Here is a 55,404-nt window from a genome sequence, read left to right as displayed (position 1 = left end):
CTTCGAGGCTCGGCATCTGGATGACGAGGTGCGGGAGCGCGACTGAGCGATGCGGTGGCTCGCCGGGCAGCGGCTCAGCTGTCGAAGAAGCCGCTGAGCTGGTCGTGGATGCACCGGACGCCCATGGCCAGGTAGCGCGGGTCGCCGTCGGGATCATGCAGGAAGGCGTAGGTCACCATGGCGTCGAGTCCACCGATCGCCAGCTCGAGCTGCTCGCGCTGCTCCTCTCCCGTGTCGACGCCCCAGCGCTCGTGCACGTACGCGAGCAGGTCGTCGACGAAGATCGGCACGACGGCATCGCGGTGCTGCGGCCCGAGGTCGAGGCCTTCGCCCGCGCGCAGCATGCGGAACGACGGGACCTCGCGGAACGTCTCGATCATGGCGTCGATGAGCTGCTGCAGCGTCTCCTCCCACGTCGGGTGCCCGGCGGCGAGCACGCGCCCGATCGAGAAGCGCAGGCGCTCGAGGTTGCGCTCCGCGAGCGCGACGAGCACTGCGACCCGATCCGGGAAATAGCGGTAGACGGTGCCGATCGAAGCGCCTGCGCGCTCCGCGACGAGCGCCGTGGTCAGATGCTCGATGCCGTGCTCGACCACAACCGCCGCGGCTGCGTCCAGGAGCGCCTCGACTCGGTGCGCGGCTCGGGCCTGCACCGGTTCGTGTCGCACGGTGAGCGACGGCGGCGGCGTGTTGTGATCGCTCATGCATGCCATTGTGTCGCATCTCAGCAGAAAGAGTGAGACCATCTCGCGTATGTGCGGACGCTATGTGCTGGCCTCCCCGGTGAGCGACCTCGTCGCTCTGTTCGAGATCGACGAGGCGAGCGATGCCCTGCCGGAGCCCAACTGGAACATCCCGCCCACCACGACGGTCCCGATCGTGGTCGAGCCGATGCCGCGTGACGAGAGCCCACCCATCCGCCGACTCGAGGCGGCGCGCTGGGGGCTGGTGCCCGCGTGGGCCGACGACCTCTCGGTGGGCTCACGGGCCTTCAACGCGCGCAGCGAGACCGCCGCGGAGAAGCCGATGTTCCGGGATGCCGTGCGCGAGCGTCGCGCGCTGGTGCCGGCGGACGGCTGGTACGAGTGGCAGAAGACGGGCGACGCGAAGACGCCGTTCTACATCCACGGTGACGCGCCGGTGTCGTTCGCCGGCCTCTACGCCTGGTGGAAGCAGCCCGATGGCTCGTGGCTGCTCTCGACCACGATCCTCACGACCGCGTCGGTCGGCGAGCTCGCGTCGATCCACGAGCGCATGCCGGTCGTGATCTCGCCCGAGCTGCGGGATGCCTGGCTCGATCCGACGGAGGATGGCGAGGCCGCGCTCGAGGCCGTGGTCGCCGATGCCGGCGAGGCGGTCGCCGAGCTGACCGCGCATGCGGTCGACAAGCGCGTCGGCAGCGTCCGCGAGCAGGGAGCCGAGCTGCTGAATCCCGCGTAGCCGCGAACCCGCCATCCCCAGCCAGTAGGGTCGAGGGGCGTTCACGGCTCGGGAGGTCACGCATGGAGGAGCTCGATCCACTGTCGCGCATCCCCGAGCGCATCCGCCACACCGCTGCACGCGTCGAGGACTGGATCCACGAGCACCGCGAGGCGAACGCGCTGCGGGCGGGTCGCCTGCCCGCGATCGTCACCTACCCGGGGTACGGCGGCGACGGCTGGGTGCGCGTGCTGGCGCGTGTGCTGCTGGTCGAGCCCGGCGCCGAGCGGAGCGTGCACTACGAGAATGTGCGCGGGTGGCGCTCCTTCACGTCGCTCGCGCTCAACAGCATCGACGTGACCATCGAGGCGGGCGGTGAGCGGCACGTCGTCGTCGCCGACCGCGGCGGTCTCGTCGACGCGATCGTGCCCGCGCGCCTGGAGCCGGGCTGGCGGGAGGTCACGCTGTCGGTCGCGGGTTCCGCTCCGGTCGCGGCCTCGGTGCGCATCGTCGACCCGGACACGCGCTTCGGCGTCGTCAGCGACATCGACGACACCGTGATGGTCACCTCGCTCCCCCGCCCGCTGCTGGCAGCGTGGAACGCCTTCGTGCTCGACGAGCACGGGCGCCAGCCCGTGCCGGGCATGGCTGTGCTCTACGAGCGGATCGCGAACGAGCATCCGGGCAGCCCCTTCATCTACCTCTCGACCGGCGCCTGGAATGCGGCGCCGGCGCTGAGCCGCTTCCTCTCGCGCAATCTCTACCCCGCGGGCAGCATGCTGCTGACCGACTGGGGTCCGACGCACGACCGCTTCTTCCGCTCCGGCAAGGACCACAAGCGCAGAGAGCTGCGCCGGCTCGCGCACGACTTCCCCGACATCACCTGGCTGCTGGTCGGCGACGATGGCCAGCACGACGAGGAGATCTACGGCGAGTTCGCCACCGCCCACCCCGCCTCGGTGCGCGCGGTCGCGATCCGCGAGCTCTCCGCGCAGGAGGCGGTGCTGGCCGGTGGCCGCAAGCACGCCGACACCCGGTCGATGCACCCGTGGGTGTGGTCGCCCAACGGCGGCGGGCTCGTGCAGGAGCTCGCGGCCATCCCCGAACTCGGCGTGCTGTGAGCGCGAGCCCGGCGCCGCGCCCGATCGCGATCGCGATGCTGTGGCGCGCCGACGGTGCGCTGCTGGTGACGAGCGCCGTCGAGCCCGGCACCGGTCGCACGCTCGTGCGACCGCCGGGTGGCGGCCTCGAGCGCGATGAGGCGGCGGCGGATGCGGTGGTGCGCGAGCTGCGGGAGGAGCTCGGCGTCGCGATCACCGTCGGCGACCTGCTGGGCGAGTTCGAGCACCGCGTCGCGTTCGCGGGCCGGGACCTGCATGAGGTCGTGCATGTCTTCTCGGCGACCGTCGCGGTCGGCGTCAGCCTTCCGCCGACGACCGACGCCGGGCACCCGGTGTGGTGGCTGGAGCCCGATCGCTTCGACGAGCCGGAGCTCGAGATCGTGCCCGCCGGGCTGCGACGGCTGCTGTCGGAGCGCCGCTGACCGCAGCGCGCGGGCACTCAGCGCGCCAGCACCTCGCCGGCGCGACCGGCAGCGCGCATCCAGCCGCCCGACGCCGTCACACGCACCGGTGCATCGCCGAGGAAGCGCATCGCGACGAGCGCGGCGGCCTGGCCCGCGGTGAGCCCACTCGGATCGACGCTGCTCCCCCACACCGCGCGCTCGGCGCGGCGGCGCACCGGCTCGCCGGGAGAGGCGGGCAGCGCGGCTTCGACGTCGGCGGCGGCCTGCGACGCGAGCTCGCGCACGACGGCCGGGTCGACGTCGCCCGTGTGCGTCCAGCCGCCGCGCGGCGGCGATACGGCCGCCCACGCGGGCCGGGCCAGCGCATCCGGCACCTCGATGTCGGCGCCGTCGCGCAGCGCGTCGCGCAGCGCGGCCAGCGCCACCACACCGTCGAACGTGGCGGGCTCGCGCATGCGGGCGGCGCGGGCGACGAGCACGGTCGGGCCGATCTCGAGCAGGCCGGCGGATGCGGTCATGGGCGTCGTGAGCAGCGCGACGTCGCCGTCGGCGAGCAGCCGCACGGTGCCGTCGCCGAAGACCGCCGCTCGTTCGAGCAGCAGGACGAGGTCGGCTCGGGCGCGATCGTCGAGCGAGAGTATGGCGTGCATGCACTTCTAGACTAGAACGGCCCGACCGGGCACGAGTTTCGTCGAGAGGACCGGCATGACCGAGAGCATCCGCATGCTGCTGGAGACGCTGACCCTGACCGACACCGGCGCGCGCACCAACGAGGACATCTTCACGGGCGCGAGCCATCCGATGCCTGGCGGCCGGGTCTTCGGCGGGCAGGTGATGGCGCAGGCGGTGGTGGCCGCGCAGCGCACGGTCGCGACCGACCGCGACATCCACTCGGTGCACGGCTACTTCGTGCGCCCGGGCGACGCGGAGCAGCCGATCACGCTCTCGGTGGAGCGCATCCACGACGGGCGGTCGTTCTCGACCCGGCGCGTGCAGGCCTATCAGAACGGCGTGCCCATCATGTCGATGATCTCGTCCTTCCAGGATGAGGATCCCGGCAGGAGCACGCAGCACGCCATGCCGCAGGGCCTGCCCGGTCCCGATGCGCTGCCCAGCTCTGAGGATCTGCTCGCGCCCTATCTCGGGAACCCGCACGCGCGAGCGGTGATCGCGCGCCCGTTCGACATCCGCCATGTCGAGGGACCGATCTACCTGCACGATCCGTCGCGGCCCCGCGATGGCAAGCAGCACGTGTGGATCAGGGCGAAGGATCGACTGCCGGACGACGACGCGCTGCACCGTGCCGCGCTGGCCTACCTCTCCGACTACGCGATGCTCGAGCCGATCGTGCGGGTGCACGGCGCCGCGTGGACGACGCCGGGCCTGAAGGCCGCGAGCCTCGACCACGCGCTGTGGTGGCACCGGCCCGCGCGCGTCGACGACTGGCTGCTGCTCGAGCTCGAGACGAGCTCGTCGGGCGGCGGCCGCGGGCTGGGCCACGGCTACGTCTACGCCGCGGATGGCACCCACGTCGCCACGGTGGCGCAGGAGGGCATGGTGCGCGTGCCCGAGGACGTCACGAGCACGCCGTGACGATCACGCCGATCGCCCCCGCAGAGGCGATGCGCACGCTGCGCGAAGCACTGCCAAGGCGCACCGACCGGCTGGTGCTGCGCACGCTGCGTCCCACCGACATCGACGCCGTCCGCTCCTACCGCAACGCGTCGGGGCAGCGGCGCTGGACCTACACGCGCGACCAGACCGAGGCGGAGCTGATGGCATGGACGGCCGGCGGCGCCCCGGTCTTCCTCCGCGATGGCGACGCCGTGCAGCTGGGCATCGAGCTCGACGGCCGACTGGTCGGTGACCTGATGGTGCGGATCACGAGCCTCGCGAGCCGACAGGCGGAGCTGGGATGGATGATCGCGCCCGAGGCGCAGGGTCAGGGTCTCGCGCGCGAAGCCGCCGCAGCGGCATTGGACCTCGCGTTCGCGATCGGTGCGCACCGGGTCACGGCGCAGCTGGACGAGGAGAACGTCGCCTCGCGCCGGGTCGCCGAGCGCATCGGCATGACGCTCGAGGGCCGCTTCGTGGATGACGAGATGAATCCGGCGACCGGCAGATTCGGCACGTCGCTGCACATGGCAATCCGCCGGGCCGAGCGCTGACACGCAGGCCCGGCCCGGCGGATGAGCCGGATCAGTTCTGGGGGAAGCCCAGGTTGAGCCCGCCGTGGCTGGGGTCGAGCCAGCGGCTCGTCACGACCTTCTCGCGCGTGTAGAACTCGAACGCGTGCTTGCCGTAGGCCTTGCCCTGGCCGAAGATCGAGCGCTTCCAGCCGCCGAACGAGTGATAGCCGACCGGCACTGGGATCGGCACGTTGATGCCGACCATGCCGACCTGCACCTCGTTCTGGAAGCGACGCGCAGCGCCGCCGTCGTTCGTGAAGATCGCCGTGCCGTTGCCGTAGGGGTTCGCGTTGATGAGCTCGAGACCCTCCTCGTAGGAGCCGACGCGCACGATCGACAGCACCGGCCCGAAGATCTCCTCCTTGTACGCGGTGGAGTCAGTGGGCACGTTGTCGAGCAGCGTCGGCTTCACCCAGAAGCCCTTCGGGTCACCATCGACCTCAGGGTCACGGCCATCGACCAGGACATCGGCGCCGTCGTCCGACGCGGTCTGGATGTAGCCGACCACCTTGTCGCGGTGCTGGCCCGTGATCAGCGGACCCATGTCGTTGTCGCGCGTGCCGTCGCCGGTGCGGATCGCCCCCATCTTCTCCTTGATCTTGGCGGCGAGCTCGTCGGCGATCGCGTCGACCGCGACCACGACCGAGATCGCCATGCAGCGCTCGCCCGCGGAGCCGAAGCCCGCGTTGACGGCAGCGTCGGCGGTCACGTCCAGGTCGGCGTCCGGCAGCACCAGCATGTGGTTCTTCGCACCACCCAGCGCCTGCACCCGCTTGCCGTGCTCGGAGCCCGTCTTGTAGACGTACTCCGCGATGGGCGTCGACCCGACGAAGGAGATCGCCTCCACGTCGGGATGCGTCAGGAGCGTGTCCACCGCCTCCTTGTCGCCATGCACGACCGTGAGGACGCCGTCGGGCAGGCCGGCCTCCTTGAACAGCTCGGCGATGAAGACCGATGCGGACGGGTCCTTCTCGCTGGGCTTGATGACGACGGTGTTGCCGGCGGCCAGCGCGACGGGCGCGAACCACAGGGGGATCATGGCCGGGAAGTTGAAGGGGCTGATGATGCCGACCACGCCGAGCGGCTGACGCAGCGAATAGACATCGACGCCGGTGGACGCGTTCTCGGAGTACTCGCCCTTCGTCAGCAGCGGGAAGGCGGTGGCGAGCTCGGCGACCTCGATGCCGCGCGCGATCTCGCCGAGCGCGTCGGAGTGCACCTTGCCGTGCTCACGCGTCACGATCGAAGCGAGCTCGTCCTTGCGCTGCACGATGAGCTCGCGGAAGCGGAACATGATCGACTGGCGCTTCGCGATGGAGAGGTCGCGCCATGCGGGGAACGCGGCCTTCGCGGTCGCGATCGCCTCGGCGACCTCGTCGGCGCTCGCGAGCCCGACCTCCGACACGACCCGACCGATCGCGGGGTTGTAGACCGGCGCGGTGCGGCCCGTGCCCTCACGACGTGCACCGGAGATCCAGTGCGGGATGGCGGTCGGCGCAGCCGACTGCGCAGTGGTCTCGACGACGGTGTCGGTCATGGGTGGTGCTCCTTGCTGCGGGTGCCTCGTTGCGCCCACAGCCTACCGAGCGCGACGCCTCGCGCGGCCTACGCCCCCGCCGGCTTCGCGCCGCGACGGAACGCGACGGGAGCCTCGACGTAGGGCGCCCACGCGCGACGCTCGTCGGCCGTGAGCCGCCGCGGTGCGCCCGACGCGGCATCCAGCATCACCACGGTCGTCTGGGCGCGTGCGTAGAGCTGCGAGGCGTCGGGCGAGCGCACCTCGTAGCAGACGTCCATCGACGCGCCGCCGAGGTGCCCGATCCACGTCTCCACGATGATCGGCTCGCGGTGATGCGGGATCTCCGCGAGGTACTCCGCCTCCTGCCGGGCGATCACGGTCACGCTGGTCGCATCGGCGCCCGCGTCGATGATCGCGGTGGCGGGCGAGCCGTCCGGGCCACCGGCCCAGAAGGCGCTGATTCGCGCCTCCTCGAGCAGCGTCAGCAGCGCCGCGTTGTTGACGTGGCCGTACGCGTCCAGGTCCGACCAGCGGACCCGGACGGGCACCGGCAGCCGCATCAGTCCCTCGTGAGCTTGCGGTACGCGGAGCGGTGCGGCTTCGCCGCATCCGGCCCGAGGCGCTCGATCTTGTTCTGCTCGTACGACTCGAAGTTGCCCTCGAACCAGTACCACTGCGCCGGGTCCTCGTCGGTGCCCTCGTACGCGAGGATGTGCGTCGCGATGCGGTCCAAGAACCACCGGTCGTGCGTGATGACCACGGCGCAGCCGGGGAACTCCAGCAGCGCGTTCTCCAGGCTGCCGAGCGTCTCGATGTCGAGGTCGTTGGTGGGCTCATCGAGCAGCAGCAGGTTGCCGCCCTCCTTGAGCGTCAGCGCCAGGTTCAGGCGGTTGCGCTCACCACCGGAGAGGACGCCGGCGCGCTTCTGCTGGTCGGGGCCCTTGAATCCGAACTGGCTCACGTACGCGCGCGACGGGATCTCGACATTGCCGACCTGGATGTAGTCGAGGCCATCCGAGACGACCTCCCACAGGTTCTTGTTGGGGTCGATGTTCGAGCGGCTCTGGTCGACGTAGCTGAGCTTGACCGTCTCACCGATCTTCAGGTTCCCGTCGTCGAGCGGCTCGAGGCCGACGATCGTCTTGAACAGCGTCGTCTTGCCGACGCCGTTCGGGCCGATCACGCCGACGATGCCGTTGCGCGGCAGGCTGAACGACAGGCCATCGATGAGCATGCGGCCGTCGAAGCCCTTCTCGAGATCCTTCGCCTCGAGCACCACGGAGCCCAGACGCGGACCCGGCGGGATCTGGATCTCCTCGAAGTCGAGCTTCCTGGTGCGCTCGGCTTCCGTCGCCATCTCCTCGTATCGAGCAAGACGGGCCTTGGACTTCGCCTGCCGCCCCTTCGAGTTGGAACGGACCCATTCGAGCTCGTCGGAGAGCCGCTTGGCGAGCTTCGCATCCTTCTTGCCCTGGATCTGCAGGCGCTCGGCCTTCTTCTCGAGGTAGGTGGAGTAGTTGCCCTCGTAGGGGTAGAGACGACCGCGGTCGACCTCGCAGATCCAGCCTGCGACATGGTCGAGGAAGTATCGGTCGTGAGTGACCGCCATGACGGCGCCCGGGTACTTCGCCAGGTGCTGCTCGAGCCACAGCACGCTCTCGGCGTCCAGGTGGTTCGTCGGCTCGTCGAGCAGCAGCAGATCCGGCTTCTCGAGCAGCAGCTTGCAGAGTGCGACACGGCGCCGCTCACCACCGGAGAGGTTCGTGACCGGCCAGTCGCCGGGCGGGCAGCGCAGCGCATCCATCGCCTGCTCGAGCTGGGAGTCGAGATCCCAGGCGTCGGCGGCGTCGATCTCTTCCTGCAGCGTGCCCATCTCGGCCATGAGCGCGTCGAAGTCGGCGTCGGGGTTCGCCATCTCCGCCGAGATCTCGTTGAAGCGGTCGATCTTCGCGGTGAGGTGACCGAAGGCCGCCTGCACGTTCTCGAGCACGGTCTTCGACTCGTCGAGCTCCGGCTCCTGCATGAGCATGCCGACGGAGTAGCCCGGGCTCAGCTTGGCCTCGCCGTTCGAGGTCGTCTCGAGTCCCGCGATGATCTTGAGGATCGTCGACTTGCCCGCGCCGTTCGGCCCGACCACGCCGATCTTGGCGCCGGGGATGATTGCGATCGTGACGTCGTCGAGGATCACCTTGTCGCCCACGGTCTTGCGGGCGCGGACCATCGAAAAAATGTACTCGGCCATGCCCTCAGTCTAGGGCGATCACGTCGCCGACCAGACACCGCCCGCCGCCGAGCGCCGCGGCGCGGATCGCCGCTGCCGGGCCGTCCCCGACCTGGCCGATGAGGCAGCCGTCGTCGACGCGCACCGCGATCTCGAGGAACGTCACCGGGGCGCCCAGCGAGTCGACCTCCCGGGTGCGCTCGATCGTCGATCGCGCGAACCCCGCGGTCTCGACCGCGTCGACCAGCGACTCGGGATCCAGCGGAGACTGGCCGCCCAGCGCGCTGCGGAACGCAGCCAGCTCATCGTCCGCCGACTCCGCAGCGGGCGCGGTCGCTGCCGTCGCGCTCGGCTGGGCGGACGCCGACGCAGCGGGTTCGGGCGACGGCGAGCAGCCCACGAGACTGAGGGCTGCGAGCAGCACGAGCACTGCGGACCGACGCACGCGCCCTCCTTCGCTGACTGGCGGAACGCCTCCAGCCTAGGCTCCCAGCGGCCCCGCGCCCGGCCGCGCCCACGCCGCGTCAGGCTCGGCCGTCGATGGCGATGCGGTGTGGACGCCGGGGAAGGAACCGGATTCGTCCCCCCACCCGGACGTCGGATCGTCATCGACTTCGGCGTGCTCGGGCCGCGTTGCGTCGCCAGACAGCTCGGACGCCGCGCCGGGCGCCGACGAGCGCTGCCGCAGCGCCGGCCCCACACGGAGCGAGTGGCCGATGTGCTCGGCTCGGATCTTGACGCTCGTGCCGCGCCTGTCGCCGGCTTCCCACTGATCGACCTTGAGCCTGCCCAGCACCATCACCAGGTCGCCCCTGCGCAGGGACGCGCCGACGTGGTCGGCGAACCTTCCCCAGGCCTCGATCGAGAACCAGTTGGTGTGGCCATCGACCCACGTGTCTCCCTCCTTGCGCCTGGACTTGCAGGCAAGTCGGAATTCGGCGACCCGGTCGCCGTTGACGGACTTCAGCATCGGGTCCGCGCCGAGCGACCCGATGACGGTGATTGCTTCGCTCATGCGCCGCAGGATGCCGGAGGGTGCGCGGAGCCCGCGGCGCGGCTGTGGCGGGCTGTGGAGAACGGCGAGCGGCCGGGAAGCGCACCGATGCCGTGTCCTGTGTGGGTGGTCGGACGTAGCGTCGGAGACGACGGAGAGGAGCTCACCATGGCGATCATGACCGGCACCCAGCGACGCTTGGCACCCACCGCACCGCACGTGGCCACCCGTCGGGTGCGCGACGACCTCTGGCGGGTGAGCAGCGCCTCCGGCCTCACCCTCGGGTACATCGCTCAGGTGGACGGGCGATCCGGTCGCGCGTTCGAGGCGCGGCGGCTCCTGCCCGGCGGCACGACGATGCTGCCGATCGGCACCGGCTGGGCGCTCGAGGACGCGCTCGCGTGCTTCACCGGGCCGTGACGACGCAGCCGCACGAGCCGCGATAGCGCTGCGGCAGCGCTCGATATCGTTCCGGCACAGCGCAACGGGGCCGTGGCTCCGTGCCACGACCCCGTTGCTGCTGCGTCGATCAGACGGTCGCGGGAACCTGCTTGACCGCCGAGATCTCGATTTCGACGTCGACGTCGTCCGACAGCATGACGCCGCCGGTCTCGATCGCGACGTTCCAGGTGATGTCGAAGTCGGTGCGCTTGATGCGCGTGCGTGCCGAAGCGCCCGCTCGCGTGTTGCCCCAGGTGTCCGGGCCGATGCCGCCGAACTCGACGAGCAGCGCGACGCGCTTGGTGACGCCGCGCAGCTGCAGGTCACCGTCGATGTACAGGTCGTCGCCGTCGACGCGCGCGCTGGTGGAGACGAAGGTCCACTCGGGGTGCTCGTCCGTCGCGAAGAAGTCGTTGGATCGCAGGTGCGCATCGCGGTCGGCGTTCTTGGTGTTGATCGTCGTGGGGTCGACCGTGGCCGAGATGGTCGACTGCTCGGGCTGCTCGCCGAGGACGATCGTGCCAGCGAGACCCTCGATCTCGCCGCGCACCTTGGCGACCATCATGTGTCGCACCGAGAAGGTGACGTTCGAGTGCGAGCCGTCGATGTCGTAGGTGCCGGGCTGGTAGTTGGGGAGGTCCTGCAGCATAGGTGGGTGCCTTTCTGGCGTCGGGAAGTCGTTCGGATTCGAATAACCTCCGCGCGAGCGCTTCTATTCCCGCCGCCGTGAACCGCGTTGCACGGCCGTCACTCCCCGTGCAGCAGGTGCTTCCCCTCCGCGCGGTTCAGCAGCATCCGCTTCGCCACCCACAGCCCGATCGCCAGCAGCACCGCTCCGATCACCACCCACTGCAGCGAATCCATGTAGGGCTCGATCGCGTGGTAGTTCAAGCCGAGCGTGACGCCGACCATGATGAAGATCGTGTTCCAGATCGCCGAGCCCACAGCCGTCAAGGCGAGGAACAGCGGCACCGGCATCTTCTCGATGCCTGCGGGGATCGAGATCAGGCTCCGGAAGATGGGCAGGAACCGGCCGAAGAGCACGGTCTTCCAGCCGTGCCTGGCGAACCACGCAGTGGTCTTGTCGATGTCGCTCGCGCGCACCAGGGGCATCCTGGCCGCGATGCGCGAGAGCCGCTCGTGCCCGAGCAGCCTGCCGAGCGAGTAGAGCACGAGCGCGCCCACCACCGAACCGATCGTGGTCCAGATGATCGCCTCCGCGATCGAGAACGAGCCCTGCGCCGCGGCGAAGCCAGCCAGCGGCAGGATGATCTCGCTCGGGATCGGCGGGAACAGATTCTCGGCGGCGATCGCGACGGCCGCACCCGGTGCGCCGATCGCCTCCATCAGCCCCACCGCCCAACCGGCGACACCGGTGAGCTGATCGGAGTCGACAGCGGTCTGCAGCAGGGAATCGAGCACGCAGCCAGCCTAGAGGCGCGAGCGAGGCGCGAGCCGGAACCGCCCCCATGGCGCGTGACTCGCTAGAGTCGAGTCGCCGTTCGGCACGCCCCCGTAGCTCAGCGGATAGAGCAGGAGCCTTCTAATCTCTTGGTCGCAGGTTCGATTCCTGCCGGGGGCACAGCCTGTCTGAGCGTGCTGCCGGCAACACGCCGCTGGCGCGTGTGGGCGGCTCGTCGCATGCTGGCGCCATGCTCACCGACATCGCGCCCCTCCCCGCCCCGCGTCGCGACCGCCCGCTACTGCCGGACGGGTACGGCCTCCCGGAGGACGACACCGGGCTGCTCTCGTGGGACGAGGTCGAAGCACGGCTCAGGGCATCGCAGCACTACTGGCTCGCGTCCGTGCGGCCCGATGGCCGTCCGCACTCCATCCCGCGCTGGGGCGTCTGGCTCGATGGACGATTCTGGTACGACGGATCACCCGCGACGCGGCACGCGCGGAATGCAGCGCAGAACCCCGCTGTCACCCTCACGCTCGAGGATGGCAAGGAGGCCGTGATCGTCGAGGGCGAGTCCCATGCGACGCGCGCGGAGCCAGGCGATCTCGGCGCGCGGCTTGCCGCAGCCTTCGAGAAGTACCACGACGACGGCTACGCACCGGCAGCCGACGCATGGTCGGGCGACGACGGCGGTGGGCTTCGGGTGCTCACGCCGTCGCGAGCACTGGCATGGTTCCGCTTCCCGCAGGATGCGACGCGCTTCCGCTGGTGAGTGCGGCACCGGCGCGCGCGAGGTGACAGGCTGGAGGCATGACCGCCGCACTGCTGTTCGACATGGACGGAACGCTCATCGACTCGGAGCCCATCTGGCACGAGCGGATGGGCGCATTCGCCCACGAGCATCGCATCGAGTGGACGACCGAGGACGCGCATTGGACGACCGGCAGGCCCATGATCGAGTGGGCCGAGCGGATGCGCGAGCGCGGGGTGGAGATGGAATCCGCCGCGATCATCGAGACGATCGCCGGTGCGGTCGCCGATCTGGTGCGCGAGGATGTGCCGTGGTTGCCAGGCAGCGAGGCACTGCTCGAACGCGTCGCCGAGGCAGGCGTGCCCGCTGCCCTGATCACGAACGCAGCCGCGGCGAACGCGCGCGCGATGCTCGACGCGGCTCCGGCGCGCTCGCTGCGCTTCGCCATCTCGGCCGACGACGTGGAGCGCTCGAAGCCCGACCCGGAGCCGTACGCGACCGCGATCCGCAGGCTGGGCGCCGACCCATCCGCATGCATCGCGTTCGAGGACTCCGGCAGCGGTGCGCGATCCGCGGTCGCGGCAGGCGCCCGCCTGTGGTTCCTGACCACGCAGCTCACCGAGTCGCCGGTGCCGGCAGAGCGCACGATCGGCACGCTCGCGGACATCAGCGCGGACGAGCTCTTCGCGGCCCTCGATCGCGCATAGACTCGCGAGGTGCCTGTGAGTGATCGGATCGTCTGGATCGACTGCGAGATGACGGGGCTCGACCCGCAGGTCGATGAACTCGTCGAGATCGCGGTAGTCATCACCGACTTCGAGCTCGAAGTGCTCGATCCCGGCCTGCAGATCGTGATCAAGCCCTCCGACGAAGCGCTCGAGCAGATGGACGACTTCGTGCGGAAGATGCACGCGACGAGCGGGCTCGACCGTGAGATCCCCGACGGTGCCGCGCTCGCCGAGGCAGAGCTCGAGGTGCTCGCGTACGTGCAGCGCTTCGTGCCGCTGGAGCGCTCCGCTCCGCTGGCCGGCAACACCATCGGCACCGATCGCTCGTTCCTCGCGCGCTACATGCCCGCACTCGACGGCTTCCTGCACTACCGCTCGATCGACGTGTCCAGCATCAAGGAACTCTCGCGGCGCTGGTTCCCGCGCGCCTACTTCCAGGCGCCAGAGAAGGCCGGCGGGCACCGAGCGCTCGACGACATCCGCGAGTCGATCCGCGAGCTGCGGTACTACCGCGCCGCGGTGTTCACGGATGCACCGGGGCGAACGTCGGACGAGCTGCAGCAGATCTCGGCGAAGGTGACCGAGGGCTTCGGCGCGCACCTGCCGGGCTGAGCCGTCGATTCGGCGTTCGGCGGCCGGATGTCGTACACTGTCCTAGTTGCGCCGTGAGCGCACATGGTGGGTATAGCTCAGTTGGTAGAGCGCCGCCTTGTGGTGGCGGATGTCGCGGGTTCAAGTCCCGTTACTCACCCCAGACCCTCGAGGTCCGGATCTTGGTCAGGCAGTGGCACGACCAGGGTCCGGGCCTCGTTCTCATCTGCCACGGGCATCGCCGGGCTGACGTAGCGTTGCTCCATGCCGCTCCGCACCCGCCTCTCCCGCGTCACCGCAGCGCTCATCGCCGTGCCCTTCACCGCCGCGCTCCTGCTGAGCGCGTGCACGCTGGCTGACTCGGAGCCGCCGGAGCAATCGATCGTGCGGACCACCGATCCGGATGCGGCGCTGACCGTGGTCGCGGAGCAGGGCGAGGGCGCAGCATCGCTGGCTGTCAGTCGCGCTCTGTTCGACGCGTCGCCGCTCGTCATCATCGCCGCCACGGGCGACGCGGGGGGCCAGGAGCTGAGCGCGCGAGCCGCGATCGACCTCGGCGTGCCCGTGCTGGTCGCGCCCACGGGCGACCCAGTCGGTGCTGCGAGCGCTGGACCGGCGCCCGCCTCGACGGGCGCGGACGACGCCGAAGGTGCTGCGCGCGCCGTCTCCGCTGAGCTGGAGCGCCTGGGTGCATCGAGCGCGCTCGTCGTGGGCGCCGTCGCTGCGCTCGCGGAGGAGGATGGCGGCGCGTCGATCGCCGTCGAGCGCGTCGACGCGACCGCGGATGCGATCGGCGAGGCCTCCGGGATCGCGCTGGGCGACCCGACGGCGGCCGACCCCTCAGGCTTCGCTGCCGGCGTCGCCGCCTACGGCGACGATTCCATGGGCTCCACCGGCGATGCGGACACGCAGGCGCAGGAGTCCGGATCCCTGTCGCGGCCCGAGTCGGCGGCGCCGCTCACGGACACCATCGCGCTGGCCGTCGACAGCGTCGACCGGATCGCGCCCATCGCGACCGCCCGAGCGGCGGGCGTGCCCGTGCACCTCATGCCGGAGGGCATCACGAATCCGCAGGCCACCCCATCCGCGATCGACGCCCTACACGCCTCTGCCGCGAGCAGGACGCTGGCGATCGGTGCGGCGTTCGACGCCGAGCCCGCGCTCGATTGGAAGGTGCGCGCGGCACGCAGCGGGTTCCAGCTGCCGGGCGGCGGCCAACTCGTGTTCGACCAGCACCAGTTCGTGGCGCTCTACGGCACACCGAGCACCAGCGTGCTCGGTGTGCTCGGCGAGCAGGACGTCGCGGGCTCCGTGCAGCGGGCTCGAGAGATCGCCGCGCCCTACCAAGCGCTCACGGACAGGACCGTCGTGCCGATGTTCGAGATCATCGCGACCGTCGCGGCGGGCCAAGCCGGGCCCGACGGCAACTACTCCAACGAGCTGTCCGTGGAGTCGCTCCGACCGTTGATCGACGCCGCGGCCGAGGCGGGGATCTACGTCGTCATCGACCTGCAACCGGGTCGAACCGACTTCCTCACGCAGGCCAAGCAGTACGAGGCGCTGCTCGCACTGCCGAACGTCGGTCTGGCGCTCGACCCCGAGTGGCGCCTGGAGCCCGACGAGGTGCACATGCGCCAGATCGGCTCCGTCTCCGCCGCCGAGGTGAACAGCGTCGTGACCTGGCTCGCGGATCTCACCAACGAGCGCGGCCTGCCGCAGAAGATGTTCGTGCTGCATCAGTTCCGCCTCGACATGATCACCGATCGCGACACGCTCGACGTGAGCAGGCCCGAGCTCGCGTTGCTCATCCACGTGGATGGGCTCGGCTCCCAGCCCGCGAAGCAGGCCACCTGGGAGGCACTGATGCGCGATGCCCCCGCAGGTCTCCACTGGGGGTGGAAGAACTTCTACGACGAGGATCTCCCGATGCTCACCCCGGAGCAGACCATGCGCGACGTCTCCCCCGTGCCCGATCTGGTCACGTACCAGTAGCACGACGGAGGAGGCTGTCCTGCTGTCACAGCCGCCTCGTGCTCGGAGACGGTCAGTCCGCGCGACGGATCCGAATGGGTCCGCGGGCCAGTGCGGGGTCGACCGGCTCGCCGCCCTGCGTGACGACGGCCTCGCCGCGGCCGACGAGCCGTGCTGCCGCGGCCCGCGCCTCGTCCACGCGCGGGCGCCAGGCATCCGGATCCTCGCCCGCGACCCGGCGTGCGGCATCGCTCGGGCAGATGGTGGCACCGGGTCGACGAGTGGCGAGCAGCTCGAGGATCGCTGTCTCCATCACATCAGCCATGACGACATCATGACGCGGAACGCGCGTGCGCGCATCCGCGCCGTCAGCGCTCGGGCGGCAGCACCACACCGATCGGCTCGCGCTTCTCTGCCTGGAACCGATCCTCGGTCCGGCCCTGCGCCCAGTAGCCCGAGAGCGACACCTGCGAACGCTCGAGGCCGCGGCGCGAGAAGAGCTCGTCGCGCATCGCCTTCATCGACTCGCGCTCGCCATGCACGAAGGCATGCACACGGCCCTCCGAGAACTCGAGGGCAGCCACGGTCTCGGCGAGCAGCCTCACTGTCTCCGGCCTCGGTGCACCGCGATGCAGCCAGCGCACGTCGACGCCACTCGGAGCACGGAGGTCGAGCTCCTCTGACACATCGCGCACCTCCAGGATCGCGATGCCGCTGGCAGCGGCATCGAGCGCCTCGATCGCGCGGGCGATCGCGGGCAGCGCCGACTCGTCCCCCACGAACAGGTGCCAGTCGGCGGCGGGATCCGGGGCGTAGGCGCCGCCGGGACCGGTGAGCGCGATCCGATCGCCCACCTGCGCGTGCTCGGCCCATGGCCCGGCGATGCCGACGTCGCCGTGGACAACGAAGTCGAGCGAGATGGAGTCGGAGTGCACCTCGCGCACGGTGTACGTGCGGGTGACGGGGATGTCATCCGGCGCAAGCTGCGTGCGGAGGGCCGCGAGGTCGTAGGGCGGCTGGAGGCCGAGCTCGGGCTTGACGAAGATGAGCTTCACGTAGGCATCGGTGCACTCGTTCGGGCTGAAGGTCACGAAGCCGGGCCCGCCGAGGCGGACGCGCACGAGGCTGGGCGCGATCCGCTCGCTGCCGAGCACTTCCAGCACGTGCTGCGGACGGGGCGGTCGGGGCGGGCGCTGCTCGAGGCCAGGGTTGCTCATCGGCATCGACGCTACCAGCGGGCTCAGAGCCAGCACCGTCGATAGGCTCGGTCGCAGGTGCGGAAGGGGGTGGGTCGATGGTTGAGATGCGCTTGGACGCGTTCGAAGAGCTCGTCACTGCGGTGCTCGACGAGCTGCCGGACGAGATGGTCGAGGGCCTCGACAATGTCGTCTTCCTGGTCGAGGACGAGCATCCGGATGAAGACCTGCTGGGGCTCTACGAGGGGGTCGCGATCACCGAGCGCGGCAACTACGGCTTCGGCGAGCTGCCAGACCGCATCATGATCTACCGGCTGCCGCACACCGAGACGTCGAACACGATCGAAGAGGTGCGCGCCGAGGTCCGCACGACTCTCGTGCACGAGATCGCGCACTTCTACGGCATCGACGACGAGCAGCTGCACCAGCTCGGCTGGGCCTAGCCCCCGCGAACCCCGAGGACCGCCCGCCACCCTCCGTCGGTCGACGAGCGCACCACCCCCGTAGGTCGAGGAGCGTGCGCCGCAGGCGCGCGCGTCACGAGCCCGGAACCCCGCACCTACCCCCGTAGGTCGAGGCGTGCGCCGCAGGCGCGCGCGTCACGAGACCGGAACCTCGACCAAACTTCGTAGGTCGAGGAGCGCGCGGCGTAGCCGGGCGCGTCACGAGACCGCAACCCGCGACCGGCCCCCTGTGGACAACCCGTCCCATGTCAGTGGCCCATGGTTTCCTTCGCCCATGGATACCCGGGAGATCGATGGCGAGGACTACATCGCCGCGGTCCGCGCGGGCGCGATCGACCCCTTCGGGCACACGGCGGCCGAGCTGCAGGCGTCGCTGGATGCCTACGACCGGGAGTGGGGTGAGCGGCTCGCGGCGCTGTCCGACGACGAGCTCGACGCAGTGATCGCCGGCCGCATGCCGATGCCGGAGCTGCCGGGCCCGGCGGAGTCCGACTACACGCGGCAGTTGCGGGCCGAGGCCGCGTTCGTGGGCCGGATGCGGGCGCTGGAGGCGCAGACGGCCAGGCTGGAGGCGGAGAAGCGGGAGGTCCTCGCGGGGCATCTGTCGGCGCTGCTCGCCGTCGGCGGCAATATCGACACCGCCCGCCGCGAGAGCGCGTCGGTGCTGGCGGCCGAGCTGCACCTGTCCGACCGCACGATCGAGCAGCGCATGACCGGCGCCTGGCAGCTCGTCCACGAGCTCCCGCTGGCGCACGAGGCCCATAAGGCCGGCCGCATCACGGCCGGGCACCTGCGCACCATCGACCAGGCCACCCGCGCGCTGCGCATCGACGCGCAGGTGGATGCGGCCGACAAGACCCGCGTCGAACAGGAGCTGGTCGAGCTGGCCGAGCGGACCACGCCCGGCCAGTTGCGATCGCGTGCGCCCCGGATCGTAGACCGGGTCCTCACCGCGCCGCTGCAGCAGCGGTTCGACGCCGCCCGCGAGCAGCGCGCGGTGACGCTGGCCGAGGCCGGCGACGGGATGGTGTTCCTCGGAGCGCTGGTGCCCGCCGCGCTCGGCACCGCCGCCTACGACCGGCTCACCCGATCCGCCCGCGGCAAGCCCAAGGAAGACCCGCGCACGTTCGACCAATACCGCGCCGACGCGCTCCTCGAACTGCTCCTCTGCGGGCAAGTCCCAGAGAACCTCACCGGCGTCGCCGCCATCACCGCCACCATCGCCGTCACCATCCCCGCCACGGCCTTGCTCCGCGACGATGACGGGGGTGAGCCAGGATCCGAACTGCGGTTCCCGGCCATGCTCGACGGCCGCACCCTCGTCGACGTCGACACCGTCCGCGCGCTCGCGGCCGACACGATCACCTGGGAGCGGCTCTTCCTCCACCCCGTCACCGGCATCCCCATCACCGTCGACACCTACCAGCCCACCCGCGCCATGCGCCGCTGGCTCCAAGCCCGCGACGGCCGCTGCCGCTGGCCCGGCTGCAACAACCCCGTCACCCGCGCCGACACCGACCACACCCGCGACTACGCCAAGGGCGGCACCACCATCCTCACCAACCTCGCTCACCTCTGCAGGCGCCACCACACCATGAAGCACGCCACCCACTGGACCGTCCAACAACTCGCAGGCGGCGTCCTCGAATGGACCATGAACCGTCCCCTGTTTGATGCCGGTTCCTTTCGAGTCTGGAAGGAAGATAGTCATCATGCCGAAGCAGATCCCGGAGGAGACGAAGCAGCGAGCGATCCGGCTCGTGCTCGACCATCTCGATGAGTACCCGAACCTGACGACCGCGTGCGAGACGGTCTCGAAACGGCTCGGCTTCGGGGCCGAGTCGCTGCGCCGATGGGTGCGGCAGGCTCAGATCGACGCCGGCGAACGGCAGGGCGCCTCGACGAGCGAGTCGGAGCGGGTGCGGCGGCTTGAGCGGGAGAACCGTGAGCTGCGTGAGGCGAACGCGATCCTGCGCGACGCGGCGGTTTTCTTCGCCGGGGAACTCGACCCCCGACGCCGCTGATCGTCGGCTTCATCGACGAGCAGCGAGCCAAGGGCCGCGCGGTCGAGTCGATCTGCCAGGTCCTGCGGGAGCAGGGTGTGGAGGTCGCCGCGCGAACCTACCGGGCGTGGAAGCGCGCCCAGCCCAGCAACCGCGCTGTGGATGACGCGGTGGTGATCGACGCGCTGCTGGCGACGGTCGGCACGCCGGAGGGCATGTACGGGCGGCGGAAGATGACCACGCATCTGCGACGTGCCGGCCACGACGTGTCCCAGCGGCGGGTGGACCGGCTGATGCGGGATCTCGGCCTCAACGGCCGGGTGCGCGGGCGTGGCGTGCGCACGACCGTCCCGGATCGGAACGCCGAGCGCGCACCGGATCTGCTCGAGCGGGACTTCACCGCGCCCGCGCCGAACCAGCGCTGGGTGGCGGACTTCACCTACGTGCGCACCTGGGCCGGGTTCGCGTACGTGTCGTTCGTGATCGACTGCTTCTCACGCGCGATCGTCGGCTGGCAGGCCGCGACCACGAAGACGACACCGTTGGTGACCACGGCGCTGCGGATGGGCCTGTGGCGGCGCGACCGAGCCGGCCGCCCGGCGCTCGACGGACTGGTCCATCACAGCGATGCCGGGTCTCAATTCACGTCCGTGAGCTTCGCCGAGACGCTCGCCCTGGAGGGCATCGCTGCGTCGATCGGCTCGATCGGCGACGCGTATGACAATGCTCTCGCCGAGTCGACGATCGGGCTGTTCAAGACCGAAGCGATTCGCGACGACTCGCCCTTCCGGACCGGTCCGCTCAAGCAGCTGGAGGACGTCGAATGGGTCACCGCTGAATGGGTCGACTGGTACAACGCCAGGCGCCTGCATTCCACCCTCGGCGACGTCCCTCCCGAGGAGTTCGAGGCCGCGTACTACGCTGACCTCGAAACGCCATCACACCCGGTGCTGGCACCCGCATAGGAGCGGCAGAGAACCGGGGACGGTTCACCAGCCCCCTCGGCGACACCATCCGCGACGAACCCGAAGCCCAAGGCCCACGCTTCACCACAACCCCGGCAGCCGAAGACCAGCCATGGGGCACCCACCCCCGCGGCGAACCCGAACAATCCAACGCACCACCAACGACCATGCCCTTCTGAGGGAGCGCCGCCTGGCTCAGCTGGGGGGCACGGCCTCCTGGTCGGCGAAGGTCGCCGTGTCGATCACGAAGCGGAACTTGACGTCGCCGTCGACGACGCGGTCGTAGGCCGCATCGACATCGGCGACACCGATCCGCTCGATGACAGCACCGATGCCGTGCTGCGCACAGAAGTCGAGCATCTCCTGCGTCTGCCGGATGCCGCCGATGTTGGAGCCGGCGAGCACCTTGCCGCCGCCGATCAGCGAGCCGAGCTTGAGCGACTGCGCCTCGGGCGGCAGCCCGACGTTCACCATCGCCCCGTGCGGCTTGAGCAGGCGCAGGTAGCGGTCGAGGTCGAGGTCGGCGCTGACGGTGTTGAGGATGACGTCGAAGGCGCCCCGCAGGTCAGCGTCCCAGTCCTCCTCGCCGGTGGCGATGGTGCGCGATGCGCCGAGCTCCGCCGCGAGCTCCTCCTTCGCGAGCGAGCGCGAGAGCACCGTCACATCCGCCCCCTTCGCAGCGGCGATCTGCACGCCCATGTGGCCGAGACCTCCGAGTCCGATCACCGCCACCGACTTCCCCTTGCCAACACCCCAGCGATCGATCGGCGAGTAGAGCGTGATGCCGGCGCACAGCAGCGGTGCAGCGACGTCGAGCTCGATGCCCTCCGGGATGCTGAGCACGAAGCGCTCATCGACGACGACCTGCTCGGCGTAGCCGCCCTGAGTGATCGAGCCGTCCCGATCCTTCGACGCGTACGTTCCCACGTTGCCGCGCAAGCAGTCCTGCTCCTCGTCGGCTCGGCACTGCTCGCACTCGCCGCACGAGTCGACCAGGCACCCGACGCCCACCCGGTCGCCGACCGCGTGCTTGGTCACGGCGTCACCGACTGCCTCCACGATCCCGGCGATCTCGTGGCCGACCGTCAGCGGGAAGGGCGCCTTGCCCCACTCGTCGCGGATCGTGTGGATGTCGCTGTGGCAGATGCCCGCCGCCTTGATCGCGATGACGACATCGTGCGCACGCGGGTCGCGCCGCTCGATCTCGGCGACGCGGAACGGCTGATCCGGCGCGGTCTTCTGCAGTGCCTTGGTGACGAACGGCATGGGGCCTCCTCGAAGTCTGTGGCATGCGACATGCCGGCGGTCAGCCTACGCGCACGGGCCGGGCCGAGCCTGCGCGTGCGGTGAGTGCAGCGCCCCGTGGCGGGCGGTGGCGGGCGGTGGCGGACGGCCGACTGCGCGACCCTCAGCCCGTCGGCCGCACCTCGTCAGCGAGTGCCGCTGGCGCGTTCGCTGCGATGTGCGCGTCCTCCTGCTTTCGCCACAGCTCCCACCAGGAGTCGTCCCCGTCTCGCTCCAGCGCGCGCGCGCGTCGAAGCGGCTCCGGCGCCTCCAGCCAGATGGCGTGATCAGCGTGCTGACGGCTCTCGATCGTGAGCGATCCGCAGCCTTCGATCACGAGCGGCTGCTCCGGCTCGGCGTGGTCGGCAGCGCCCCAGTCGCCCGCAGCCCAGTCCCAGCGCCGCCAGTGCGCTGGCTCGCCCTTCGCGAGCGGCAGCAGGATGCCGCGCTCGAGCAGCCGTGAGCCCGTGGCCAGGCCGTGCCAGCCGGCATAGAGATCGTCCATGTGGATGACGCGAGCCCCGAGCTCCCCCGCGAGTCGAGCCGCGAGCGCGGTCTTCCCCGAGCCGGAGCGCCCGTCGATGATCGTGATCACCATGCTCCCTCCCAGACCGGCCGGAACGAGCCGGTCGCGAGCGAGACGCCGATCGCGAGCGTCGCGACGGCGACGGTGACCACGAGCAGCACGAGGTCCGCCCTGCCCACGGTCGACTCCCTCGCCCAGGTGCGGTCCGGCCCGCCGAACCCCCGGGCCTCCATCGCTGTCGCCAGCGTGCCGCCGCGTCGCAGCGCTACGACGAGCAGCGCGAATGCCGCCTGCATCGCACGGCGCACGGCTCCCGTATCGCCGAGCCCGCGCGCCCGGCGCGCGAGCGCGATCTGCCGCCAGTCCTCCCCCAGCACGCCGAACAGGCGCACCCCTGCAAGCGCAGCGAGCACGAAGCGGTGCGGCAGGTGCGCGACCTGGGCGAGACCGTCAGCCAGGCGCGTGGGATCGATGCCCACGATGCCGACGAGCGTCGGCACACCGATGGCGAGCACCCGCAGGCTGATCGCGAGTGCGAGCTCGATCGACTGGTCACTGATGATCGCCAGCCACACCTGCGCATGGATGCGTCCACCCGGCTCCGCATACAGGAGCATGCTGACGCCCGACAGCGGTGCCGCGATCAGCAGCGGCCACGATCGACGCAGCACCGTGCGCGGGCCGATACCGACCGCCGCGAACGCGACGGACCACGCCACGAGCGCCACGCCGGCCGACACGAGATCGATCGTCAGCAGCATGGGGATGGAGTAGAGCAGCGCCGCGAGGAACGGCGTGACCGGGTTCGCCCGATCGAGGCGCGTCGTCCGAACGGCCGTCGCCGAAGTCTGAGCCGTGTCGGTCATGACGCCCCCAGCCGCAGGGTCCGGTCGCCGAGCACGCGCTCTACGTCCGCGTCATGCGTGACGGCCACGACCGCGCATCCTCGGTCGTCCACCAGGGATGCGATCAGACGCACGAGCTCCTGCCAGGTGCGACGATCCTGACCGAAGGTCGGCTCGTCGAGCACCATCACGCGCGGAGCGGGCGCGAGCACCGTCGCCACCGAGAGTCGCCGCTGCTCCCCGCCGGAGAGCGTGAACGGGTTCGCATCGGCGAGCGCATCCAATCGCAGCGCCGCGAGCAGGTCGTCGACGCGGGCGTCGATCTCGCTCCGCGACTGCCCGAGAGCGCGGAGTCCCGTCGCGATCTCGTCACGCACCCGAGTCGCGACGAACTGGTGCTCCGGCTGCTGGAAGACGGTGCCGATGCGCGTCGCCAGCTGCTTCGGCCGCCACCGCAGCGGCGCCGGCTCGCGCACGTCCGGCGCTCGCAGCGCCTTCGATGCCCGCACCGCGCCGGTCACCGGCGGCATGAGCCCCGCGAGCGTGAGCGCGAGCGTCGACTTGCCTGCGCCGTTCGGGCCGGTGATCACCAGGCACTCGCCGGCGCGGATGTCGCGGCTCACCGCGTCGTGCACGGGAACGCCTCCGCGCCCCGACTGCACCGCGTCGAGCTCCAGCAGCGGCTCACCGGATGCGCGCCTGTCACGGGCGATCTCTACGGGCATGCCGGGCACCCACACGCCATCGGCAGCCAGCTGCTCGCGGTGGGCCTCGAGCACCTGCTGCGGGGTGCCGTCGCCGACCGCGCCACCGCCGGCGGCCAGCACCACCACGCGGTCGACGACCGGCAGCCACGTCTCGACGCGGTGCTCGACCACGACGAGCGTTGCGCCCGTGGCCTCGGCGACGCGCGCCACCGCATCCCGCACCTCGAGCACGCCGACGGGATCGAGGTTCGCGGTCGGCTCGTCGAGCAGGATCAGGCCCGGCCGCATCGCGATCACGCCGGCCAGCGCGAGCCGTTGCCGCTGGCCCCCAGAGAGTGCGGCGGTGGATCGGTCGAGCGCGACGTCGAGGCCGACGGCGTCGAGTGCGAATCGAACCCGCTGCCAGATCTCGTCGCGCGGCACCGCGAGGTTCTCGCAGCCGAACGCCACGTCGTCGCCGACGCGCGACATGATCGTGTTCGCCTGCGGATCCTGCAGCACGAGACCCGCCGTGCCGCGCAGCGTCGAGGGATGGGTGCCGTCGACGCTCAGCTCGCCCGACTCGTCCCCCTCGTCCGCGCCGCCGAGCACCCCGGCGAGTGCCGACAGCAGCGTGGACTTGCCCGCTCCGGACGGCCCGAGCAGCAGCACCCGCTCGCCGGGCCGGATGTCGAGATCCAGCCCGGCGAGCGCGGGCGCGTCGCGCCCGGCGTGCCGCCAGCCCCATCCGCTCGCGCGGATGCGCGAGCCGCTCACGTGCGGCGCGACCGACCAGAGGCGAATCGATCGAGCACACCCGTGGAGGCCAGCGCCCGCGTCAGCAGCCATCCGACGAGTCCGGCAAGCAGCGCGCCCGACACGGCCAGGCATGCGAGATAGATCATGAGGAACTCCGCGCTCATCGCGAGGTTGCCGGAGGTGAACAGCTCGAGCACCCACGCGGCGACAGCGGCGCCGACGCCGGCGAGCATCGCGACGCCGAGGCCGAAGCGGCGGTAGGCGAAGAGCAGGAACACGAGCTCTGCCCCGAGCCCCTGCGCGATGCCGGCGTAGACGGTCTCGATCGCCCACTGGCTGCCCAGCAGCATCGAGACGGTCGCCGCGAGCAGCTCGACGAACAGGGCCGCTCCCGGCTTGCGGATGATGAGGCCGCCCAAGACGCCGCCGATCAGCCAGATGCCGGCGGCGAGGCCGCCGAAGCCGGGCGTGAGCGCGTCCATGGCGCTGAACCAGACGTAGCCGACGCCGTTCCAGAGCACGAACAGCAGGCCCGTGGCGACGCCGAGCACGGCGGCCACGACGATGTCGACGACGCGCCAGCGGCTCGTGCGTGCGCGTGGCGAAGCGACGGCGGTGGTGGATGTGGTGGTCATTCCAAGTGCCTTTCTCTGCGTGAGATGGCACGGGTGTTGTGTCTCCCTGCGCTGGCATGATCCAGATCAGGTATGACGGTCGAAGATTGCGATCTTCCTCTCAGCCCGGCGCACCGGACTCCCGTGTCGTCGTCCAGCCTAGCCTGCGCACCCGGGCCTAGCCTGCGCACCCGGGCCTAGCCTGCGCACCCGGGCCCGGCCTGCGCACCCGGGCCCAGCCTGCGCACCCGGGCCTAGCCTGCGCACCATCGTGGTTGCGCGCTGGCCGACGGCCGTAGGCTGGGCCGGTGGCCGACACCGTGCAGGAGATCCGATCGTTCGTCGCCGTGGGCGACAGCTTCACCGAGGGCGTCGGCGACGAGTTGCCGGACGGATCGGTGCGCGGCTGGGCCGACTTCGTCGCCGCTGGTCTCGCCACCGCGCAGGGAGCCCCGGTGCGCTATGCCAACCTGGCCATCCGCGGCCGGAAGCTCGCGGGCATCCTGCACGGGCAGCTCGATGCGGCGATCGCGATGCAGCCGGATGCGATCTCGATCAACGGCGGCGGGAACGACATCATGCGCCCGCGCGTCTCGATCGAGCACGTGGCCGAACGCCTTGCCGAGGCTGCCCATCGCATCGCCGACGCGGGCATCCGGCCCATCCTGCTCTCGGGAGGCAATCCCAGCCAGGTGATGCCGATCGGCGCCGTCATGCAGCGGCGCGGCGACGCGCTCGCCCGCGCGGTCGAGCGGCGCATCGGTGACCTGGATGCCCCCTACGTCGACAACTGGGCCGACTCCGAGCTGCGCGGTGCACGCTTCTGGTCGGTCGACCGGTTGCATCTCAACGCCGCCGGACACGCCCACGTCGCGCGCAATGTGCTGCGGGCGCTGGGACGCGAAGCCCCGGAGAGCTGGCGCGATCTCGCGGCGGCGACCACCGCGGAGGGCCGGCGGGACCTGGCGTACTACCGAGAGTTCGTGCTGCCATGGCTTGGCCGTCGCTTCACCGGCCGCTCCTCCGGCGACGGTCGGGATCCGAAGCTCGGCAGTTTCGTCGAGGTGCCGCCGCTCACCTGACCGCGGGCTGGCGCCCGCGCGCACGACGGAGGGCCGCGACGCGAACGCCGCGGCCCTCCGATCATGCATGCGTCAACTGACGTTCATGCTCAACCGGCGTCGACCAGCTGCTCCTTGAGCGAGTCGATCGCACCCGCGAGCGTCTCGACGTGCGTGCCGAGGCCCTCTGCGATGGCGTCGGCCGGCAGCTCGCCGCCCGAGATCTCCTCGAAGAAGGCGCCAGCCGTGGGACGGTAGCCGTCCAGATCCATCAGCGCCTGGTCTGCCGCAGCCTGGTCATCGGTTGCGATAGCCGTCGCGTAGTCGACGAAGTAGCCGATGTGCTCGCGCCACAGGCCGAGGAATGCCGTGCCGTTCTCCTCGCCTGCAAGCGTGCCGATGGCCTCGCTGAGTGCCACCGAGTTCGCGTCGAGCGTGGCCGCCGCGCCCTCGAAGGCCGGCGACTCGACGCCGTCCTCGGCGGTGTAGGCGGTGAAGACGGTGATGCCGGCGAGGTAGACGTGCTCCTGCAGGCCTGCGACGAGCTGCGTGCGCAGCGTCGAAGCCTCGTCGGCGACGTCACCCTCGAGGCCGGCTGCCGTGGCAAGGCCACCAGCGAGCACCTCAGAGGTGCCGACGACGTGGCTCGCAGCCTCCTGCAGCGTGTCGGTCGCGGTCGTCTCACCCGCAGCGAATGCGTCGATCGCGGCGCTCAGGGTCTCGATGTGCATCACGAGGTTCTCGCTGACGGCGTCTGCGGGCAGCTCGCCGCCCGAGACCTCCTCGAAGAACGCGCCGGCCTCCTCGGTGTAGCCGTCCAGGTTCATCAGCGCCTCTTCGGCTGCTGCATCGTCGCCGCCCTTGACAGCCACGGCGTAGTCGACGAAGTAGCCGACGTGCTCGCGCCACAGTGCCAGGAAGTCGGCACCCCGCTCCTCATCGGAGAGCGATGCGACGGCCTCGGAGAGGTCGACCGAGTTCGTGTCGAGCGCGGCCGCTGCCGCCTCGAACTGCGCCGAGTCCGGGCCCGCGTGGTAGGCGGTGGCCACGGCCATGCCGGCCAGGTAGACGTGCTCCTGCAGCAGCGCGGTCAGGTCGGCACGGAGGTTCGCAGCCTCGGAGTCGACCTCGCCCGGGATGTCGAGCGCCGCGACGAACCCGCCGGCGAGCGTCGTCGCCGTCATCGGCATGTGGCCGGCGGCGGTGCGGGCGTCGGCGAAGGGATCGCCGGTGCCGCTGGGCTCCAGCATCGAGCCCGAGTCCATCGTCTCCATGGGCGACTCGGAGGTCGCGGGTGCCTCGCTGGTGGCCGGGTCGCTCATGGGCGAGCAGGCACTGGCTCCGAGGACGACCGCGACGGCGCCGACCCCGGCGACCGCTCGGTAGAACGCTGACTTCTGCATGGTGTGACTCCTTCGTGCACGAAGCGCTGGCTGCGCCGTTTCGTTTGCGTGCACCGGGGGTTCGGCGCCCTCAGCGATCCGGATCGTTTCCCGTCGATCACTCCTGCGCAGTCACGAAATCGATGAGCTCCTCGACGCGGCCGAGCAGCTCCGGCTCGAGGTCGTTCCAGTCGCGCACGCGCGAGCGGATGCGCTGCCAAGCCCGCCCCACGTCGTCCTGACTCCCGTGCGGCATGCCGAGGCGCCGCAGGGTGCCGCGCTTCCAGTCCTCGCCCTTCGGCACATCGGGCCACGCCTGGATCCCGAGCCGCACGGGCTTGATCGACTGCCAGATGTCGATGAACGGATGCCCGACGATGCGCACGTGCGCCCCATGGGGCCCGCGGGTCACGGCCTCAGCGATCCGCGACTCCTTCGAGCCCGGCACCAGGTGGTCGAGCAGGATGCCCAGCCGCCGACTGCGGCTAGGGGCGAACTCGGCGACGATCGCCGCCAGGTCGTCGGCGCCGTGCAGCGGCTCCACGACCACGCCCTCGACACGCAGGTCCTGACCCCAGACCTGCTCGACGAGCTCGGCGTCATGCACGCCCTCCACGAGGATGCGGCTCGGCAGCGCGACCCGCGCCTGCAGGCCAGAGACCGCGCGCGAGCCGGATGCGGTGCGGGTGGGCCCGGCGGCGACAGCGGCGACCGCCGGCACCAGCTCGATCTCGACACCGTCGACGTAGAAGCCGCGCCCGAGCGGGAAGGCGCGCACCGTGCCGCGCCGATCCTCGAGGTGCACGCTGCCGGCCTCGACTCGCACGACGGCACCGACATAGCCGTCGTGGCGCTCGACCACCAGCTCGCGCTCGGCAGGCACCCGCTTCGGCGGCGCCGGCGTGCGCGCCGCCTTGGCCTCCGCGGAGAGCACGTCGCCGCCCCAGCTGTCCCAGTCCATCTGCACCGATCGATCGTACGGAGCGGTTGGCCGCGCGGAGGGGCGAAACGCCGCCCTGCAGGGGTGCTCAGCCGCGCAGCTGCGCGATCGCCCGCAGCGCGCGCACGTCGCCCTGCACGAGCATCCGCGTCACCACCGACTCCTCCCAGCGCTCGAGGCCATCGCGGATGCGCGCGGCCGGCCCCACGAGCGCGATCTCGTCGATCAGCCGCATCGGCACCGCGGCGATCGCGTCGGCCTTGCGCCCGGCGAGGTAGTGCTCCTGGATCTCCAGGCACTCCGCCTCGAAGCCGAGCCGCGCGACGGCGTCGAAGTGAAAGTTGGCGCCCTTCGCGCCCATGCCACCGACGTACAGCGCGATCATCGGACGCAGCCGATCCGCCGCGACCTCGAGGTCGTTGTCGACCACGATCGGCACCGGCACCGAGACCTCGAACGCCTCGGCGGACGGCAGCGCTGCGTCGCGCTTCGCGAAGCCCTCGGCCAGCAGGGCGCGCGCCTCCGCGTCGCGATCGGGCGAGAACAGGAACGGCAGCCAGCCATCAGCGATCTCGGCCGCGAGCGCCGTGTTGCGGGGACCCTCGGCGGCGAGATGGATCGGGATGTGCGGGCGCAGCGGATGCAGGGTCGAGATGAGCGGCTTGCCGAGCCCGGTCGTGCCCTCACCGGTGCGCGGCAGCGGCAGCTGCGGCCCGGGCGCCTCGACAAGTGCTTCGCGCGCCATGACGCTGCGCAGGATCGCCACGTATTCGCGCGTGCGCGCCAGCGGCTTCGGGAATCGCTGCCCGTACCAGCCCTCCACGACCTGCGGTCCGCTCACGCCCAGGCCCAGGATCACGCGCCCGCCGGAGAGGTGGTCGAGCGTCATCGCCGTCATCGCGGTCGACGCAGGCGTGCGAGCCGAGAGCTGCGCGATGCCGGTCGCCAGCTTGATTGTCGAGGTCTGCGCGCCCCACCACGCGAGCGGCGTGAAGGCGTCGGAGCCGTATGCCTCCGCCGTCCAGACGGAGTCGAAGCCGAGGCGCTCCGCCTCCTGCACCGCGTCCAGCGCGCCCGCGGGGGGCCCCGCCTTCCAGTAGCCGAGCATGTAGCCGTAGTCCATGCATCGATCGTGGCACCTGTCGGCTCCCGCCAGGCCTCCTTTGTGGCTCTCCGACCACCCCGACCGCGGCAGCGGCGGCTCCGTAGGCTGTCGGCATGGACTTCCGCATCTTCACCGAGCCCCAGCAGGGCGCCTCCTACGACGAGCTGCTCGCTGCCGCGCTCCGCACCGAACAGCTCGGCTTCGACGGGTTCTTCCGCTCCGACCACTACTTGCGCATGGGCGACGGCGATCCCGGCTACGGGCCGACGGATGCGTGGACGACGCTCGCGGGGCTCGCGCGCGATACCCAGCGCGTGCGCCTCGGCACGCTCGTCTCCTCCGTCACCTACCGCGTGCCGGGCATCCTCGCGGTGCAGGTGGCGAACGTCGACCAGATGTCGGGCGGGCGCGTCGAGCTCGGGCTCGGCACCGGCTGGTTCGCCGAGGAGCACGCCGCCTACGGCATCCCGTTCCCGCAGCGCCGCTTCGACCTGCTCGAGGAGCAGCTGGCGGTCGTGACCGGCATGTGGGAGACCCCGAAGGGGGCGCGCTTCTCGTTCGACGGCACGCACTACGTGATCGTCGACTCCCCCGCGCTGCCGAAGCCGACGCAGGATCGCCTGCCGGTGATCGTCGGCGGCCTCGGTGAGCGGCGCACGCCGCGACTCGCGGCGCAGTTCGCGGATGAGCACAATCTGCCGTTCCCCGCACTGGATCGCATCCGCCCGCTCTTCGCAGCGCTCGATCGCGCGATCGAGACCGAGCAGCGATCGCGACCGGTCGTGCGCTCCGTCGCGCTCGTGGCCTGTGTCGGCGAGGACGAGGCGACGGTGCGCCGTCGTGCCGAGGCGATCGGGCGAGACCCCGAGGAGCTGCGCGAGCACGGCATCGCAGGCACCCGAGCCGAGGTGGAGGATCGCCTGGCGGCACTGGCGGCCGCTGGCGTCGAGCGCGTCTACCTGCAGACGCTCGATCTGAGCGACCTCGACCACATCGACGATCTTGCGGGATTCGCGGGCATCGACCGGGTATGAGCGCACGAAGAAGGGGGCTGCCCGTGGGCAGCCCCCTCGTTCGTGCGTGGGTGAACGTCAGGCGTTCGCGCGTCCACGGTTCTTGGTGAGCAGGCCCCAGATCAGCAGCACGACGATCGAGCCACCGATGGCGAGCAGCCACGTCGACAGCGACCAGAACTCGTCGATGCCAACGTTGAAGAGCACCGAGCCGAGGAAGCCGCCGAGCAGTGCGCCGACGACGCCCAGGATGAGCGTCATGATCCAGCCGCCGCCCTGCTTGCCGGGGAGGATGAGCTTCGCGATGGCGCCGGCCACGAGGCCGAGAACGATCCAACCGAGAATTCCCATGATTGTGGTCCCTTCTCTGTGAAGACGGTGCAAGGGTGAGCTCCGCCAGTACCCCGCAGATGCGAGGTGCTGGAAACGAGGGTACCCGGATAACTGCGTGTTTCCTGGGAGCCAGCCGTCAGCCGCCTGCACGCTCCAGCACGATCTCGCGCACCCGCGCCGCGTCCGCCTGGCCGCGCATCGCCTTCATCACGGCGCCGATGACGGCTCCGGCGGCCTGCACCTTGCCGTCGCGGATCTTCTGCAGCACGTCGGGCTGTGCGGCCAGGGCCTCGTCGACGGCGGCGACCAGCGCCGACTCGTCGTTGACGACCTGCAGGCCGCGCGCCTCGGCGACGTCGGTCGGGCTCCCCTCGCCCGCCATCACGCCCTCGAGCGCCTGCCGAGCGAGGCGATCGTTGAGCGTGCCCGCGTCGACGAGCTGCTGCAGCTCGGCGACGTGCTCGGGCTCGACGAGGCTCGCCGCCTCGACACCGCGGTCGTTCGCGACTCGGGCGATCTCACCCGTCCACCACTTGCGCGCGGCCTGCGGCGAGGCGCCCGCGGCGACCGTCGCGTCGACCAGGTGCAGCATGTCGCCGTTGACGACATCCTGGAACTCCAGATCGGTGAAGCCCCACTCGGCCTTCAGCCGTCGGCGGCGAGTGACGGGCTGCTCGGGCAGCTCGGCCCGCAGCTCCTCCACCAGCTCGCGGCTCGGCGCCACCGGCAGCAGGTCGGGCTCCGGGAAGTATCGGTAGTCGTCGGCGTCCGACTTCGGGCGGCCGGGGCTCGTCGCGCCGGTGTCCTCGTGCCAGTGCCGGGTCTCCTGCGTGATCGTGCCACCGTCGGCGAGGATCGCAGCCTGCCGCTGGATCTCGTAGCGCACCGCTCGCTCGACGGAGCGCATCGAGTTGACGTTCTTCGTCTCGGTGCGCGTGCCGAGCTGCTGCGACCCGCGCGGTCGCAGCGAGACGTTGGCGTCGCAGCGCAGGTTGCCGCGCTCCATGCGCGCCTCGGAGATGCCGAGCGAGAGCACGATGTCGCGGACAGCGCGCACGTAGGCGCTGGCGATCTCGGGCGCATCGTGCTCGGCGCCGAAGATCATGTTCGTGACGATCTCTACCAGCGGCACGCCGGCTCGGTTGTAGTCGACGAGGGAGTACTCGGCGCCCTGGATCCTGCCGGTCGAGCCACCGACGTGCGTGAGCTTGCCGGCGTCCTCCTCCATGTGCGCGCGCTCGATCGGCACGGTCACCTGGCGCCCGCTCGCGAGCTCGATCTCCACCCGGCCGTCGAAGGCGATGGGCTCGTCGTACTGCGAGATCTGGTAGTTCTTCGGCGTATCGGGGTAGAAGTAGTTCTTGCGCGCGAAGCGGCAGCGCTCGGCAATCTCGCAGCCGAGCGCGAGCCCGAGCGAGATCGAGTAGCGCACCGCGAGCGCATTCGTCACCGGCAGGCTGCCAGGCAGGCCGAGGCTGAGCGGGTCGATGAGCGTGTTGGGCGCCGCATCGTGGAAGTCCGGATGCGCTGGGTTGGGCGCCGCCGAGAACATCTTGGTCCGCGTGCCCAGCTCGACATGCACCTCGAAGCCGAGGACGGGCTCGAACAGCTCGAGCGCCTTGTCGAAGTCCATCAGCTTGGCCTTCATCGTGACGCTCCTGTCAGCTCCGGTGCCTTGGTGGTGAGGATGCCGCCCCAGCGGTCCGCGAGCAGCGCCTCGATGGTCGCGCCCGCGCGATACAGCCGCACGTCCTCGAACATCGGGGCGAGCAGCTGCAGCCCGACGGGCATCCCGTCGTCCCCGAGCCCCATGGGCAGCCCCATCCCGGGGATGCCGGCGAGGTTCGCGGGAATCGTGGTGAGGTCGTTCGCGTACATCGCCAGCGGGTCGTCGATCTTCTCGCCGATCCTGAACGCCGTGGTCGGTGCAGCAGGGCTGATGAGCAGGTCGACCTGCTCGAACGCGGCCTCGAAGTCGCGCTGGATGAGCGTGCGCACCTGCTGCGCGGAGCCGTAGTAGGCGTCGTAGTAGCCGGCCGACAGCGCGTAGGTGCCGAGGATGATGCGGCGCTTGACCTCGGGACCGAATCCGGCCTCACGGCTGGCCGCCATCACGTCCTCGACGGTCTGGCCCGACTGCTCGACGCGCAGGCCGAAGCGCACGGAGTCGAACCGAGCCAGGTTCGACGAGGCCTCGGCGGGCAGGATCAGGTAGTAGGCCGCGACCGAGTACTCGAAGGACGGGCACGAGACCTCGACCACCTCGGCGCCGGCGTCCGTGAGCACCTGCACGGTCTCGCGGAAGCGCGCCTGGACGTCGGGAGCGATGCCCTCGGTGTCGAGCTCCTTCACCACGCCGACCTTCAGCCCCGTGAGGCTGGCGGTCTCGGCGCCCTGCCGGGCCGCGGCCGCGAACGACGGCCAGTCGCGCTTGAGGCTCGTCGAGTCGTGCGGGTCGAAGCCGCCGATCACGTCGTGGATGAGCGCCGAGTCGAGCACCGTGCGCGAGACGGGACCCACCTGGTCGAGGCTGGAGGCGAGCGCGATCGCGCCGTAGCGACTCACGGCGCCATAGGTGGGCTTGACGCCGACCGTTCCGGTGACCGCGGCCGGCTGACGGATCGACCCGCCGGTGTCGGAGCCGAGCGCGAAGGGCGCTTCGAAGGCGGCCACGGCGGCCGCGGAGCCGCCCCCCGACCCGCCCGGGATGCGCTCGGGGTCCCACGGGTTGCGCGTCGGACCGTAGGCGGAGTGCTCCGTCGAGGAACCCATCGCGAACTCGTCCATGTTGGTCTTGCCGAGCGCGACGAGGCCCGCGGCCTTCGCGCGGGCGACGACAGTCGCGTCGTAGGGAGGCACCCAGCCCTCGAGGATCTTCGAGCCGGATGTCGACGGCATCCCGATCGTGCACAGCACGTCCTTGATCGCGACCGGGCTGCCGGCGAGCGGGTGGAGCCGCTCCCCCGCGGCGCGACGCGCATCGATCGCCGCCGCCTGCTCGAGCGCGCCGTCGTTGACGTGCAGGAAGGCATGGATCTCACCGTCGACCGCGGCGATGCGGTCGAGGTGCGCGCGGGTGGCCTCGACGCTGGAGATGTCGCGCGAGGTCAGCAGCGCGGCGAGCTCGTGGCCCGCCATGTGAGTCAGGTCGGTCGCGGGTGACTGCGCCATCACTGCTCCTCGCCCAGGATCGCGCTCACGCGGAATCGCTCGCCGTCATGGCCGGGCGCGCCAGCGAACGCTTGCGCGTGCGTGAGCGTCTCGCCCACCGCGTCGTCGCGCAGCACGTTGTCCATCGGCACCGGGTGGCTCGTGGCAGGAACGTCGTCGCCCGCGACCTCGCGGATCGTCGCGATGGCGTCGACGATCTGCGACAGCTCGGTCGTCAGGCTCGTCACCTCGTCGTCGCTCAGCGCGATGCGAGCGAGCCCAGCCAGATGCTGGACCTCCTCGCGAGTGATCTCAGTCAATGCGTCTCCCAGTCCTCTGGTTGAGTGTGCGAGATCTCGTGACGCGTCGCGCTTCGCGCGGCGCTCCTCGATCTGGAGTCCTCCGGGCTCACGGGAGTGAGCCCGCCGGACTCCAATCCTACGGTTGCCCGAGGAGCACCCAGGCCGCGACCATCCACAGCGCGAGGGCGAGCCCCGCGCTCCACCAGCGATGCTCGGCAGCGACCGCGAGCGCCTCGCGCACCACGGCACCCGGCAGGTAGGAGCGGCGCGTCCACGCACCGATGACGACGCCATCGACGCCGACCCTCGCCAGCAGCGCCGCCGTGCGGAACGCGTGGTACTCGCTCGTCACCACCGCGAGCGGCGCCCGGCCACGTGCCGTCACGAGCGGGCGGGAGAGCTCGAGGTTCTCCCGCGTCGTGGTGGAGGCCTCCTCGAGATCGATGGCCGCCGCCGGCACGCGGAGGTGCCGGATGAGGTGCTCGGCCATCGCCGATGCCTCGGTGCGCACCTCGTCGGTGCCCTGCCCGCCGGAGACGACGATGCGCGCGTCCGGCCGAGCGGCGAGCGAGCGCCGCCACACCTCGGCGCCCCGCTCGACGCGGCGGCGCAGCAGCGGACCGACCTCCCTGCCGCGCAGCCCGGCGCCCAGGATCAGCACGCTGCCGAGCGCGGCTGGCGCACGGCCTCGCCGCAGGTGGATGACGATCGCCATCGCCAGGCACGCGCTCGCGATGCCGGCGCCCCAGAGCGGCAGCGCGAGCAGCAGCATCGCGCGGGCGACCCCCGCGTCGATCGACGCCGCGGCCACGATCGCGAGCGCGAGTGCCAGCATCGCGATGCCGAGGGCGGCGATCAGCAGGTCGACGCGACGCACGCGCACGAGCCTGGGCAGCACGACGGCATGCCAGAGCGACGCTCCCCCGAGGCCGGCGGTGGCTACCAGCGCCGACGCGACGAGCAGCGCCCATCCGCCCTGCTCGATGGGGGTGTCCAGCCACGCGGCGACGGGTCGGCGCAGCACCCTGCTCAGCAGCGCGGTGAACGCCACGACGATCGCCGTCGCCCAGAACGCCGGCCGCAGCACCCGCATCCGTCGACTCGCGCTCACGCACTGCACCCTAGCCGCGCGAGGGCACCGCTTGCGCGGAGATCGAACGTGTGTTCGAATGGATGCATGCGATGGGAAGGGCAGACGGCAACGCACGTCGACGCCGATGCGTTGCCGGGGCTGGAGGAGCGATCGAGCGTGCTGGAGCAGTGGCCGACGCCCGGCTTCGACGGCGCGTCGTTCCTCGAAGTGACCGCGAAGAGCGCGCTCAATCGGGTGCCCGGCGACGGCTTCATGGGCGGCTCCTGGACGATCAATCCCTATCGCGGCTGCCAGCACGCGTGCCGCTACTGCTTCGCCCGCAACACGCACACCTACCTCGACCTCGATGCCGGTGCCGACTTCGACTCCCGCATCGTCGTGAAGGCGAACGTCGTCGAGGTGCTCGAGCGCGAGCTCGCGGGCCCGCGGCGCGAGGTCGACGCGGTGCAGCTGGGCACCAACACCGATCCGTACCAGCGGGCAGAGGGCAGATACCGACTGATGCCCGGCATGCTGCGGGCCCTGGCTCGCCATGGCGCGTCGATCTCGATCCTCACCAAGGGCACGCTGCTGCGCCGCGACCTGCCGCTGGTCGCGGCGATCGCGCGCGACGTCCCGGTGTCGGTCGCGATGTCGATCGCGATCTTCGACGATGAGCTGCAGCAGCAGGTGGAGCCCGGCACGCCGACCACACGCTCTCGGCTGGAGACCGTGCGCGCCGTGCGCGACGCGGGCCTGGACTGCTCCGTGTTCGCGATGCCCGTGCTCCCGGGGCTCACCGACACCCGCGAGCACCTGGAGCGTGCCTTCGCGTCGATCGCCGAGGCGGGTGCGACGAGCGCGATCGCGACCTCGCTGCATCTGCGGCCCGGCGCCCGCGAGTGGTATCTGGCGTGGCTGCGGAAGGCGCATCCGCACCTCGAGCCGCTCTACGGGCGCATCTACGGCCGCGGCGCCTACGCGAGTCGCGACTACCGCGAGTGGCTGCGCGCGCGCATCCGACCGCTGCTGCGCCAGCACGGCCTGGCGCCCGTGCGCACGATCAGCGGCACGGGCCTCGCCGCTCCCCCGCCGAGGGCGCGGCAGCTGCCGTCCACGAGCGAACGCGTGCCGGTGCCCACGCTGTTCTGAGCCGAGCGGCCCTTCAGACGGATTCGACGAAGGCGCGGATGCGCTCGGAGCACGCGGGATGCTCGGTCACGCGGTGACCGTCGCCGCCCAGCACCTCGTGCTGGGCGCCGAGCTCGACGAGCGCAGCCGCGACCTCTTCGAACTCGGTGCGCCAGCCGCCGGTGAGCACGAGCATCGGCGTCTCGGCAAGGCACCCGGTGTCGATGGGATGCCGCCATGGTGCGCCGTGCAGCCGGGAGCGGCGCGACCACCGGAGCCCGTCGGGCGAGACGCGCGCTGTCGGGTCCCAATCCTCCAGCTCGTGCACCAGGCACTGCCCGAAGTCCTCGTCGGAGCGCGCAGCATCGAGGTAGAGCGGCTCGACCCGCTCGATCAGCGCTGCCGTCGCCGGCCGGCCGCGCGCGAGCTGGAAGAGCGCCGGCTCGATCAGGACGAGCGCCGCGGGCTGCTCCATGCACGCGGCCATCGCCGCGATGACCCCTCCGTAGCCGACGCCGACCACGCCGTCGGCCTCCGCGCCGCGCATCGCGAGCGACTGCGCCGCCACGGCCACGTCGCCCACGGTCGGCCCGTCGTCGCCGTACCCGGCGAGCACGGGGAACTCGGCGTCCGGGAACGCGGTGGCCTGCTGCGGGAACGCGTCGCGGCCGACCTGGCCCGAGCCGTGGGCGAAGACGAGATGCACGGCCGACTCAGCGCTCTCGAACTGCGGAGGTCGGGACGAGCGAAGCGCTCAGGTGTGCAGGCATGCGCTCCACTGTAGGAGCGGTGCGCCGGTGCGCGCGACGCCGACTTCGGCCCTGTGCTCGGCGTAGCGGCAGCGTCGCGGTGGCTCAGGGGTCTCGTCGCGGTGGCGCAGTGGCCGCGACGTGGTCGCACTGGCCGCGGTGCGGTGCGGGCACAGCGCTCGCCTCACTGCAGTGGAAAGCGCGCGTGCTCATCGAGCGTCAGGAGGTCGTGCAGGTAGCCGAGGTTGCCCTCCGGCTCGCTCTCCACGCCCTCGGTGAGGTGCCAGGTGCCCCACTCGAGCTTCATGTAGGTGAGCGCGTCGGGCCACAGCTCGCGCTCCTGGCGCGTCAGCGGGCACGCCTCGAGGTAGGCGTCGCGGAACGCCACCCACTCGTCGTTGCCGAGCGCGCTACCGCCGGAGCCCGCGTGCTCGAGCGGGAACAGCAGCACGGCGACCGCGAGATCGAGGATGCGCGGCGCGAGCGCGGCGTTCTCGAGGTCGAGCATGAGCGCGCCCTCGGCATCGAACAGCAGGTTGGCGGCCCGGTGATCGAGCGATGCGGGCAGCTGCGGCACGTCGGCAGCGCGCACGCGTTCGAGCAGCGACGCGAAGTCATCGAGCTGCGCGACCCAGTGCGACACGTCGGCGCCGGGCCAATGCTCGTCGGCCGAGTCTCGGATCGCCGAGATGTCCTCATCGATCGATGCGCGCTCAGCGCTGCCCCACTCGAAGCCGGGGAACCCGTCGATCGCGAGCGCCTCGGAGGCGACGTGCATCTGGCCCAGCAGACGTCCAGCCGCAGCCAGGTCCGCCGTGCCCGCCGCCGACACTCGACCGACCCACTCACGACCAGCGAGGCGCGGATACGCGACCCAGCACTCCGCGTCGTCGCCCTCACCCACCGTCACCGGCGGCACGAGCGGCGCCACCGTGCGGATCCCCCGGGCGACGAGCGTGCGCTGCCAGGCCTCGAGCGGCTCGGGGCTGCTCCACGTCTGCTTGACGACCGCGTGCACCTCCTCCGCCCCGCCATGCACGCGCGCCGGCCACACGTCGCTCCACGCCGAGAGCGACGCACCGCCATCGATCGTGAGCAGGTCACCGAATGCGGTCTGGACGTCCTGTCGATCAGCCATGGTGGGCACGGTACCGATCGCGGCTGAGGGCCAGGTCAGCGCTTCGGCCAGTGCCATGCGGGCTGGTCGAGCAGCCCTTCGCGACCGGCCGCGATCGTCTCACCGCCCCGCTTCGCGAGCTCGATGCGCAGGCCGTCCAAGGCATTCGCGAGCTCGCGCTGATGCGTGACCACGACCACCTGCGTGGTCTCTGCTGCGTCGCGGATGCGCGCGGCCAGCGCCGGCAGCAGGTCGGCGTGCAGGCTGCGCTCCGGCTCGTTCAGCACGATGAGCTCCGGCTTCTCGGCCGAGAGCATCGCCGCGGTCAGCAGCAGGTACTGCAGCGTGCCGTCGGAGAGCTCGGTGGCCGCAAGCGGCCGCAACATGCCCGGCTGCTCCAGCGCCACCTGCATGCGACCCTCGGTCATCGGCAGGCGCAGCCGCGAGCCCGGGAACGCATCGTCGATCGCCCGCTGCACCTCGCGATCCCCACCCGATTCGATCGCGGTCTGCAGCACCGCGGCGAGGTTGGCGCCGTCGTCGTCGAGCCGGGCGGCGCGCGTCGCGACCTGCGGCTGGCGAGCCGGCGCCGTCGCATCCGTGCGCAGCGCATCGTGGAACCGCCAGCCGCGCAGCATCCGTCGCGCGCCCGCGAGCTCCGCAGCCAGCGCGTGCCCGGCGAACTCGTCCAGCACCGACGACCAGGGGTGCATGCCGCGCGCGAGCTCGGCGAATCCCTCGTCGGTCGCGACGCGGGCGACGCCGCGCGTGCGGCCCACTAGCACACCGGCCGGCCGAGGCTCGGCGCCGACGAACACATGCTCCTGCTTGATCTCGGGGTCGAGGTCGAACGCACTCCGCTGCGCGACGGGCAGCCCGAGGTCGATCGCATAGCCGAGATGGTCGGTGGCGACCCCGAGGCGCAGCGCCACCGGCTCGCGCCGCACGGTGCCCTCGGTGCGCTGTCCGCGGGCGGTGCCCTGCTCCGGGCCCGCCCAGCGCACCGCGTCGATGCCTCCGACGCCCGCGAGCGAGCCGATGACCCTGCCCTCCCCGCAGTCGGCGAGCAGCCGGAGCGCGCGGTAGAGGCTGGACTTGCCCGAGCCGTTCGCGCCGGTCACCACCGTGAGCGGTGCCAGATCGACGACGAGCGAGCGGATCGAGCGGTAGCCGGCGATCGCGAGTCGCGAGATCACGGGCGGTGCTCGGCGGTCACGACTCCTCCACGGCGGGCAGCGCGTCCGGCCCCTCGGTCACGAGCAGTCGGAACCCCTCGGCGTCGAGGATCCGGATGCCGAGCGTCTCCGCCTTCGCGAGCTTCGAGCCCGCACCCGGGCCGGCCGCGACGAAGTCGGTCTTCTTCGACACGCTCGAGGCCGCCTTGCCGCCCGCGGCCATGATCGCCTCCTGCGCGCCCTCCCGCGTATAGCCCTCGAGCGTGCCCGTGGCGACGACCGTGATGCCGGCGAGCACGCCGCCGCGCTCCGCCGCCGCACCGGGCCCGGGGTGCTCGGGCGTCGCGAACCGCACGCCCGCATCCCGCCAGGTCTGCACGATCTCGCGGTGCCAGTCGACCGCGAGCCACTCGACCAGGGCGTCGGCGATGGTCGGGCCGACGCCCTCGACCTCCGCGAGCTGCTCCGCGGTCGCCCGCTCGATCTCCTCCAGCGAGCCGAACCAGTCGGCGAGCGCGCGTGCGGCGACCGGCCCCACGTGTCGGATGTTCAGCGAGACCAGCTGCCGCCACAGATCCTTGGTCTTCGCGCGCTCGAGCTCGGCCAGCAGCGTCTCCGCCTGCTTCGACGGCATGGGGCCCTCGTGGCCCGCCTTCCGCTCGGCCGACGTCGCCGCGCGCTGGAACGGCCGCCGGATGCTGGGGTTGCCGTCCTCGTCGAGCTTCGGCTCGCCGGTCTCGGCGTCGCGCACGACGACCTCGATGGGCACGAGCTCGTCGATCGTGAGCTGGAAGAGCCGCGCCTCGGTCACGAGCGGCGGCCCCGTCGGCACGGTCGGCTGCGTGAGGGCGGCTGCGGTCACCTCGCCGAGCGCCTCCACATCGAGCGCGCCGCGCGAGCCGATGTGCTCGACCCGTCCGCGCACCTGCGCCGGGCAGGACCGCGCGTTCGGGCAACGGAGGTCGATGTCGCCCTCCTTCATCGGGCGGAGGGGCGTGCCGCACTCGGGGCACGCCTCGGGCATCACGAACTCCCGCTCGCTGCCGTCGCGCAGCTCAACCACGGCACCGAGGACCTCGGGGATCACGTCGCCCGCCTTCCGCAGCACGACCGTGTCGCCGATGAGCACGCCCTTCGCGCGCACCACATCCTGGTTGTGGAGGGTCGCCTGCCGCACGACCGAGCCCGCCACGTGCACGGGCTCCATCATCGCGAAGGGGGTAGCACGGCCGGTGCGTCCCACCGAGACGACGATGTCGAGCAGCCGGGTGTGCACCTCCTCCGGGGGGTACTTGAAGGCGATCGCCCAGCGCGGTGCGCGCGAGGTGTGGCCGAGCTCCGCGTGCAGCGCCAGCTCATCCACCTTCACGACCACGCCGTCCAGCTGATGCTCGACCTCACCGCGGGTCGTGCGGAAGTGCTCGACGAAGTCGACGACGCCGTCGACCGTGGTCTCGACGCGCGTGTGCGGGCTGGTCGGCAGCCCCCAGCCGGCGAGCAGCTCGTAGACCTCGCTCTGCGCCGCGACCGGCGGGTCCTCCCACGCGCCCACGCCATGCACGTAGAGGGCGAGCGCCTCGATGCGCGCCTCCCCCGCCTCCAGCTCGAGCCCGCGCTTCTTCTCGAGCTGCTGCCGCAGGCCGCCGGAGGCGGCGTTCCGCGGGTTGGCGAAGGCCGGGAAGCGGTTCGTGGCGCGCTGCCGCTCGAGCTCCTCGTCGAAGTCGCCCCTGCTGCCTCGTGCCTCCCAGCGCGAGCGCGCGTCCGCCACCGCTCGATCGCGCAGCTCCTCCTGCAGACGATTGAGCCGCTCGAAGGCGGCGACCGGGATGAAGGCCTCGCCGCGCACCTCCACCAGGTCGGGATGGCCCTCTCCCTGCAGCCGCTCGGGGATGCCCGCCACCCGCAGCGCGTTCGCCGTGACGATCTCGCCGACCCGGCCGTCGCCGCGCGTCGCCGCAGAGGTGAGCACACCGCGCTCGTACCGCAGCGCTACGGCCAGCCCGTCGATCTTCAGCTCGGTCAGCCACGCCACCGTGCGCCCGGATGCCGCCTCGGCCTTCGCGCACCACTCGCGCAGCTCCTCGACCGAGAAGACGTTGTCGAGGCTCAGCATGCGCTCGGCGTGCTCGATCGTCGGCAGGCCACTCGAGGCGCCGCCCTGCACCGCCTGCGTCGGCGAGTCCTGACTCTGCAGCTCCGGGTGCTCGCGCTCGAGCGCATCCAGCTCCTGCACCATGGCGTCGTACGCCGCGTCGTCGATGATCGACGCATCGCGGTCGTAGTAGGCCGTCGCTGCCGCTTCGATCTGCGCGCGCAGGTCCTGCGCGCGGGCATTCGCCGCGCCGAGGTCGGTGGATGCGGTGGGTTCGACCGGCGTCATCGCGTCGGTGGCCTTCGTGGCCTCATGGCTCGCCATGCGCCCATCTTTCCACCGACGACCGACGCGTTGGATGTGAGCGCGGGTCGCGGCCGCGCGCGGCGGCAGTCGAGGGCTCGGGTCGACGTCCAGGTTCCCCCAATCCGTCCGACGCTACGCTCCGAACCTTGCAAGACACAGCGCGTGCCACAGCGGCACGTTGGCAATGCACAGCCACAACAGAGAGAGAAATCATGACTCAGTCCCCGAACCGTCTCGTCGCCACCATCTTCGGCGCCGTCTACCTGCTGGTGGGCGTGCTCGGCCTCTTCGTCGCGGGCGGCAACTTCGCCGGCCCCGACGGCGGTCTGCTGCTCGGCATCTTCCAGGTCAACCACCTGCACAACATCGCCCACCTCGCCATCGGCGCCGCCCTGCTGATCGCCGGTCTGCGCAGCACCCCGGCGGCGAAGGGCACGAACGTCACGGTCGGCGCCGTCTACCTGCTGCTCGGCATCGTCGGCTTCTTCCTCGTCGGCACGGCGCTCAACATCCTGGCGCTCAACACCGCCGACCACATCCTCCACCTCGCCTCGGCGATCGTGCTGCTCGGCACCGGCCTGGCGCTCGACCGCACGACGACCACGCGCCACGCGGTCTAGGACACAGCATGGCTGCGCTGCTACGGATGACAGGATCCGTCACGGCGCTCGGATCGGCGCTCATCGCACTTGCGGTGGGCGCCGGTCCCACGCTGTCGGTCGGTGCACCATGGCTGGCCGTGCCGCTGCTGGTCGCGGGAGTCGCACAGGCGATCATCTCCGTGCTCGCCCTGCGGGGCAAGCGGCTCGCCACAACGGCGGTGCTGGCGGTGTTCGCGATCCCGACGCTCGTCTGGGTCGGCACACTCGTCGCACCCATCGGGCAGATCGGCGGCCTGCCGCTCGGGCCGATGCTGGGCGAGACAGGGCTCGCGCTCGTCGCCGCCGTGCTGCTCAGCCGACAGGCGCGCACCACCGCAGAGCCGAGCGCGCTGCCCGCCGTGCTCTCGCTGCTCGCCTCGGCCGCGGTCGTGGCGGCCGTCGCCACCGCGTCACTCGCCGGCACGGAGGCCGGCCGGTTCGCGGTGCCGCACGGCGAGCATGGCGCCGTCCACGATGGCGATGCGCCCGCCAGCGACCTGCCGGTGCTCGACGAATCACTGCTCGACGAGCACGGCGACCACTGAGGCGCGGCCTCCGGGTCAGCGACCGGCGCCCGCGGGCGCGGCTGCCACGTCGGCCGAGACCGTCCGGTCGATCGTGACCTGCCCCAGCACGCGAGTGCCGACGTAGAGCACCGCAGACTGGCCGGTCGCCACGCCCGTGAGCGGTTCCGCTGCCGTGATGACGAGCTCGTCGCCGTCCATGTGGGCTCGCGCGGGCTCGGGGTCGGCGTGGGCGCGGATCTGCACCTCGACGTCGAGCCCGTCGACGAGCCCGGGATGCGGTGCGCCGGCGTACGAGATGCGGCTGCCGGCCAGCCGCGACACCGCGAGCGCCTCCTTCGGCCCGACGACCAGCTGGCGCGTCGCCGGCTTCACCTCGAGCACGAAGCGAGGGCGGCCGTCGGGCGAGGGGACGCCGAGCGACATCCCTCGGCGCTGGCCGACGGTGTAGCCGTGCACGCCCTCGTGACGGCCGACGACGGCGCCCTCGCGGTCGACGATCTCGCCGGGATCGGAACCGAGCCGCTCGGCGAGGAAGCCGCGGGTGTCGCCGTCCGGGATGAAGCAGATGTCATGGCTGTCGGGCTTCTGCGCCAGCAGGAAGCCGCGCTCGGCGGCCTCGGCGCGCACCTCGGCCTTGGTGGGCGTCGACGCGAGCGGGAACCAGCAGTGGGCGAGCTGCTCGGCCGTGAGCACGCCGAGCACGTACGACTGGTCCTTCGCCCAATCCGCGGCGCGGTGCAGCTCCGGGCCCGAGTCGGTGTGCTCGACGCGCGCGTAGTGACCCGTGACGACGCGGTCGAATCCGAGCCCGATGGCCCGGTCGAGCAGCGCCTCGAACTTGATCTTCTCGTTGCAGCGCAGGCACGGGTTCGGCGTGCGACCCGCCGCATACTCGTCGACGAAGTCCTGCACCACATCCGCGTGGAAGCGCTCCGAGAAGTCCCAGACGTAGAAGGGAATGCCGATCCTGTCGGCCACGCGGCGCGCATCCATCGCGTCCTCGACCGTGCAGCAGCCGCGGCTGCCGGTGCGAAGGGTGCCGGGCATGCGGCTGAGCGCCAGGTGCACGCCGACCACCTCGTGCCCGGCGTCGACGGCGCGCGCGGCCGCGACGGCCGAGTCGACGCCGCCCGACATGGCTGCCAGCACCTTCATGGCTCCCCCTCTCGCCCGAACCAGGGTAGCGAGCCTGCCCGCAGTCGGCGTCGCGCATGGGAAACTGCCGGGGTGAATGCTCCGCGCGCGTCCGAGCGCCTGCGCCTGTCGGTCGTCATCCCCGTGCGCGACGACGCCGTCGCGCTGCGCCGCTGCCTCGAGCACCTCGCGTCCCAGACGGTGGCACCCGACGAGCTGATCGTGGTCGACAACGGCTCCAGCGACGACTCGGCTGCGGTCGCACTGGCAGCGGGAGCGCGCGTCGTGGCGGAGTCGCAGCGCGGCATCCCGGCCGCGGCCGCACGAGGCTACGATGCCGCGACCGGCGACGTGATCGCTCGCTGCGACGCCGACACCGTGCTGCCGGTGGACTGGATCGAGCGCATCCGCAACGCGTTCGACGCCGATCCCGAGCTGGAGGGACTCACGGGTCCCGGGCGCTTCCACGACCTGCCCAGTCAGTGGTCGGGCATCGCGAGCGCCTTCTATGCGCTCGGCACCTTCGTCGGCGGCGGGGCGGCGATGGCGAACGTACCGCTGTGGGGCTCGAACATGGCGCTGCGACGCTCCGCATGGCTGCGGGTCGCGGACCGCGTCGAGCGCTCGGATCCCGGCGTGCACGACGACCTCGACCTGGCCATGCAGCTGGGACCGCGCGCCCGGCTGCGCTTCGACTCCCGGCTGCGCGTCGGCGCCGAGGGGCGCTTCTTCCACAGTCGACGCGCGGCACGCGAGCGCGTGTCGATCGCGATGCGCACCTTCCGCCGCAACTGGGCTGCCGACGGCTCGGCCGGCCACCGATGGGTGCGCCGTGCCGGCGGGCCCGATCTGCGGCGCGTGCGCTCGTGAGCGCAGCGGCACCGGAGGGCTGGCTCGCCTCGCAGGGGCGATGGATGATCGGCGACGCCCTGCGCGTCGTGGTCGCCGCATCCGTGCCGCTGGTCTGGGTGGCCGCTGGCGCGCCCGCAGCTGCGGCGATGCTGCTCGCGCTCGGCGGCGCGATGGCGCTGCGGTTCGCGCGGATGCCGGTGGCCACCGACGTCGTCGGCCAGGCCGTGCTGCTCGGTGGCGCGTGGTTCGCGGCGCTGGGCACGTTCGAGATCGTTCCCTGGCTCGATACGCTGACGCACTTTGCGAGCGGCGCGGTGCTCGCGCTGCTGACACGCGAGCTGCTGCTGCAGGCGCGGCTGCTGCCGCACGCCGATGACCGGCGCGCGGCGACGGCGCGGGCGCTGCACACGAGCACCGCGGTGCTGCTGCTCGGCTTCCTGTGGGAGCTGGGCGAGTGGGCCGGCCACGCGCTCATCACCGTCGACATCCGGGTCGGCTACGAGGACACGATGCTCGACCTCGCCGCCGATCTGGCTGGCGCGATCGTCGCCGCGACCGCCGTCGAGCTCGCCGCCCGCCGTCGCCGCTGAGCGCTCGCGCCGCCGCGTCGCGCCTGGCGCTGCGCGCGCGGTCGCATCGATCGCGTGTCAGGTTGTTGCACTGCTGAGGCCAGATCGCTGCAACAACCTGACACGCGAGCCCCGGATGGGGTGGGGCGGGCGGGGCGGGCGGGCGGGAGTGGGCGGGAGTGGGTGGGCGGGCGGGCGGGTCAGCGGGCGAGCGCGCGGGCACGTGCGATCGCCGGCGGCAGCGCGGCCAGCAGCGCTGTGACGTCGGCCTCGGTCGTCGTGCGCCCGAGTGAGAGCCGCAGCGGGGCGACGCCGTCGAAGCCGCAGGCTCGCACGACGTGCGACTCGCGCGCCACCCCCGCGGAGCACGCCGAGCCGTTCGAGACCGCGAATCCGGCATCGTCGAGCAGGAACTGCAGCGACTCCCCCTCGGCCCCCTCGACGACCAGATGCGCGATGTTCGGCAGCCGCTCCTCGGGCGCGAGCAGCCGCACGCCGGGCAGCGCGGCGACGGCGGCGAGGATGCGGTCGGTGAGCGCCGCCAGCCGCACCGACTCCGCGGCGAGCTCCGCGAGCGCCTCCTCGGCTGCCAGCGCGAACAGCGATGCTCCGAGCGCATCCTGCGTGCCCGAGCGCAGGCCGCGCTGCTGGCCGCCGCCGTGGTGCAGCGCCTGCAGCCGCGCGTCGCGCCGCACGACGAGCGCGCCGACCCCGTGCGGCCCACCGAGCTTGTGACTCGCGACGCTCATGAGCGACGCGCCCGTCTCGGCGAATCGCAGCGGCACGTGCCCGAAGGCGCCGACGGCGTCCAGGTGCAGCGGCACGCCGGCCCGCGCCGCGGCATCCGAGGCCAGGGCGATCGGCTGCATCGAGCCCACTTCGTTGCTGGCGACCAGCATGGTGGCGACCGACGCCGTGCTCGAGCCGTCGCCGCCAGCGCCGTCGAGCGCCGCCGCGAAGGCCTCGGCGTCCGTCACCGCGTGCGCGTCCACCCCGACCCAGCGCAGCTCGGCTCCCTGCCCCTCCAGCCACTCGACCGCGTCGAGCGTCGCGTGGTGCTCGGCGACCGGCACGACGATCGGGCCGGGCTTGGCCCCGCCCGCTGCGTCGGCCGCCGCCCACCAGGCGCCCTTGAGCGCGAGGTTGATGGATTCGGTGCCACCGGAGGTGAAGACGAGCTCCGTGGGGTGGGCCCCGAGCGCCGCGGCGAGCCGCTCCCGCGCATCCTCGAGCACGGCCAGTGCCCGCTGGCCCTCGCGATGCGTGGACGCCGGATTCGCCAGCGGCTCGGCTGCCGCGAGCGCGGCGCGCACCGAATCGCGCATGGGCGTGGCCGCGGCGTGATCGAAGAGGTGCACGCTCCCTTACCCTAGAGCGCATGGTGCAGCTGTTGAGTCGGGCGCGAGGCGTCGAACGCACGGCCGACGGCCATCGGCTCACCGTCTGGTCGGCGAACGCCACCTCGATGGAGCTGCGCATCTTCGATCGCGACGATCCCGACTGGCTGCTGCACCGGCTGCCCATGGATCGCGTGGGGGAAGACTTCTCGCTCGAGACCGAGCTGCTGCAGGTCGGCACGCCGTATGCGATCGGTGTCGACGGGCCGCACGGCGTCGGTCACGCCTTCGATCCGCATCGCAACGCCATCCCGCCGCATGCGCGCGGCATCGTGCGCACGCCGCACGGGCAGTACCGGGCGACCGTGATCGACCCCACGTTCGACTGGGGCGGGGTCGCCAGGCCGCATGTGCCGATCCAGCAGCAGGTCATCTACGAGGCGCACGTGAAGGGGCTCACGAAGCTCAATCCGCACCTGCCGGCCGAGCTGCGCGGCACCTACGCCGGCCTCGCGCATCCCTCCACGATCGCGTACCTGCAGGATCTCGGCGTCACGACCGTGCAGCTGCTGCCGATCCACCTCTTCGTCTCCGAGCAGCGCCTGCTGCAGCAGGGCCGCGTGAACTACTGGGGCTACAACACGCTCAACTGGTTCGCGCCCCACAGCGCCTACGCCTCGCGCCGGGCGCAGTTCGACGGCACGGGCGGCGTGCTGCGCGAGGTCAAGGGCATGGTGCGGCTGCTGCACGAGGCCGGGCTGCAGGTCTTCCTCGACGTGGTCTACAACCACACCGCCGAGGAGGGCATGGGCGGGCCGCCCTCGAGCCTGCGCCTGATCGACAACGCCTCGTACTACCGCGTCGGCGAGAGCGGCCATTACATCGACTACACCGGCTGCGGCAACACGGTCGACTTCTCGGTGCCGGCCGCGCAGGAGCTCGTGCTCGACTCGCTGCGCTACTGGCACCACGACATGCAGGTCGACGGCTTCCGCTTCGACCTGGCACCCGTGCTGGGCCGCAACGCCGACGGCGCCTACGATCCCGAGCATCCGCTGCTGCGCAGCATGCTGGATGATCCGCTGCTGCAGTCGGCGACCATGATCGCCGAGCCGTGGGACGTGGGACCCGATGGCTGGCAGACCGGTCGCTTCCCGGCCGGCTACGGCGAGTGGAACGACCGCTACCGCGACACGGTGCGCCAGTTCTGGCTGGGCGACTACCGCTCCTTCCGGCACGGCGGCGGAGGATCCACGGGGGTCGGGCCGCTCGCCCACGCCGTCTCGGGCTCCGCGGGGCTGTTCGACTCCGCCCGCGGCCCGCTCGAGAGCGTCAACTTCATCACCGCCCACGACGGCTTCACGCTCACCGACCTCACGCGCTACGACCAGAAGCACAACGACGCGAACGGCGAGGAGAACCGGGACGGCGCCGACGACAACCGCTCGTACAACCACGGCATCGAGGGGCGCAGTGAGGATGCCGCCGTGCAGCTCGACCGGCGCAAGTCGATGCGCAACGTGCTCGGCACGCTGCTCGTCTCCGCCGGCGTGCCGATGCTCACCATGGGCGACGAGTTCGGCCGCAGCCAGCGCGGCAACAACAACGCCTACTGCCAGGATTCCGCGCTGACCTGGATGCGCTGGGATCGCAGGGACTGGCAGCACACCTTCTTCGCGCAGACCAAGCGGCTGCTGCAGCTGCGCCGCGACCACCCGGCGCTGCGCCCGCTCGAGTACGGGCAATCGGATCAGCGCGTCGCCGGCTCCTCGCGCCTGGACTGGTACAACGCCGACGGCGACCGCATGACGATCGACGACTGGGATCACTCGCTCGACCGCACGCTGCAGCTGGTGGCCGAGTCGACCCCCATCGACGAGCCCTACTCGCGCGTGCTGGTCATCTTCCACGGCTCGCCGCGCGACGCGCTCATCAGGACGCCGGCCCCGGATGGGGCGACAGCGCTCGAGCTCCTGTGGGACTCCGCCGCCGACCACCACGACGATGAGCGCGTGCTGCCGGGCGACCGCGTCCCGCTCGCCGCGATGAGCATGCGCGTCTACGCCATGCACGGCGTGCCCGCGACCGGGCTGCCCGAGGCGACGGTGATGCGCCTGCGCGCACCCTCGTCGCCGCCGGCGCCGACGGATCAGCCGCTCGGCTGACCTGCTTACGCGGTCGCGTAGGTCACGAGGCCCAGCTCGGCGTCCGAGGCGAGCATGTCGTGCTGCGGCACGACCCGCACGGTGTAGCCGAAGGTCCCGGCGCTCGGCATGTCGAGCGCCAGCTCGAAGCGGTGCACCGCGCCCTCCGCGCTTACGGGTGCGAGCGGGAAGCGGCGCCGGCGGCGCAGCTCGCCTTCCTCGGTGATCGAGCCCGCGACCACCTCGACCTTGACGTCATCCGGCCGCAGCTCCCCCAGCTCGACGAAGGCGCGCACGCGCACCTCGTCGCCGACCACCGGGGGCACATCGACGCCGTCGGCCTCGACGTGCTTGACCGCGACCTGCCCGAACGCGCCACGGATGCGACGGGTCCACTCGGCGAAGGCCCGGCCCGCTCGTGCATCGTCGGCGGCGGCGAACCGCGCGGCCTTCGCCGCAGGCGCGTAGAGCCGGTCGACGTACTCGGCCAGCATGCGCTCGGCGGAGAGGCCCGGGCTGAGCGTCGCGAGCGTGTGGCGGATGGAGGCGAGCCACGCCTGCGGCAGGCCCTGCTCGTCGCGCTCGTAGAAGCGCGGCGCCACCTGGTGCTCGATCAGCTCGTAGAGGGCGTTCGCCTCCACGGCATCGCGCTGCTCGGCATCCATGTGCTCGTGCGCCGAGGGGATCGCCCAGCCGTTCTGGCCATCGAAGTACTCCTCCCACCAACCATCGAGGATGGAGAGGTTGAGCGAGCCGTTGAGCGCCGCCTTCATGCCGGAGGTGCCGCACGCCTCGAGCGGACGCAGCGGGTTGTTGAGCCACACGTCGCATCCGGGGTACAGCGACTTCGCCATCGAGATGTCGTAGTTCTCGAGGAAGACGATGCGGCCGCGCACGTCCGGCTCCTGCGAGAAGCGGACGAGCTCCTGGATGAGCGCCTTGCCCGCTTCGTCGGCCGGGTGCGACTTCCCGGCGATCACGAGCTGCACGGGCCGCTCGGGGTGCGTCAGGAGGCTCCGCAGCCGCTCGCGGTCGTGGAGCATGAGCGTGAGCCGCTTGTAGGTGGGCACGCGCCGCGCGAACCCGATCGTCAGCACATCCGGGTCGAGGATGCCGTCGATCCAGGCCGGAGCCACGCCCTCGTTCCGCTCGTGCTTGCGGCGGGTGCGCTCGCGCGCCTCTGCGACCAGCGCTGCGCGCATCTCGCGCCGCACCGACCACAGCGTCTCGTCCGAGATCGCGTCCGACGCCCAGTCGCAGCGCGTGGTGTCGAGCGTGCCGAGCTCGCGCTCCGCCAGGTGCTTGAGGATGGGCGAGGTCCAGGTGGGCGCGTGCACGCCGTTGGTGACGGAGGTGATGGGCACCTCGGCGGCGTCGAAGCCGGGCCACCGGCTCTGGAACATGCCTCGCGACACGCGGCCGTGCAGCTTCGAGACGCCGTTGGCGCGCTGCGCGAGCGAGAAGCCGAGCTGCGCCATGTTGAAGATGCCGGGGTCGTCCTCACGGCCGAGCTCGAGCACCCGCTCGACGTCGACGCCCGGGACGAGCTCGTCGGTCAGGTGGCGACGCACGAGCCCGATGTCGAAGCGGTCGATGCCCGCAGGCACGGGCGTGTGGGTCGTGAAGACCGTGCCGGCGCGCACCACCTGCAGCGCCTCGTCGAAGGACAGCCCGTCGGCGATCAGCCGCGAGATGCGCTCGATGCCGAGGAAGCCGGCGTGGCCCTCGTTGGAGTGGTAGACGGCGGGCGCCGGCGCGCCCGTGAGCTCGGCGTGCACGGCCAGCGCACGGACGCCGCCGATGCCCAGCAGCAGCTCCTGCTGCAGCCGGTGCTCGCCCCCGCCGCCATAGAGCCGGTCGGCGACGCCGCGCAGGTCGCTCTCGTTCTCGTGGATGTTCGTGTCGAGCAGCAGCAGCGGCACGCGACCGATGGTCGCCTGCCAGATGCGGGCGTGCAGCGTGCGGCCCTGCGGCAAGGCGATCGCCACGGTCGCGTGCGTGCCGTCGGGGCGACGCAGGATCGCGAGCGGCAGCCCGTCGGGATCCAGCACCGGGTAGGTCTCCTGCTGCCAGCCCTCGCGGGAGATCGCCTGCTTGAAGTATCCGGCCTGGTAGAACAGCCCAACGCCGACGATGGGCACGCCGAGGTCGCTCGCGGCCTTCAGGTGATCGCCGGCGAGGATGCCGAGACCGCCGGAGTACTGCGGCAGCGCGCTCGTGATGCCGAACTCCGGCGAGAAGTAGGCGATCGACTCCGGTGCGTCCTCCAGCGACTGGTACCAGCGCGCCTGCGACAGGTAGTCCTCCAGGTCGTCGGCGATGCGGTCGACGCGCGCGACGAACTCGTCGTCGTCGGCGAGCTCGGCGAGCCGGTCGGTGCCCACCCAGCCGAGCAGCTGCACGGGATCGTGGCCGGTCGCGCGCCACCCCTCGAGCGAGATCTCGCGGAAGAGCTCTCTGGTCGGCTCGTGCCAGGACCAGCGCAGGTTCGACGCGATCATGTTGAGCCGGAGCAGCCGCTCAGGCAGGGACGTGCGGACGGTGAACTTCCGAATCGCTCTCACACTCGATCAGCCTAGCGGCGGGCCCTGGCCGCTTGTGCATCGCGGTGAGTAGGTTTGTGGGGTGGCGACTACACCCGAGACTCAGCGCACGACCATCCTCTCCGGCCGGATCCCGGTGCTCGACCTGTATCCGCAGCAGCCCGACGACCGGTTCCCCGCGAAGGCGGTGGTCGGCGACGTCGTGCCGTTCTCTGCCGTGGCCTTCCGCGAGGGCCACGATCGCATCGGTGTCACCCTCGTGCTGCAGTCCCCCGGCGGCACGACGCAGCGCATCCCCATGGAGCCGCTGCACGACGGGCTCGACCGCCACCGCGCGCTCGCGCTCGTCGACGAGCAGGGCATGTGGAGCTGGCACGTCGAGGCATGGGCCGACGAATGGGCCACGTGGCACCACAACGCCGAGATCAAGATCGCCGCCGACATCGACGCCGAGCTCATGGCGACGATGGGCGCCCAGCTGCTCGACCGCGCGGCCGACAGCGCCACGGGCGCGGACGCGACGCTGCTGACCGGCGCCGCGGTGGCGCTCACGAATAGCGCGGTGCCGATCATGCAGCGCTGGGCAGCGGTGAACCACAAGGCGATCCTCGCCGCCGTCGACCGCCACCGGCCCCGCTCGCTCGTCAGCGAATCCGACACCCTGCGGCTGCGCGTCGAGCGCACGCGCGCCGGCGTGGGCGCCTGGTACGAGCTCTTCCCGCGCTCGGAGGGCGCCGTGCAGCGCGCCGACGGCACCTGGCAGAGCGGCACCTTCGCGACCGCGGCGAAGCGCCTGCCCGCGGTCAAGGCGATGGGCTTCGACGTGGTCTACCTGCCGCCCGTGCACCCCATCGGCGAGATCAACCGCAAGGGCCCCAACAACACGCTGACGCCGCAGCCCGGCGACCCCGGGAGCCCGTGGGCGATCGGGTCGAAGCACGGTGGCCACGACGCCATCCACCCCGACCTCGGCACGATCGACGACTTCCGCGCCTTCGTGCGGTCGGCGGCGGACGAGGGACTCGAGGTGGCGATGGACCTCGCGCTGCAGGCGGCACCGGATCACCCGTGGGTGACGGAGCACCCGGAGTGGTTCACGACGCTTCCTGACGGCACGATCGCCTTCGCCGAGAACCCGCCGAAGAAGTACCAGGACATCTATCCCGTCAACTTCGACAACGACCCGGAGGGCATCGTCGCCGAGGTGCTGCGCATCATCGACCAGTGGGTGGACTGCGGCGTGCGCATCTTCCGAGTCGACAACCCGCACACGAAGCCGCTGTGGTTCTGGGAGCTCGTGATCGGCGAGGTGAACGCGAAGCACGGCGACATCGTCTTCCTGGCAGAGGCCTTCACGAAGCCGGCGATGATGCAGGCGCTCGGCAAGGTCGGCTTCCAGCAGTCGTACACCTACTTCACGTGGCGCAACACGAAGGCGGAGCTGGAGGAGTACCTGCAGGAGGTCACCGGCACGCAGGCCGCGTGGTTCAAGCCCGCCTTCTGGGTCAACACTCCCGACATCCTCACCGAGTACCTGCAGTTCGGCGGCGTCCCCGCCTTCAAGGTGCGGGCGGCGATCGCGGCGACGGCCGTGCCCACCTGGGGCATGTACGCCGGCTACGAGCTGATCGAGGATGTGGCGCGCCCCGGCGCCGAAGAGGCGATCGACAACGAGAAGTACGAGTTCAAGCCGCGCGACTGGGACCGTGCCGAGCGCAACGGCACGACGATCGCCCCGTACATCACGAAGCTCAACGAGATCCGGGCTGCGCATCCGGCGATCCGCCAGCTGTGGGCGCTCGACGTGCACTGGTCGGATGACGACGCGGTGCTCGTCTACTCGAAGCACCTCGACGGCCGCTTCACCGACAGCGGCGAGAGCGACACCATCCTGGTGGTCGCCAACGTCGATCCGCACTCGGCGCGCGAGACCACCGTGCACCTCGACCTCACCGCGCTGGGCCTGCAGCCGGGCGAGAGCTTCGAGGCTCACGACCTCATCAGCGGTGAGACGTGGCAGTGGAGCGACCACAACTTCGTGCGCCTCGACGCGTTCGTGGAGCCAGCGCACGTGATCCGCGTGCGACGATCGGGGGCATGATGCTCGACCAGGACACCATCCAGCAGCTCGCAGCCGGCGCGCACCCCGCGCCGCACGACTGGCTCGGCGCGCACGTCGAGCCGCGCGCGGCGGCCGCGCCACCCGCGCCGGCCGCGCCTCCTGCGCCGGCTGCGCCGCCTGCGAAGGGGGCGAAGCGGCCGAAGGGCGCGAAGGGCGCGAGCGTCGCCGGAGCCACCACGTCGTCCGCTGGCGATCAGGCCGAGCCGGCCCACGTGGTCCGTGCCGTCCGGCACCTCGCGCAGGCCGTGAGCGTGCTCGTGGAGACCACGACCGGGCAGGACGAGGTGCCGATGGAGCACCTCGGGCACGGACTCTGGGAGGCACGGGTGCCCGGCGACATCCGCCCGTACCGACTGCGCACCGACTACGGCGGCGAGAGCAGCTGGGAGTCGGAGGACCCCTACCGCTTCACGCCCACGCTCGGCGAGCTCGACCTGCACCTGTGGCGCGAGGGTCGCCACGAGCAGGTGTGGCAGGTGCTCGGCTCGCGTCTGCGCGAGCACGAGGGCGTCGCCGGCGCCTCCTTCGCCGTCTGGGCGCCGAACGCTCGCGCCGTGCGGGTCATCGGCGACTTCAACGACTGGGTCGGCCGCTCGCACCCGATGCGCTCCATGGGCGCATCGGGCGTCTGGGAGCTGTTCGTGCCCGGCGACCTCGAGCACAGCGCCTACAAGTACGAGATCCTGACCGACTCCGGCTGGGTGACCAGGGCCGACCCGATGGCGCGCTACACCGAGGTGCCGCCCGCGACCGCGTCGAAGGTCGGCACGAGCCGCTTCGCCTGGAGCGACGACGACTGGATGCGCTCCCGCGCCGCGCGCGACCCGCACAACTCCCCCATGTCGGTCTACGAGCTGCACTTCGGCTCCTGGCGCCCGGGACTCGGCTACCGCGAGATGGCGGATGCGCTCATCGAGCACCTCGAGGAGACGGGCTTCACGCACGTCGAGTTCATGCCGCTCGCGGAGCACCCCTTCGGTGGCTCGTGGGGCTACCAGGTGACGGGCTACTTCGCGCCCACCAGCCGCTTCGGCCACCCGGACGATCTGCGCTACCTCATCGACCGGCTGCACCGCGCCGGCTACGGCGTGCTCATGGATTGGGTCCCCGGCCACTTCCCCAAGGACGAGTGGGCACTGGCGCGCTTCGACGGCTCCGCGATCTACGAGCACCCCGACCCGCGTCGCGGCGACCAGCCCGACTGGGGCACGCACGTGTTCGACTTCGGTCGACCGGAGGTGAAGAACTTCCTGGTCGCGAACGCCGTGTACTGGATGGAGGAGTTCCACATCGACGGGCTGCGCGTCGACGCGGTCGCCTCGATGCTCTACCTCGACTACTCGCGCAACGATGGCGAATGGCTGCCCAACGTGCACGGCGGGCGCGAGAACCTGGAGGCGATCTCGCTGCTGCAGGAGGTCAACGCCACCGTCTACCGCCGCTGCCCCGGCTCCATCATGATCGCCGAGGAGTCCACCTCCTGGCCGGGCGTGACCAAGCCGACCGATGCGGAC

General features: G+C 71.4%; 55 protein-coding genes, 2 tRNA genes and 1 riboswitch (2 of these 58 cut by a window edge). Of the genes, 26 read left to right on the top strand and 31 right to left on the bottom strand.

Translation table 11 applies throughout. The annotated features are described in order from the left end of the window. Positions 1-46: the end of a DedA family protein gene (locus tag ABG090_RS05405; RefSeq protein WP_347757502.1), read on the top strand. 614 nt of this gene lie to the left of the window's left edge; the window shows 46 of its 660 coding nt (coding positions 615-660); its start codon lies beyond the left edge, outside the window; the stop codon is at positions 44-46. 28 nt (positions 47-74) lie between these two features. Here the strand turns inward: ABG090_RS05405 and ABG090_RS05400 are convergent, their stop codons facing one another. Further along, entirely contained in the window at positions 75-704 is a 630-nt protein-coding gene (locus ABG090_RS05400) for a TetR/AcrR family transcriptional regulator (protein WP_347757108.1), read from the bottom strand. A gap of 49 nt (positions 705-753) precedes the next feature. Here ABG090_RS05400 and ABG090_RS05395 point away from each other — a divergent pair, with 49 nt between their 5' ends. From ABG090_RS05395 to ABG090_RS05385, 3 genes are all read left to right on the top strand, one after another. Beyond that, positions 754-1,440 (top strand): SOS response-associated peptidase, encoded by a 687-nt coding sequence (locus ABG090_RS05395; protein ID WP_347757106.1) that lies wholly within the window; start codon positions 754-756, stop codon positions 1,438-1,440. A gap of 62 nt (positions 1,441-1,502) precedes the next feature. Next, positions 1,503-2,540, top strand: coding sequence for a phosphatase domain-containing protein (locus ABG090_RS05390; RefSeq protein WP_347757104.1), 1,038 nt, complete (start codon positions 1,503-1,505; stop codon positions 2,538-2,540). Further along, a complete protein-coding gene (locus ABG090_RS05385) occupies positions 2,537-2,962 on the top strand; it encodes an NUDIX domain-containing protein (RefSeq protein ID WP_347757102.1) in 426 nt (141 codons plus the stop codon). Before ABG090_RS05390 ends, ABG090_RS05385 begins: the two co-directional genes overlap by 4 nt. A 17-nt stretch (positions 2,963-2,979) precedes the next feature. Here the strand turns inward: ABG090_RS05385 and ABG090_RS05380 are convergent, their stop codons facing one another. Then, positions 2,980-3,594 (bottom strand): hypothetical protein, encoded by a 615-nt coding sequence (locus ABG090_RS05380; protein WP_347757100.1) that lies wholly within the window; start codon positions 3,592-3,594, stop codon positions 2,980-2,982. 55 nt (positions 3,595-3,649) lie between these two features. Between ABG090_RS05380 and ABG090_RS05375 the strand changes: the two genes are divergently transcribed. Both ABG090_RS05375 and ABG090_RS05370 read left to right on the top strand, forming a co-directional pair. After that, entirely contained in the window at positions 3,650-4,537 is an 888-nt protein-coding gene (locus ABG090_RS05375; RefSeq protein ID WP_347757098.1) for an acyl-CoA thioesterase domain-containing protein, read from the top strand. Further along, positions 4,534-5,112: a GNAT family protein gene (locus tag ABG090_RS05370; RefSeq protein WP_347757096.1), complete on the top strand. Its 579-nt coding sequence runs from the start codon at positions 4,534-4,536 to the stop codon at positions 5,110-5,112. The genes ABG090_RS05375 and ABG090_RS05370 overlap by 4 nt, the downstream gene beginning before the upstream one ends. A 31-nt stretch (positions 5,113-5,143) precedes the next feature. Here ABG090_RS05370 and ABG090_RS05365 read toward each other — a convergent pair whose 3' ends face one another. The 5 genes from ABG090_RS05365 to ABG090_RS05345 form a co-directional block, all read right to left on the bottom strand. Beyond that, on the bottom strand, positions 5,144-6,670 hold the full coding sequence (locus tag ABG090_RS05365) for a CoA-acylating methylmalonate-semialdehyde dehydrogenase (protein WP_347757094.1): 1,527 nt from the start codon (positions 6,668-6,670) through the stop codon (positions 5,144-5,146). Between the two features lie 68 nt (positions 6,671-6,738). After that, positions 6,739-7,212: a thioesterase family protein gene (locus tag ABG090_RS05360; protein ID WP_347757092.1), complete on the bottom strand. Its 474-nt coding sequence runs from the start codon at positions 7,210-7,212 to the stop codon at positions 6,739-6,741. Beyond that, positions 7,212-8,894 (bottom strand): energy-dependent translational throttle protein EttA, encoded by a 1,683-nt coding sequence (gene ettA / locus ABG090_RS05355; RefSeq protein ID WP_347757090.1) that lies wholly within the window; start codon positions 8,892-8,894, stop codon positions 7,212-7,214. Before ettA ends, ABG090_RS05360 begins: the two co-directional genes overlap by 1 nt. Before the next feature lie 4 nt (positions 8,895-8,898). After that, positions 8,899-9,318, bottom strand: a complete 420-nt coding sequence (locus ABG090_RS05350) for a hypothetical protein (protein WP_347757088.1) — start codon at positions 9,316-9,318, stop codon at positions 8,899-8,901. Between the two features lie 36 nt (positions 9,319-9,354). Continuing rightward, the gene (locus ABG090_RS05345) at positions 9,355-9,888 is read right to left on the bottom strand and encodes a single-stranded DNA-binding protein (protein WP_347757086.1); all 534 of its coding nucleotides are present in this window, start codon (positions 9,886-9,888) and stop codon (positions 9,355-9,357) included. Positions 9,889-10,035: 147 nt separating this feature from the next. Between ABG090_RS05345 and ABG090_RS05340 the strand changes: the two genes are divergently transcribed. After that, the gene (locus ABG090_RS05340) at positions 10,036-10,287 is read left to right on the top strand and encodes a hypothetical protein (protein WP_347757085.1); all 252 of its coding nucleotides are present in this window, start codon (positions 10,036-10,038) and stop codon (positions 10,285-10,287) included. Positions 10,288-10,396: 109 nt separating this feature from the next. Here the strand turns inward: ABG090_RS05340 and ABG090_RS05335 are convergent, their stop codons facing one another. Continuing rightward, positions 10,397-10,957 carry a YceI family protein gene (locus ABG090_RS05335; RefSeq protein WP_347757083.1) on the bottom strand — a complete coding sequence of 187 codons (561 nt, stop codon included), beginning with the start codon at positions 10,955-10,957 and terminating at the stop codon, positions 10,397-10,399. A 98-nt stretch (positions 10,958-11,055) separates the two neighbouring features. Beyond that, positions 11,056-11,730, bottom strand: coding sequence for a DedA family protein (locus tag ABG090_RS05330; protein WP_347757081.1), 675 nt, complete (start codon positions 11,728-11,730; stop codon positions 11,056-11,058). 87 nt (positions 11,731-11,817) lie between these two features. On the opposite strand from ABG090_RS05330, the gene ABG090_RS05325 reads away from it, so the two are divergent. From ABG090_RS05325 to ABG090_RS05300, 6 genes are all read left to right on the top strand, one after another. After that, positions 11,818-11,890, top strand: a tRNA-Arg gene (locus ABG090_RS05325). Between the two features lie 70 nt (positions 11,891-11,960). Continuing rightward, positions 11,961-12,482: a pyridoxamine 5'-phosphate oxidase family protein gene (locus ABG090_RS05320; RefSeq protein ID WP_347757079.1), complete on the top strand. Its 522-nt coding sequence runs from the start codon at positions 11,961-11,963 to the stop codon at positions 12,480-12,482. Between the two features lie 38 nt (positions 12,483-12,520). Then, a complete protein-coding gene (locus ABG090_RS05315; RefSeq protein WP_347757078.1) occupies positions 12,521-13,168 on the top strand; it encodes an HAD family hydrolase in 648 nt (215 codons plus the stop codon). Between the two features lie 48 nt (positions 13,169-13,216). Beyond that, positions 13,217-13,801: an oligoribonuclease gene (gene orn, locus ABG090_RS05310; protein ID WP_347757500.1), complete on the top strand. Its 585-nt coding sequence runs from the start codon at positions 13,217-13,219 to the stop codon at positions 13,799-13,801. Between the two features lie 66 nt (positions 13,802-13,867). Then, positions 13,868-13,943, top strand: a tRNA-His gene (locus tag ABG090_RS05305). 101 nt (positions 13,944-14,044) lie between these two features. Next, positions 14,045-15,772 (top strand): hypothetical protein, encoded by a 1,728-nt coding sequence (locus ABG090_RS05300; protein ID WP_347757076.1) that lies wholly within the window; start codon positions 14,045-14,047, stop codon positions 15,770-15,772. 52 nt (positions 15,773-15,824) lie between these two features. On the opposite strand, the gene ABG090_RS05295 is transcribed toward ABG090_RS05300, so the two are convergent. Next, positions 15,825-16,076 carry a DUF3253 domain-containing protein gene (locus tag ABG090_RS05295; protein WP_347757074.1) on the bottom strand — a complete coding sequence of 84 codons (252 nt, stop codon included), beginning with the start codon at positions 16,074-16,076 and terminating at the stop codon, positions 15,825-15,827. A 43-nt stretch (positions 16,077-16,119) separates the two neighbouring features. Beyond that, on the bottom strand, positions 16,120-16,968 hold the full coding sequence (locus ABG090_RS05290; RefSeq protein WP_347757072.1) for a siderophore-interacting protein: 849 nt from the start codon (positions 16,966-16,968) through the stop codon (positions 16,120-16,122). A gap of 77 nt (positions 16,969-17,045) precedes the next feature. Between ABG090_RS05290 and ABG090_RS05285 the strand changes: the two genes are divergently transcribed. The 3 genes from ABG090_RS05285 to ABG090_RS05275 all read left to right on the top strand — a co-directional run bounded on the left by ABG090_RS05285 (position 17,046) and on the right by ABG090_RS05275 (position 20,379). Then, positions 17,046-17,390 carry a metallopeptidase family protein gene (locus tag ABG090_RS05285; RefSeq protein ID WP_347757070.1) on the top strand — a complete coding sequence of 115 codons (345 nt, stop codon included), beginning with the start codon at positions 17,046-17,048 and terminating at the stop codon, positions 17,388-17,390. Positions 17,391-17,526: 136 nt separating this feature from the next. Beyond that, positions 17,527-19,191, top strand: coding sequence for a DUF222 domain-containing protein (locus tag ABG090_RS05280; protein ID WP_347757068.1), 1,665 nt, complete (start codon positions 17,527-17,529; stop codon positions 19,189-19,191). Beyond that, positions 19,124-20,379, top strand: a protein-coding gene (locus ABG090_RS05275) for an IS3 family transposase (RefSeq protein WP_347754124.1) whose coding sequence is annotated in 2 segments (ribosomal slippage) — positions 19,124-19,394 and positions 19,394-20,379 — 1,257 coding nt in all. Because the reading frame shifts where the segments join, the coding sequence is not laid out codon by codon here. The genes ABG090_RS05280 and ABG090_RS05275 overlap by 68 nt, the downstream gene beginning before the upstream one ends. Before the next feature lie 195 nt (positions 20,380-20,574). Here the strand turns inward: ABG090_RS05275 and ABG090_RS05270 are convergent. From ABG090_RS05270 to ABG090_RS05250, 5 genes are all read right to left on the bottom strand, one after another. After that, entirely contained in the window at positions 20,575-21,645 is a 1,071-nt protein-coding gene (locus ABG090_RS05270; RefSeq protein ID WP_347757066.1) for an NAD(P)-dependent alcohol dehydrogenase, read from the bottom strand. Between the two features lie 142 nt (positions 21,646-21,787). Next, positions 21,788-22,261 carry a hypothetical protein gene (locus ABG090_RS05265; RefSeq protein WP_347757064.1) on the bottom strand — a complete coding sequence of 158 codons (474 nt, stop codon included), beginning with the start codon at positions 22,259-22,261 and terminating at the stop codon, positions 21,788-21,790. After that, positions 22,255-23,055 carry an energy-coupling factor transporter transmembrane component T gene (locus ABG090_RS05260; RefSeq protein WP_347757062.1) on the bottom strand — a complete coding sequence of 267 codons (801 nt, stop codon included), beginning with the start codon at positions 23,053-23,055 and terminating at the stop codon, positions 22,255-22,257. The genes ABG090_RS05265 and ABG090_RS05260 overlap by 7 nt, the downstream gene beginning before the upstream one ends. Continuing rightward, entirely contained in the window at positions 23,052-24,497 is a 1,446-nt protein-coding gene (locus tag ABG090_RS05255) for an ABC transporter ATP-binding protein (protein WP_347757060.1), read from the bottom strand. Before ABG090_RS05255 ends, ABG090_RS05260 begins: the two co-directional genes overlap by 4 nt. Further along, entirely contained in the window at positions 24,494-25,114 is a 621-nt protein-coding gene (locus ABG090_RS05250; protein ID WP_347757058.1) for an ECF transporter S component, read from the bottom strand. Before ABG090_RS05250 ends, ABG090_RS05255 begins: the two co-directional genes overlap by 4 nt. A gap of 26 nt (positions 25,115-25,140) precedes the next feature. After that, positions 25,141-25,249: riboswitch (TPP riboswitch) on the bottom strand. Positions 25,250-25,401: 152 nt separating this feature from the next. On the opposite strand from ABG090_RS05250, the gene ABG090_RS05245 reads away from it, so the two are divergent. Further along, positions 25,402-26,175 carry an SGNH/GDSL hydrolase family protein gene (locus ABG090_RS05245; protein ID WP_347757056.1) on the top strand — a complete coding sequence of 258 codons (774 nt, stop codon included), beginning with the start codon at positions 25,402-25,404 and terminating at the stop codon, positions 26,173-26,175. Positions 26,176-26,264: 89 nt separating this feature from the next. On the opposite strand, the gene ABG090_RS05240 is transcribed toward ABG090_RS05245, so the two are convergent. From ABG090_RS05240 to ABG090_RS05230, 3 genes are all read right to left on the bottom strand, one after another. Further along, positions 26,265-27,557, bottom strand: coding sequence for a hypothetical protein (locus ABG090_RS05240; RefSeq protein WP_347757054.1), 1,293 nt, complete (start codon positions 27,555-27,557; stop codon positions 26,265-26,267). A gap of 97 nt (positions 27,558-27,654) precedes the next feature. Further along, a complete protein-coding gene (locus ABG090_RS05235; RefSeq protein WP_347757498.1) occupies positions 27,655-28,497 on the bottom strand; it encodes a DUF3097 family protein in 843 nt (280 codons plus the stop codon). Between the two features lie 67 nt (positions 28,498-28,564). Continuing rightward, on the bottom strand, positions 28,565-29,599 hold the full coding sequence (locus tag ABG090_RS05230) for an LLM class F420-dependent oxidoreductase (protein ID WP_347757052.1): 1,035 nt from the start codon (positions 29,597-29,599) through the stop codon (positions 28,565-28,567). Between the two features lie 95 nt (positions 29,600-29,694). Between ABG090_RS05230 and ABG090_RS05225 the strand changes: the two genes are divergently transcribed. After that, positions 29,695-30,615 (top strand): TIGR03560 family F420-dependent LLM class oxidoreductase, encoded by a 921-nt coding sequence (locus tag ABG090_RS05225; RefSeq protein ID WP_347757051.1) that lies wholly within the window; start codon positions 29,695-29,697, stop codon positions 30,613-30,615. 57 nt (positions 30,616-30,672) lie between these two features. Here ABG090_RS05225 and ABG090_RS05220 read toward each other — a convergent pair whose 3' ends face one another. From ABG090_RS05220 to ABG090_RS05200, 5 genes are all read right to left on the bottom strand, one after another. Beyond that, the gene (locus ABG090_RS05220; protein WP_347757049.1) at positions 30,673-30,945 is read right to left on the bottom strand and encodes a GlsB/YeaQ/YmgE family stress response membrane protein; all 273 of its coding nucleotides are present in this window, start codon (positions 30,943-30,945) and stop codon (positions 30,673-30,675) included. A gap of 118 nt (positions 30,946-31,063) precedes the next feature. Then, positions 31,064-32,575: an Asp-tRNA(Asn)/Glu-tRNA(Gln) amidotransferase subunit GatB gene (gene gatB, locus ABG090_RS05215; RefSeq protein WP_347757047.1), complete on the bottom strand. Its 1,512-nt coding sequence runs from the start codon at positions 32,573-32,575 to the stop codon at positions 31,064-31,066. Then, a complete protein-coding gene (gatA, locus tag ABG090_RS05210; protein WP_347757045.1) occupies positions 32,572-34,098 on the bottom strand; it encodes an Asp-tRNA(Asn)/Glu-tRNA(Gln) amidotransferase subunit GatA in 1,527 nt (508 codons plus the stop codon). Before gatA ends, gatB begins: the two co-directional genes overlap by 4 nt. After that, positions 34,098-34,397: an Asp-tRNA(Asn)/Glu-tRNA(Gln) amidotransferase subunit GatC gene (gatC, locus tag ABG090_RS05205; protein ID WP_347757044.1), complete on the bottom strand. Its 300-nt coding sequence runs from the start codon at positions 34,395-34,397 to the stop codon at positions 34,098-34,100. The genes gatA and gatC overlap by 1 nt, the downstream gene beginning before the upstream one ends. Positions 34,398-34,515: 118 nt before the next feature. After that, positions 34,516-35,490 (bottom strand): YdcF family protein, encoded by a 975-nt coding sequence (locus ABG090_RS05200; protein WP_347757042.1) that lies wholly within the window; start codon positions 35,488-35,490, stop codon positions 34,516-34,518. A gap of 66 nt (positions 35,491-35,556) precedes the next feature. Between ABG090_RS05200 and ABG090_RS05195 the strand changes: the two genes are divergently transcribed. Next, on the top strand, positions 35,557-36,603 hold the full coding sequence (locus ABG090_RS05195; protein WP_347757040.1) for an Rv2578c family radical SAM protein: 1,047 nt from the start codon (positions 35,557-35,559) through the stop codon (positions 36,601-36,603). A gap of 13 nt (positions 36,604-36,616) precedes the next feature. Here ABG090_RS05195 and ABG090_RS05190 read toward each other — a convergent pair whose 3' ends face one another. The 4 genes from ABG090_RS05190 to ligA all read right to left on the bottom strand — a co-directional run bounded on the left by ABG090_RS05190 (position 36,617) and on the right by ligA (position 42,003). After that, positions 36,617-37,288, bottom strand: coding sequence for an alpha/beta fold hydrolase (locus tag ABG090_RS05190; protein WP_347757038.1), 672 nt, complete (start codon positions 37,286-37,288; stop codon positions 36,617-36,619). A gap of 227 nt (positions 37,289-37,515) precedes the next feature. Continuing rightward, positions 37,516-38,469 (bottom strand): hypothetical protein, encoded by a 954-nt coding sequence (locus tag ABG090_RS05185; protein WP_347757036.1) that lies wholly within the window; start codon positions 38,467-38,469, stop codon positions 37,516-37,518. Between the two features lie 35 nt (positions 38,470-38,504). Next, positions 38,505-39,644 (bottom strand): AAA family ATPase, encoded by a 1,140-nt coding sequence (locus ABG090_RS05180; RefSeq protein ID WP_347757034.1) that lies wholly within the window; start codon positions 39,642-39,644, stop codon positions 38,505-38,507. 16 nt (positions 39,645-39,660) lie between these two features. Then, positions 39,661-42,003 (bottom strand): NAD-dependent DNA ligase LigA, encoded by a 2,343-nt coding sequence (ligA, locus tag ABG090_RS05175; protein ID WP_347757496.1) that lies wholly within the window; start codon positions 42,001-42,003, stop codon positions 39,661-39,663. Positions 42,004-42,233: 230 nt separating this feature from the next. On the opposite strand from ligA, the gene ABG090_RS05170 reads away from it, so the two are divergent. Both ABG090_RS05170 and ABG090_RS05165 read left to right on the top strand, forming a co-directional pair. Next, positions 42,234-42,641, top strand: coding sequence for a DUF4383 domain-containing protein (locus tag ABG090_RS05170; RefSeq protein ID WP_347757032.1), 408 nt, complete (start codon positions 42,234-42,236; stop codon positions 42,639-42,641). A gap of 26 nt (positions 42,642-42,667) precedes the next feature. After that, the gene (locus ABG090_RS05165; protein WP_347757030.1) at positions 42,668-43,207 is read left to right on the top strand and encodes a hypothetical protein; all 540 of its coding nucleotides are present in this window, start codon (positions 42,668-42,670) and stop codon (positions 43,205-43,207) included. 15 nt (positions 43,208-43,222) lie between these two features. Here ABG090_RS05165 and mnmA read toward each other — a convergent pair whose 3' ends face one another. Beyond that, entirely contained in the window at positions 43,223-44,344 is a 1,122-nt protein-coding gene (gene mnmA, locus ABG090_RS05160; protein ID WP_347757028.1) for a tRNA 2-thiouridine(34) synthase MnmA, read from the bottom strand. A 72-nt stretch (positions 44,345-44,416) separates the two neighbouring features. Between mnmA and ABG090_RS05155 the strand changes: the two genes are divergently transcribed. After that, a complete protein-coding gene (locus ABG090_RS05155; protein WP_347757026.1) occupies positions 44,417-45,193 on the top strand; it encodes a glycosyltransferase family 2 protein in 777 nt (258 codons plus the stop codon). Continuing rightward, positions 45,190-45,765 carry a hypothetical protein gene (locus tag ABG090_RS05150; protein WP_347757024.1) on the top strand — a complete coding sequence of 192 codons (576 nt, stop codon included), beginning with the start codon at positions 45,190-45,192 and terminating at the stop codon, positions 45,763-45,765. The genes ABG090_RS05155 and ABG090_RS05150 overlap by 4 nt, the downstream gene beginning before the upstream one ends. Before the next feature lie 179 nt (positions 45,766-45,944). Here ABG090_RS05150 and ABG090_RS05145 read toward each other — a convergent pair whose 3' ends face one another. Further along, positions 45,945-47,102, bottom strand: a complete 1,158-nt coding sequence (locus tag ABG090_RS05145; RefSeq protein WP_347757022.1) for an aminotransferase class V-fold PLP-dependent enzyme — start codon at positions 47,100-47,102, stop codon at positions 45,945-45,947. A gap of 20 nt (positions 47,103-47,122) precedes the next feature. Between ABG090_RS05145 and glgX the strand changes: the two genes are divergently transcribed. After that, entirely contained in the window at positions 47,123-49,246 is a 2,124-nt protein-coding gene (glgX, locus tag ABG090_RS05140) for a glycogen debranching protein GlgX (RefSeq protein WP_347757020.1), read from the top strand. A gap of 5 nt (positions 49,247-49,251) precedes the next feature. Here glgX and glgP read toward each other — a convergent pair whose 3' ends face one another. Beyond that, the gene (gene glgP, locus ABG090_RS05135; RefSeq protein ID WP_347757018.1) at positions 49,252-51,789 is read right to left on the bottom strand and encodes an alpha-glucan family phosphorylase; all 2,538 of its coding nucleotides are present in this window, start codon (positions 51,787-51,789) and stop codon (positions 49,252-49,254) included. A gap of 61 nt (positions 51,790-51,850) precedes the next feature. On the opposite strand from glgP, the gene ABG090_RS05130 reads away from it, so the two are divergent. Then, positions 51,851-53,869 (top strand): alpha-1,4-glucan--maltose-1-phosphate maltosyltransferase, encoded by a 2,019-nt coding sequence (locus ABG090_RS05130; protein WP_347757016.1) that lies wholly within the window; start codon positions 51,851-51,853, stop codon positions 53,867-53,869. Beyond that, a protein-coding gene (glgB, locus tag ABG090_RS05125) for a 1,4-alpha-glucan branching protein GlgB (RefSeq protein WP_347757014.1) crosses the window boundary here: on the top strand, positions 53,866-55,404 show its 5' portion. Its footprint extends 777 nt past the window's final position; only the first 1,539 of its 2,316 coding nucleotides appear in the window; it begins with the start codon at positions 53,866-53,868; its stop codon lies off the right edge, out of view. The genes ABG090_RS05130 and glgB overlap by 4 nt, the downstream gene beginning before the upstream one ends.

It is taken from the genome of Agrococcus sp. ProA11 (genome assembly GCF_039880525.1).
GTDB lineage: Bacteria > Actinomycetota > Actinomycetes > Actinomycetales > Microbacteriaceae > Agrococcus > Agrococcus chionoecetis.
Note: the sequence above shows the minus strand (reverse complement) of the source record. Positions and strands in the feature narration are given on the sequence as shown.

Coding starts and splice junctions, on each gene's coding strand:
- ABG090_RS05400 (WP_347757108.1), bottom strand. CDS start 704: ATGAGCGATCACAACACGCCGCCGCCGTCGCTCACCGTGCGACACGAA.
- ABG090_RS05395 (WP_347757106.1), top strand. CDS start 754: ATGTGCGGACGCTATGTGCTGGCCTCCCCGGTGAGCGACCTCGTCGCT.
- ABG090_RS05390 (WP_347757104.1), top strand. CDS start 1,503: ATGGAGGAGCTCGATCCACTGTCGCGCATCCCCGAGCGCATCCGCCAC.
- ABG090_RS05380 (WP_347757100.1), bottom strand. CDS start 3,594: ATGCACGCCATACTCTCGCTCGACGATCGCGCCCGAGCCGACCTCGTC.
- ABG090_RS05375 (WP_347757098.1), top strand. CDS start 3,650: ATGACCGAGAGCATCCGCATGCTGCTGGAGACGCTGACCCTGACCGAC.
- ABG090_RS05365 (WP_347757094.1), bottom strand. CDS start 6,670: ATGACCGACACCGTCGTCGAGACCACTGCGCAGTCGGCTGCGCCGACC.
- ABG090_RS05360 (WP_347757092.1), bottom strand. CDS start 7,212: ATGCGGCTGCCGGTGCCCGTCCGGGTCCGCTGGTCGGACCTGGACGCG.
- ettA (WP_347757090.1), bottom strand. CDS start 8,894: ATGGCCGAGTACATTTTTTCGATGGTCCGCGCCCGCAAGACCGTGGGC.
- ABG090_RS05345 (WP_347757086.1), bottom strand. CDS start 9,888: ATGAGCGAAGCAATCACCGTCATCGGGTCGCTCGGCGCGGACCCGATG.
- ABG090_RS05340 (WP_347757085.1), top strand. CDS start 10,036: ATGGCGATCATGACCGGCACCCAGCGACGCTTGGCACCCACCGCACCG.
- ABG090_RS05335 (WP_347757083.1), bottom strand. CDS start 10,957: ATGCTGCAGGACCTCCCCAACTACCAGCCCGGCACCTACGACATCGAC.
- ABG090_RS05320 (WP_347757079.1), top strand. CDS start 11,961: ATGCTCACCGACATCGCGCCCCTCCCCGCCCCGCGTCGCGACCGCCCG.
- ABG090_RS05315 (WP_347757078.1), top strand. CDS start 12,521: ATGACCGCCGCACTGCTGTTCGACATGGACGGAACGCTCATCGACTCG.
- orn (WP_347757500.1), top strand. CDS start 13,217: ATGACGGGGCTCGACCCGCAGGTCGATGAACTCGTCGAGATCGCGGTA.
- ABG090_RS05300 (WP_347757076.1), top strand. CDS start 14,045: ATGCCGCTCCGCACCCGCCTCTCCCGCGTCACCGCAGCGCTCATCGCC.
- ABG090_RS05295 (WP_347757074.1), bottom strand. CDS start 16,076: ATGGCTGATGTGATGGAGACAGCGATCCTCGAGCTGCTCGCCACTCGT.
- ABG090_RS05290 (WP_347757072.1), bottom strand. CDS start 16,968: ATGAGCAACCCTGGCCTCGAGCAGCGCCCGCCCCGACCGCCCCGTCCG.
- ABG090_RS05285 (WP_347757070.1), top strand. CDS start 17,046: ATGGTTGAGATGCGCTTGGACGCGTTCGAAGAGCTCGTCACTGCGGTG.
- ABG090_RS05270 (WP_347757066.1), bottom strand. CDS start 21,645: ATGCCGTTCGTCACCAAGGCACTGCAGAAGACCGCGCCGGATCAGCCG.
- ABG090_RS05265 (WP_347757064.1), bottom strand. CDS start 22,261: ATGGTGATCACGATCATCGACGGGCGCTCCGGCTCGGGGAAGACCGCG.
- ABG090_RS05260 (WP_347757062.1), bottom strand. CDS start 23,055: ATGACCGACACGGCTCAGACTTCGGCGACGGCCGTTCGGACGACGCGC.
- ABG090_RS05250 (WP_347757058.1), bottom strand. CDS start 25,114: ATGACCACCACATCCACCACCGCCGTCGCTTCGCCACGCGCACGCACG.
- ABG090_RS05240 (WP_347757054.1), bottom strand. CDS start 27,557: ATGCAGAAGTCAGCGTTCTACCGAGCGGTCGCCGGGGTCGGCGCCGTC.
- ABG090_RS05235 (WP_347757498.1), bottom strand. CDS start 28,497: ATGGACTGGGACAGCTGGGGCGGCGACGTGCTCTCCGCGGAGGCCAAG.
- ABG090_RS05230 (WP_347757052.1), bottom strand. CDS start 29,599: ATGGACTACGGCTACATGCTCGGCTACTGGAAGGCGGGGCCCCCCGCG.
- ABG090_RS05225 (WP_347757051.1), top strand. CDS start 29,695: ATGGACTTCCGCATCTTCACCGAGCCCCAGCAGGGCGCCTCCTACGAC.
- ABG090_RS05220 (WP_347757049.1), bottom strand. CDS start 30,945: ATGGGAATTCTCGGTTGGATCGTTCTCGGCCTCGTGGCCGGCGCCATC.
- gatB (WP_347757047.1), bottom strand. CDS start 32,575: ATGAAGGCCAAGCTGATGGACTTCGACAAGGCGCTCGAGCTGTTCGAG.
- gatA (WP_347757045.1), bottom strand. CDS start 34,098: ATGGCGCAGTCACCCGCGACCGACCTGACTCACATGGCGGGCCACGAG.
- ABG090_RS05195 (WP_347757040.1), top strand. CDS start 35,557: ATGCGATGGGAAGGGCAGACGGCAACGCACGTCGACGCCGATGCGTTG.
- ABG090_RS05185 (WP_347757036.1), bottom strand. CDS start 38,469: ATGGCTGATCGACAGGACGTCCAGACCGCATTCGGTGACCTGCTCACG.
- ligA (WP_347757496.1), bottom strand. CDS start 42,003: ATGACGCCGGTCGAACCCACCGCATCCACCGACCTCGGCGCGGCGAAT.
- ABG090_RS05170 (WP_347757032.1), top strand. CDS start 42,234: ATGACTCAGTCCCCGAACCGTCTCGTCGCCACCATCTTCGGCGCCGTC.
- ABG090_RS05165 (WP_347757030.1), top strand. CDS start 42,668: ATGACAGGATCCGTCACGGCGCTCGGATCGGCGCTCATCGCACTTGCG.
- mnmA (WP_347757028.1), bottom strand. CDS start 44,344: ATGAAGGTGCTGGCAGCCATGTCGGGCGGCGTCGACTCGGCCGTCGCG.
- glgX (WP_347757020.1), top strand. CDS start 47,123: ATGGTGCAGCTGTTGAGTCGGGCGCGAGGCGTCGAACGCACGGCCGAC.